The 57,671-nt window shown below is 45.2% G+C and carries 54 protein-coding genes, 2 tRNA genes and 1 other RNA gene (1 of these 57 only partly in view); 44 read left to right on the top strand and 13 right to left on the bottom strand.

Annotated features, from left to right (window positions below):
* From MTF70_RS03300 to mscS, 5 genes are all read left to right on the top strand, one after another.
* Positions 1 to 728: the 3' portion of a ligand-gated channel protein gene (locus tag MTF70_RS03300; RefSeq protein WP_053306783.1), read on the top strand. 1,231 nt of this gene lie to the left of the window's left edge; the window shows 728 of its 1,959 coding nt (coding positions 1,232-1,959); the start codon falls outside the window, past its left edge; the stop codon is at positions 726 to 728.
* A gap of 135 nt (positions 729 to 863) precedes the next feature.
* Complete coding sequence (epd, locus tag MTF70_RS03295) at positions 864 to 1,901, top strand: erythrose-4-phosphate dehydrogenase (protein WP_005384545.1); 1,038 nt, start codon at positions 864 to 866, stop codon at positions 1,899 to 1,901.
* A gap of 151 nt (positions 1,902 to 2,052) precedes the next feature.
* The gene (locus MTF70_RS03290) at positions 2,053 to 3,213 is read left to right on the top strand and encodes a phosphoglycerate kinase (RefSeq protein WP_005384547.1); all 1,161 of its coding nucleotides are present in this window, start codon (positions 2,053 to 2,055) and stop codon (positions 3,211 to 3,213) included.
* A 154-nt stretch (positions 3,214 to 3,367) separates the two neighbouring features.
* On the top strand, positions 3,368 to 4,444 hold the full coding sequence (fbaA, locus tag MTF70_RS03285; RefSeq protein WP_005380996.1) for a class II fructose-bisphosphate aldolase: 1,077 nt from the start codon (positions 3,368 to 3,370) through the stop codon (positions 4,442 to 4,444).
* Between the two features lie 424 nt (positions 4,445 to 4,868).
* Positions 4,869 to 5,735 carry a small-conductance mechanosensitive channel MscS gene (gene mscS, locus MTF70_RS03280; RefSeq protein WP_005380995.1) on the top strand — a complete coding sequence of 289 codons (867 nt, stop codon included), beginning with the start codon at positions 4,869 to 4,871 and terminating at the stop codon, positions 5,733 to 5,735.
* Between the two features lie 47 nt (positions 5,736 to 5,782).
* On the opposite strand, the gene MTF70_RS03275 is transcribed toward mscS, so the two are convergent.
* Together MTF70_RS03275 and MTF70_RS03270 are read right to left on the bottom strand one after the other, a co-directional pair.
* Complete coding sequence (locus tag MTF70_RS03275) at positions 5,783 to 6,265, bottom strand: YbaK/EbsC family protein (RefSeq protein WP_005380994.1); 483 nt, start codon at positions 6,263 to 6,265, stop codon at positions 5,783 to 5,785.
* A 26-nt stretch (positions 6,266 to 6,291) separates the two neighbouring features.
* Positions 6,292 to 6,921, bottom strand: a complete 630-nt coding sequence (locus tag MTF70_RS03270; RefSeq protein WP_005380992.1) for a LysE/ArgO family amino acid transporter — start codon at positions 6,919 to 6,921, stop codon at positions 6,292 to 6,294.
* A gap of 147 nt (positions 6,922 to 7,068) precedes the next feature.
* Here MTF70_RS03270 and MTF70_RS03265 point away from each other — a divergent pair, with 147 nt between their 5' ends.
* Positions 7,069 to 7,965 carry a LysR family transcriptional regulator ArgP gene (locus tag MTF70_RS03265; protein ID WP_005380990.1) on the top strand — a complete coding sequence of 299 codons (897 nt, stop codon included), beginning with the start codon at positions 7,069 to 7,071 and terminating at the stop codon, positions 7,963 to 7,965.
* Positions 7,966 to 8,173: 208 nt separating this feature from the next.
* Positions 8,174 to 8,866, top strand: a complete 693-nt coding sequence (locus MTF70_RS03260; protein ID WP_005384550.1) for an oxidative stress defense protein — start codon at positions 8,174 to 8,176, stop codon at positions 8,864 to 8,866.
* Positions 8,867 to 8,937: 71 nt separating this feature from the next.
* Here MTF70_RS03260 and serA read toward each other — a convergent pair whose 3' ends face one another.
* The 5 genes from serA to zapA form a co-directional block, all read right to left on the bottom strand.
* Positions 8,938 to 10,170 (bottom strand): phosphoglycerate dehydrogenase, encoded by a 1,233-nt coding sequence (gene serA / locus MTF70_RS03255; RefSeq protein ID WP_017821632.1) that lies wholly within the window; start codon positions 10,168 to 10,170, stop codon positions 8,938 to 8,940.
* Positions 10,171 to 10,444: 274 nt separating this feature from the next.
* A complete protein-coding gene (gene rpiA, locus MTF70_RS03250) occupies positions 10,445 to 11,101 on the bottom strand; it encodes a ribose-5-phosphate isomerase RpiA (protein WP_005380982.1) in 657 nt (218 codons plus the stop codon).
* A 53-nt stretch (positions 11,102 to 11,154) separates the two neighbouring features.
* Complete coding sequence (locus MTF70_RS03245; RefSeq protein ID WP_025768838.1) at positions 11,155 to 11,754, bottom strand: 5-formyltetrahydrofolate cyclo-ligase; 600 nt, start codon at positions 11,752 to 11,754, stop codon at positions 11,155 to 11,157.
* A 5-nt stretch (positions 11,755 to 11,759) separates the two neighbouring features.
* Positions 11,760 to 11,944: non-coding RNA, 6S RNA (ssrS, locus tag MTF70_RS03240), on the bottom strand.
* Positions 11,945 to 11,952: 8 nt separating this feature from the next.
* Positions 11,953 to 12,261, bottom strand: a complete 309-nt coding sequence (zapA, locus tag MTF70_RS03235; RefSeq protein ID WP_005384553.1) for a cell division protein ZapA — start codon at positions 12,259 to 12,261, stop codon at positions 11,953 to 11,955.
* A gap of 249 nt (positions 12,262 to 12,510) precedes the next feature.
* On the opposite strand from zapA, the gene MTF70_RS03230 reads away from it, so the two are divergent.
* The 3 genes from MTF70_RS03230 to MTF70_RS03220 are packed head-to-tail and all read left to right on the top strand — an operon-like array spanning position 12,511 to position 15,531.
* Entirely contained in the window at positions 12,511 to 13,089 is a 579-nt protein-coding gene (locus tag MTF70_RS03230) for a YecA family protein (RefSeq protein WP_025768839.1), read from the top strand.
* 23 nt (positions 13,090 to 13,112) lie between these two features.
* Positions 13,113 to 14,291, top strand: a complete 1,179-nt coding sequence (ubiH, locus tag MTF70_RS03225; protein WP_025768840.1) for a 2-octaprenyl-6-methoxyphenyl hydroxylase — start codon at positions 13,113 to 13,115, stop codon at positions 14,289 to 14,291.
* A 31-nt stretch (positions 14,292 to 14,322) separates the two neighbouring features.
* Positions 14,323 to 15,531, top strand: coding sequence for an FAD-dependent 2-octaprenylphenol hydroxylase (locus MTF70_RS03220; protein WP_025768841.1), 1,209 nt, complete (start codon positions 14,323 to 14,325; stop codon positions 15,529 to 15,531).
* Positions 15,532 to 15,596: 65 nt separating this feature from the next.
* Here the strand turns inward: MTF70_RS03220 and MTF70_RS03215 are convergent, their stop codons facing one another.
* The 3 genes from MTF70_RS03215 to ygfZ all read right to left on the bottom strand — a co-directional run bounded on the left by MTF70_RS03215 (position 15,597) and on the right by ygfZ (position 17,877).
* Positions 15,597 to 15,803: a DUF1107 domain-containing protein gene (locus tag MTF70_RS03215; RefSeq protein WP_005380970.1), complete on the bottom strand. Its 207-nt coding sequence runs from the start codon at positions 15,801 to 15,803 to the stop codon at positions 15,597 to 15,599.
* 639 nt (positions 15,804 to 16,442) lie between these two features.
* On the bottom strand, positions 16,443 to 16,916 hold the full coding sequence (locus tag MTF70_RS03210; RefSeq protein WP_005384562.1) for a YbaK/EbsC family protein: 474 nt from the start codon (positions 16,914 to 16,916) through the stop codon (positions 16,443 to 16,445).
* A complete protein-coding gene (gene ygfZ / locus MTF70_RS03205; protein ID WP_025768842.1) occupies positions 16,909 to 17,877 on the bottom strand; it encodes a tRNA-modifying protein YgfZ in 969 nt (322 codons plus the stop codon). The genes MTF70_RS03210 and ygfZ overlap by 8 nt, the downstream gene beginning before the upstream one ends.
* Before the next feature lie 189 nt (positions 17,878 to 18,066).
* On the opposite strand from ygfZ, the gene MTF70_RS03200 reads away from it, so the two are divergent.
* Both MTF70_RS03200 and MTF70_RS03195 read left to right on the top strand, forming a co-directional pair.
* Positions 18,067 to 18,327 (top strand): succinate dehydrogenase assembly factor 2, encoded by a 261-nt coding sequence (locus MTF70_RS03200; protein WP_005380951.1) that lies wholly within the window; start codon positions 18,067 to 18,069, stop codon positions 18,325 to 18,327.
* A complete protein-coding gene (locus MTF70_RS03195) occupies positions 18,296 to 18,757 on the top strand; it encodes a protein YgfX (protein ID WP_230623489.1) in 462 nt (153 codons plus the stop codon). The genes MTF70_RS03200 and MTF70_RS03195 overlap by 32 nt, the downstream gene beginning before the upstream one ends.
* A 22-nt stretch (positions 18,758 to 18,779) precedes the next feature.
* Here MTF70_RS03195 and nadB read toward each other — a convergent pair whose 3' ends face one another.
* On the bottom strand, positions 18,780 to 20,393 hold the full coding sequence (gene nadB, locus MTF70_RS03190; protein ID WP_005380947.1) for an L-aspartate oxidase: 1,614 nt from the start codon (positions 20,391 to 20,393) through the stop codon (positions 18,780 to 18,782).
* Positions 20,394 to 20,947: 554 nt separating this feature from the next.
* Here nadB and rpoE point away from each other — a divergent pair.
* From rpoE to acpS, 11 genes are all read left to right on the top strand, one after another.
* The gene (gene rpoE, locus MTF70_RS03185) at positions 20,948 to 21,526 is read left to right on the top strand and encodes an RNA polymerase sigma factor RpoE (protein WP_005380946.1); all 579 of its coding nucleotides are present in this window, start codon (positions 20,948 to 20,950) and stop codon (positions 21,524 to 21,526) included.
* 26 nt (positions 21,527 to 21,552) lie between these two features.
* Positions 21,553 to 22,179, top strand: coding sequence for a sigma-E factor negative regulatory protein (locus MTF70_RS03180; RefSeq protein ID WP_042521278.1), 627 nt, complete (start codon positions 21,553 to 21,555; stop codon positions 22,177 to 22,179).
* The gene (gene rseB / locus MTF70_RS03175; protein ID WP_005380941.1) at positions 22,176 to 23,135 is read left to right on the top strand and encodes a sigma-E factor regulatory protein RseB; all 960 of its coding nucleotides are present in this window, start codon (positions 22,176 to 22,178) and stop codon (positions 23,133 to 23,135) included. The genes MTF70_RS03180 and rseB overlap by 4 nt, the downstream gene beginning before the upstream one ends.
* Positions 23,136 to 23,137: 2 nt before the next feature.
* Positions 23,138 to 23,608: a SoxR reducing system RseC family protein gene (locus MTF70_RS03170; protein WP_005380936.1), complete on the top strand. Its 471-nt coding sequence runs from the start codon at positions 23,138 to 23,140 to the stop codon at positions 23,606 to 23,608.
* A 158-nt stretch (positions 23,609 to 23,766) separates the two neighbouring features.
* A complete protein-coding gene (gene lepA / locus MTF70_RS03165) occupies positions 23,767 to 25,560 on the top strand; it encodes a translation elongation factor 4 (protein WP_005380934.1) in 1,794 nt (597 codons plus the stop codon).
* Between the two features lie 104 nt (positions 25,561 to 25,664).
* Positions 25,665 to 26,564 (top strand): signal peptidase I, encoded by a 900-nt coding sequence (gene lepB / locus MTF70_RS03160; RefSeq protein WP_138939848.1) that lies wholly within the window; start codon positions 25,665 to 25,667, stop codon positions 26,562 to 26,564.
* Positions 26,565 to 26,584: 20 nt separating this feature from the next.
* The gene (rnc, locus tag MTF70_RS03155) at positions 26,585 to 27,262 is read left to right on the top strand and encodes a ribonuclease III (protein ID WP_005393907.1); all 678 of its coding nucleotides are present in this window, start codon (positions 26,585 to 26,587) and stop codon (positions 27,260 to 27,262) included.
* Complete coding sequence (gene era, locus MTF70_RS03150) at positions 27,255 to 28,217, top strand: GTPase Era (protein ID WP_005380931.1); 963 nt, start codon at positions 27,255 to 27,257, stop codon at positions 28,215 to 28,217. The genes rnc and era overlap by 8 nt, the downstream gene beginning before the upstream one ends.
* Before the next feature lie 115 nt (positions 28,218 to 28,332).
* On the top strand, positions 28,333 to 29,064 hold the full coding sequence (gene recO / locus MTF70_RS03145) for a DNA repair protein RecO (protein WP_005384578.1): 732 nt from the start codon (positions 28,333 to 28,335) through the stop codon (positions 29,062 to 29,064).
* On the top strand, positions 29,061 to 29,795 hold the full coding sequence (gene pdxJ, locus MTF70_RS03140) for a pyridoxine 5'-phosphate synthase (RefSeq protein WP_005384579.1): 735 nt from the start codon (positions 29,061 to 29,063) through the stop codon (positions 29,793 to 29,795). Before recO ends, pdxJ begins: the two co-directional genes overlap by 4 nt.
* 10 nt (positions 29,796 to 29,805) lie before the next feature.
* Positions 29,806 to 30,186 carry a holo-ACP synthase gene (gene acpS / locus MTF70_RS03135; protein WP_005380927.1) on the top strand — a complete coding sequence of 127 codons (381 nt, stop codon included), beginning with the start codon at positions 29,806 to 29,808 and terminating at the stop codon, positions 30,184 to 30,186.
* A gap of 69 nt (positions 30,187 to 30,255) precedes the next feature.
* Here acpS and barA read toward each other — a convergent pair whose 3' ends face one another.
* A complete protein-coding gene (barA, locus tag MTF70_RS03130) occupies positions 30,256 to 33,054 on the bottom strand; it encodes a two-component sensor histidine kinase BarA (RefSeq protein WP_205461130.1) in 2,799 nt (932 codons plus the stop codon).
* A 192-nt stretch (positions 33,055 to 33,246) separates the two neighbouring features.
* Here barA and rlmD point away from each other — a divergent pair, with 192 nt between their 5' ends.
* From rlmD to rpoS, 13 genes are all read left to right on the top strand, one after another.
* The gene (rlmD, locus tag MTF70_RS03125; protein ID WP_205461131.1) at positions 33,247 to 34,566 is read left to right on the top strand and encodes a 23S rRNA (uracil(1939)-C(5))-methyltransferase RlmD; all 1,320 of its coding nucleotides are present in this window, start codon (positions 33,247 to 33,249) and stop codon (positions 34,564 to 34,566) included.
* A 123-nt stretch (positions 34,567 to 34,689) separates the two neighbouring features.
* Complete coding sequence (relA, locus tag MTF70_RS03120; protein WP_005380915.1) at positions 34,690 to 36,909, top strand: GTP diphosphokinase; 2,220 nt, start codon at positions 34,690 to 34,692, stop codon at positions 36,907 to 36,909.
* A 208-nt stretch (positions 36,910 to 37,117) separates the two neighbouring features.
* Positions 37,118 to 37,921: a nucleoside triphosphate pyrophosphohydrolase gene (mazG, locus tag MTF70_RS03115; RefSeq protein WP_005383780.1), complete on the top strand. Its 804-nt coding sequence runs from the start codon at positions 37,118 to 37,120 to the stop codon at positions 37,919 to 37,921.
* Between the two features lie 205 nt (positions 37,922 to 38,126).
* Positions 38,127 to 39,767, top strand: coding sequence for a CTP synthase (locus MTF70_RS03110; protein ID WP_021034029.1), 1,641 nt, complete (start codon positions 38,127 to 38,129; stop codon positions 39,765 to 39,767).
* A 78-nt stretch (positions 39,768 to 39,845) separates the two neighbouring features.
* The gene (gene eno / locus MTF70_RS03105) at positions 39,846 to 41,147 is read left to right on the top strand and encodes a phosphopyruvate hydratase (RefSeq protein ID WP_005383785.1); all 1,302 of its coding nucleotides are present in this window, start codon (positions 39,846 to 39,848) and stop codon (positions 41,145 to 41,147) included.
* A gap of 548 nt (positions 41,148 to 41,695) precedes the next feature.
* The gene (gene ftsB, locus MTF70_RS03100) at positions 41,696 to 41,977 is read left to right on the top strand and encodes a cell division protein FtsB (RefSeq protein ID WP_005380907.1); all 282 of its coding nucleotides are present in this window, start codon (positions 41,696 to 41,698) and stop codon (positions 41,975 to 41,977) included.
* A gap of 1 nt (position 41,978) precedes the next feature.
* Complete coding sequence (gene ispD, locus MTF70_RS03095) at positions 41,979 to 42,686, top strand: 2-C-methyl-D-erythritol 4-phosphate cytidylyltransferase (protein ID WP_054701898.1); 708 nt, start codon at positions 41,979 to 41,981, stop codon at positions 42,684 to 42,686.
* A gap of 14 nt (positions 42,687 to 42,700) precedes the next feature.
* Complete coding sequence (ispF, locus tag MTF70_RS03090) at positions 42,701 to 43,177, top strand: 2-C-methyl-D-erythritol 2,4-cyclodiphosphate synthase (RefSeq protein WP_054866498.1); 477 nt, start codon at positions 42,701 to 42,703, stop codon at positions 43,175 to 43,177.
* 45 nt (positions 43,178 to 43,222) lie between these two features.
* Complete coding sequence (gene truD, locus MTF70_RS03085; protein WP_017821624.1) at positions 43,223 to 44,266, top strand: tRNA pseudouridine(13) synthase TruD; 1,044 nt, start codon at positions 43,223 to 43,225, stop codon at positions 44,264 to 44,266.
* Complete coding sequence (gene surE / locus MTF70_RS03080; RefSeq protein WP_005380894.1) at positions 44,266 to 45,042, top strand: 5'/3'-nucleotidase SurE; 777 nt, start codon at positions 44,266 to 44,268, stop codon at positions 45,040 to 45,042. The genes truD and surE overlap by 1 nt, the downstream gene beginning before the upstream one ends.
* A complete protein-coding gene (locus MTF70_RS03075) occupies positions 45,042 to 45,668 on the top strand; it encodes a protein-L-isoaspartate(D-aspartate) O-methyltransferase (protein ID WP_005380892.1) in 627 nt (208 codons plus the stop codon). Before surE ends, MTF70_RS03075 begins: the two co-directional genes overlap by 1 nt.
* A 13-nt stretch (positions 45,669 to 45,681) precedes the next feature.
* The gene (locus MTF70_RS03070) at positions 45,682 to 46,605 is read left to right on the top strand and encodes a peptidoglycan DD-metalloendopeptidase family protein (protein WP_017633546.1); all 924 of its coding nucleotides are present in this window, start codon (positions 45,682 to 45,684) and stop codon (positions 46,603 to 46,605) included.
* Between the two features lie 80 nt (positions 46,606 to 46,685).
* Positions 46,686 to 47,672: an RNA polymerase sigma factor RpoS gene (rpoS, locus tag MTF70_RS03065; RefSeq protein WP_005380887.1), complete on the top strand. Its 987-nt coding sequence runs from the start codon at positions 46,686 to 46,688 to the stop codon at positions 47,670 to 47,672.
* An 82-nt stretch (positions 47,673 to 47,754) separates the two neighbouring features.
* Here rpoS and mutS read toward each other — a convergent pair whose 3' ends face one another.
* Positions 47,755 to 50,316 (bottom strand): DNA mismatch repair protein MutS, encoded by a 2,562-nt coding sequence (gene mutS, locus MTF70_RS03060; protein ID WP_104979687.1) that lies wholly within the window; start codon positions 50,314 to 50,316, stop codon positions 47,755 to 47,757.
* Between the two features lie 84 nt (positions 50,317 to 50,400).
* Here mutS and pncC point away from each other — a divergent pair, with 84 nt between their 5' ends.
* From pncC to MTF70_RS03020, 8 genes are all read left to right on the top strand, one after another.
* Positions 50,401 to 50,883: a nicotinamide-nucleotide amidase gene (gene pncC, locus MTF70_RS03055; protein ID WP_017633544.1), complete on the top strand. Its 483-nt coding sequence runs from the start codon at positions 50,401 to 50,403 to the stop codon at positions 50,881 to 50,883.
* 200 nt (positions 50,884 to 51,083) lie between these two features.
* Positions 51,084 to 52,127, top strand: a complete 1,044-nt coding sequence (gene recA, locus MTF70_RS03050) for a recombinase RecA (RefSeq protein ID WP_005380874.1) — start codon at positions 51,084 to 51,086, stop codon at positions 52,125 to 52,127.
* A gap of 127 nt (positions 52,128 to 52,254) precedes the next feature.
* Positions 52,255 to 52,722, top strand: a complete 468-nt coding sequence (recX, locus tag MTF70_RS03045) for a recombination regulator RecX (protein WP_017633543.1) — start codon at positions 52,255 to 52,257, stop codon at positions 52,720 to 52,722.
* A 142-nt stretch (positions 52,723 to 52,864) separates the two neighbouring features.
* Positions 52,865 to 55,447: an alanine--tRNA ligase gene (gene alaS, locus MTF70_RS03040; protein WP_205461132.1), complete on the top strand. Its 2,583-nt coding sequence runs from the start codon at positions 52,865 to 52,867 to the stop codon at positions 55,445 to 55,447.
* Between the two features lie 212 nt (positions 55,448 to 55,659).
* On the top strand, positions 55,660 to 56,847 hold the full coding sequence (locus MTF70_RS03035; RefSeq protein WP_005383803.1) for an aspartate kinase: 1,188 nt from the start codon (positions 55,660 to 55,662) through the stop codon (positions 56,845 to 56,847).
* A gap of 92 nt (positions 56,848 to 56,939) precedes the next feature.
* Complete coding sequence (gene csrA / locus MTF70_RS03030) at positions 56,940 to 57,137, top strand: carbon storage regulator CsrA (protein ID WP_004415691.1); 198 nt, start codon at positions 56,940 to 56,942, stop codon at positions 57,135 to 57,137.
* Positions 57,138 to 57,471: 334 nt separating this feature from the next.
* Positions 57,472 to 57,563 (top strand) — tRNA-Ser (locus MTF70_RS03025).
* A gap of 31 nt (positions 57,564 to 57,594) precedes the next feature.
* Positions 57,595 to 57,671: transfer RNA gene (locus tag MTF70_RS03020), tRNA-Arg, on the top strand.

The raw sequence follows: 57,671 nt of genomic DNA, 5'->3' as shown, positions 1-57,671 counted from the left end.
CGGTGAAAGGCGGCGTGGCAACAGGTTTCCGTTCTCCACAATTACGTGAAATTACTCCTGGCTGGGCGCAAGTCAGTGGTGGCGGTAATATCTACGGTAACCCAGATCTTGACCCTGAAACGTCGCTAAACAAAGAAATCAGCGTCTTGTATCAAGGTGATTCTGGCTTAGATGTCTCTTTGACTGCGTTCCATAACGAATTCAAAGACAAGATCACACGTGTTGTTTGTCCAGACACTATCTGTACTGATGGCCCAAACCAATGGGGCGCAGATCCAACGTACCGTATTAACGTGGATGAAGCCGTCACACAAGGTATTGAAGCGACCTTAGCATCGCCGTTAACGGAAACCATTTACCTTAGCTCGAGCTACACATTTACCGACTCAGAGCAAAAAACAGGTGAATACAAAGGCATGCCGCTGCAGCAGTTACCAAAGCATCTGTTTAATGTGGATGTGACTTGGCAAACGACAACAGATCTAGAGAGCTGGGCGAAAGTCACGTACCGAGGTAAAGAAATGGATCCGGTTACTGGCCCATCAAGAAACAGTATTGTAGAACCAGCTTATACCTTTGTGGACGCCGGTGTGACATACCAGTTAACCGACAATACTCGTATTAAAGGCGCTATCTATAACTTGCTAGACGAGGAAATCAGTTACGAAGAATACGGATATATTGAAGATGGTCGTCGCTACTGGTTAGGTTTAGACGTCGCATTTTAATTATCTATCGTTGTAATAAGGTCGAGCATAGTCTCGACCTTTTTTAATCCTGCTTTACTGTGATTCAACAGGTGCGTTTGTCAGCCTGATCAGGTAGTATCTGTGACACGAAATTTTTGGTAGGGCGAAGGATAAATGCTAAAGGTTGCGATCAATGGATTTGGACGTATAGGTCGTAATGTTCTGCGAGCGGTGTATGAAAGCGGAAAACACCAGCAGATCAAGGTTGTGGCGGTAAACGAACTAGCACAGCCAGAGGCGATGGCACACCTACTGCAATATGACACCAGTCATGGTCGCTTTGGTAAAAAAATTTCCCATGACCAAGAACATTTGCATGTTCATCATGACAGCGGTGAATATGATTCCATTCGCATTCTCCATCTCTCCGAAATCGAATTACTTCCTTGGCGTGATTTAGAAGTTGATATCGTCTTGGATTGCACTGGCGTATTTGGTTCGCAAGCGGATGGGCAAGCGCATATAGAAGCTGGCGCTAAGAAAGTACTGTTTTCGCACCCGGGCGCAAACGACCTAGATAATACGATTATCTATGGCGTGAACCACGAAACTCTGAAAGACGAGCACCGTGTTGTCTCCAATGGCTCTTGCACCACCAACTGTATCGTTCCCATCATTAAAGTATTAGACGAAGCCTTCGGCATAGAGTCTGGCACCATTACCACAATTCATTCGTCCATGAACGATCAACAAGTAATTGATGCGTATCATAACGACTTACGCCGTACCCGCGCTGCAAGCCAATCTATTATTCCGGTGGACACTAAGTTGCATAAGGGGATTGAAAGAATCTTCCCGAAATTTTCCAACAAATTCGAAGCAATTTCTGTTCGTGTTCCAACGGTTAACGTCACTGCAATGGATTTAAGTGTCACAATTAGTACAAATGTGAAAGTTAATGACGTAAATCAAACCATTGTTAACGCATCTCAGTGTACATTACGTAACATTGTTGACTATACTGAATCGCCACTCGTTTCCATCGACTTTAACCACGACCCCCATAGTGCGATTGTGGATGGAAGCCAGACTAGAGTGAGTAACGGGCAACTCGTAAAAATGCTCGTTTGGTGCGACAACGAATGGGGCTTTGCTAACCGGATGCTGGATACTGCCTTAGCAATGCAAGCTTCTTCGCAAGTGGAACAGTAATGACGAAGAAGTGATGGAGAATTTTTATTTCAAGCCTTGAAATAAATCCATAATATCTCCATATCTATAACCAGTTTGAAGAATTAACAGGCTTGGCAGGGTTGCCGAGTTTTCAAAAACTTTAATTATTAAATATTTGAGAGGACACATCATGTCTGTAATCAAGATGACTGACCTGGATCTTGCAGGTAAACGTGTATTTATCCGTGCTGACCTAAACGTGCCAGTAAAAGACGGTAAAGTAACTTCGGATGCACGTATCATCGCATCTCTTCCAACTATTAAGCACTGCCTAGAAGCAGGCGCTAAAGTAATGGTTACGTCTCACCTAGGTCGCCCAACTGAAGGTGAATACGCTGAAGAGTTCTCTCTACAACCAGTTGTTAACTACCTAAACGACGCACTAGATTGCGAAGTGAAGCTAGCAAAAGACTACCTAGATGGCCTAGAGCTAAATGCGGGTGAACTTGTTGTTCTTGAAAACGTTCGCTTCAACAAAGGCGAAAAGAAAAACGACGAAGAGCTATCTAAGAAATACGCAGCACTATGTGACGTATTCGTAATGGACGCATTCGGTACGGCTCACCGTGCTCAAGCATCTACTCACGGCGTTGGTATGCACGCAGACGTAGCATGTGCTGGTCCTCTACTAGCGAACGAACTAGAAGCGCTAGGCAAAGCAATGGACAAGCCAGCTCGTCCAATGGTTGCTATCGTAGGTGGTTCAAAAGTTTCTACTAAGCTAACTGTTCTTGAGTCTCTATCTAAAATCGCTGACCAACTCGTTGTTGGTGGTGGTATTGCTAACACATTCATCGCAGCTGCTGGCCACAACGTTGGTAAGTCTCTATACGAAGCAGACCTAGTTGAAACAGCTAAGAAGCTAATGGACGAGTGTGCAATTCCAGTAGCAACTGACGTTGCATGTGCGAAAGCATTCGACGAGAACGCAGAAGCTGAAATTAAGCACGTTTCTGAAGTACAAGACGACGACATGATCTTCGACCTTGGTCCAGATTCAACTGCTGAACTAGCTGAAATCCTTAAAAACGCTAAGACTATCCTATGGAATGGTCCAGTAGGCGTATTCGAATTCAAGAACTTCGAAGCAGGTACTAAAGGCATCTCTGAAGCTATCGCAGCTTCTGAAGGCTTCTCTGTTGCTGGTGGTGGTGACACGCTAGCGGCTATCGACAAGTTCGGTATCAAAGCGGATGTATCTTACATCTCTACTGGCGGCGGCGCTTTCCTTGAATTCGTAGAAGGTAAAGTTCTTCCAGCAGTAGAAATGCTAGAAGCACGCGCTAAGTAATTAAAGCAAAGCGGGGGAGTGATTCTCCCGCTTTCTTGTTTGCTGCAACGTGTGAGGAACTCTGCTAGAATAGCCTCAGTTGTGAGCAAACGTTTGCAAGATTTTCAACTTAACAAGTTTTGTTTAAAAACGACAGATAAATAGGATTACATCCATGTCTAAGATCTTCGACTTCGTAAAACCAGGTGTTATCTCTGGCGATGACGTTCAGAAAGTATTTGAAGTTGCAAAAGAAAACAGCTTTGCACTTCCAGCAGTAAACTGTGTGGGTACTGACTCTGTAAACGCAGTACTTGAAGCAGCTGCAAAAGTTAAAGCTCCAGTTATCGTTCAGTTCTCTAACGGTGGCGCTGCTTTCTTTGCTGGTAAAGGTCTAAAACTTGAAGGTCAAGAAGCTCAAATCCTAGGTGCTGTTGCTGGTGCGAAATACGTTCACGCTGTAGCTGAAGCTTACGGTGTTCCAGTAATCCTACACACTGACCACGCAGCTAAGAAACTACTTCCTTGGATCGACGGTCTACTAGACGCTGGTGAAGAGTACTTCGCGCAAACTGGTAAGCCACTATTCTCTTCTCACATGATCGACCTTTCTGAAGAGTCTCTAGAAGAGAACATCGAAATTTCTGCTAAGTACCTAGAGCGCATGGCTAAAATGAACATGACTCTAGAAATCGAATTAGGTTGTACTGGTGGTGAAGAAGACGGCGTTGACAACTCTGATATGGATGCGTCTGAGCTATACACTTCTCCAGAAGACGTTGCATACGCATACGAGAAACTAAGCGCAATCAGCCACCGTTTCACTATCGCAGCATCTTTCGGTAACGTACACGGCGTATACAAGCCAGGTAACGTTGTACTAACTCCAACTATCCTACGTGATTCTCAAGCGCACGTTTCTGAGAAATTCGGTCTTCCAGCGAACTCTCTAAACTTCGTATTCCACGGCGGTTCAGGTTCTTCTCTAGAAGAAATCCGTGAATCTATCGGCTACGGTGTAATCAAAATGAACATCGATACTGATACACAGTGGGCTACTTGGGATGGTATCCGTAAGTTCGAAGCTGAAAACCACGATTACCTACAAGGTCAGATCGGTAACCCAACTGGTGAAGATGCACCAAACAAGAAGTACTACGATCCACGCGTATGGCTACGTGCAGGCCAAGCTTCAATGGTTACTCGTCTAGAGCAAGCATTTGCTGACCTTAACGCAGTTGACGTACTATAATCGTTACTGATTAAGTTACTTAAAAACCCGCTCTTTGAGCGGGTTTTTTTATGTCTATCACTTTCTTCCCTGCTGCTTTCTCCCAATATTTTTATGCGTTAGATTGTATTTGCTAGTGAGATATCTCACCTTTAACGTTTTTTTAAAGAAAACATGGGAATATCAGTCTTAAGAGTGGCGAAATCAGAGTGCATTGCGTAACCTGTAACAAGTCAGTGTCAGAAAGCTCTGATAAAGTCTTGTTTTGCATATCTTTGCGAAACTCTGACTTTGAAAAAAGTCAGAGTTGGGATATTGTGCCAAAAATCTGACACTGTTCAGTGGAGCAATAGGGATGTTGTTTTAGAAAAGAGCCTTTAAAAAACAAGGTTCATAAATTAACGGCAATTGGATTTATATCTCTTTATTTTTGAGGATAAGAATTATGGCAGGTGAATCGGTGGGTATCGATACCACTTTAACGGATGGTCTAACTCAGGCTGAAACTTGGCTGACAAACAATTCAGATCTACTGGTTCAGTACGGTGTGAACATTATCTCTGCGCTGCTTATTCTGTTTATCGGTAATCTTATCGTTAAGGCAGTCGCTGGTAGTGTTTCTAAAGTACTAGAAAAGAAAAACATGGATAAGGCCGTCGTTGAATTTATTCACGGTCTTGTTCGTTACTTGCTATTTGTAATCGTGCTAATCGCGGCTCTTGGTCGATTAGGAGTTCAAACCGCTTCTGTTGTTGCTGTGATTGGTGCGGCAGGTCTTGCTGTTGGTCTTGCACTACAAGGTTCACTATCAAACTTTGCAGCAGGCGTACTTATTGTTGCGTTCCGTCCATTCAAATCAGGCGACTACGTAGAAATCGGTGGTGTGGCGGGTAGTGTTGAAGCAATTCAAATCTTCCAAACCGTTCTAAAAACACCAGACAACAAAATGGTTGTTGTGCCTAACTCTTCAGTTATCGGCGGTGCCATTACTAACTACTCTCGCCATGCGACACGACGTGTCGACCTAGTGATTGGTGTTTCATACAAAGCAGACCTTAAACTAACGAAGAAAGTGATTCGTGAGACGCTAGAGAAAGATCCACGTATCTTGAAAGACCCAGATATCACAATTGGTGTACTTACGTTAGCAGACTCTTCAGTTAACTTTGTGGTTCGTCCATGGGTGAAAACTGCAGATTACTGGGGCGTATACTTTGATGCAATGCAAGGTATTAAAGAAGCATTGGATGAAAATGGTATCGAGATTCCATTCCCACAAATGGATGTTCACCTGAACAAAGTCGACGCTTAATCAAAAGCAGTCGATATTCAAAAGCGAGGCCAATAGGCCTCGCTTTTTTATATTTCGTAAAGGGTGTGATGACCAGCAAGTAAGAGGCGTTTTAGATGTTTACCTGCAAATCCAAATGTGAACTCAGGTAAGCCAGGCGTATAGAGCAACTCTTGATGTTGATAGAGATTGGTATCAACAATGATAGTGATGTATTCCGGTAAGCCTATTGGGCAAACCGCGCCGGGTACGCAACCTAACACTTCGACCATTTCATCGTCATTACAAATAGAGGGACGTTTACCTGTAATCGCTTTAATCTGCTTGGCATCGAGGCGCGAGTCCTTATCTGTCAGATAAACCGCGTAACCTTGTCCTTTGAGTGTTAAAAAGAGGCTTTTGGTATGCGTACCCGTCCAACCAAGCTCTCTCGCAATGCGTATATCTGTCTCAAAGTCTAAGATGGCTTCGTGCTGCCATTCCCGAAAAGGAATAGAGAGCGCGTTGAATCGCTCTCTATTGTTGTTATAAATACGTTTTAGTGACTCCATGTCTTTGCTGCCTTACTACCTGGTGATTACCAATACTTATCAATAAGCTCACTCGCTAAGATATACGCTATTGTGAACATCATCATTGCGATTGCAATGTCGATGGTTTTTTTCACTTTTGGTTTAGAGAGTGTTGGACCTAGTTTGGCTGCTCCTATCGATAAAGTGTAGAACCAAACAAAGGAAGCCAGAATCGTACCTAGTGCAAAAGCAATGCGATCATGGCCTTCAAATTGTCCACCGATCGAACCTAGAATAACGACTGTATCTAAATATAAGTGCGGATTAAGCACAGTGACAGCTAGCGCACCTAGAATAACCGTTCGACGACCTCGAGCTACAATCTCCCCTTTTGATTCCGATTCACTCTCTGGCTTAAAAGCACTTTTTAGCGAGAGCAGTCCATAGAAGCTCAAGAAAGCAATACCACCAAGTGTCACCGACGTCAGTAAGATTTCATTTTGAGACAGAATTGCACCACCACCAAAGATACCTAGAGAGATGAAAATCATATCTAGCACGCTACAAATAGTGGCGGTTGTTAGGTGGTGATTACGCTTTATGCCTTGATTCAAAACATACGCATTTTGCGCGCCGATCGGAATGATCATTGATGCTCCTAAACCAAAACCTTGCAATAGAACCCACAAGCTCACACTTCACCTCACTTCAAAATAACAAATACATTTACAGAAAAGGGAAAGATAAAGCGTTTATCTAAATAAGTATAATTAATGATTTTAATCTTACATTAGATAGACTAATTTAACGGGAGGCGTTTGATCAAGAGTGAGAGGAAAGGTATGCGAGGGTTAGATTACAAATGGATTGAGGCATTAGACGCTATAGTTTATCAGGGTAGCTTTGAGCGTGCTGCCGAGCATTTATTTGTTTCTCAATCCGCCATTTCTCAACGTATCAAGCAGTTAGAGAAGTTTCTCGCGCAGCCTGTTTTAATTCGAAGCCAGCCACCTAAGCCAACGCCAATTGGTAAAAAATTGTTGGGTCTTTATCGGCGAGTACGCTTGCTAGAGCATGAAATTCTCCCCGAACTAAAGAATGATACCAGTACGCGACCTGTGCAACTCTCTTTAGCGACTAATGCAGATAGCCTTGCAACATGGCTACTGCCAGCGCTGCAAAATGTTATGAAGCAGCGTCAAGTTGAACTAAAACTGACTATCTATGGTGAATACCGCTCTATTGAAAAACTCAAAAGTGGCGAAGTGACAGGAGCGATCAGCTTGGAGTCCCAGCCAATCCCCGGATGCAGAGCAGACTATTTAGGTCGCATCGATTATGTTTGTGTCGCGAGCCCAGAGTTCTATCAGCGTTATTTTTCTAAAGGTGTAAATAATCAGACATTGGCAAAAGCACCAGCCGTTTCATATGACCAATATGATGATCTACATAAAACATTTCTTACCGAGCATTTTAACGTCAATCCTGACAGCGTTATTCATCACAACATCAGTAGTTCTGAAGCGTTTCTAAAAGTGGCGTTAGCTGGTGTTGCTTATTGCCTGATCCCCCGCTTGCAAATTACCGACGAATTAGACAGAGGTGTGTTGGTTGATGTGACTCCAGGTTTTTTAATGTCCCATCGGATTTATTGGCACCACTGGCAGTTAGAAACTGGGGTATTACAAGAAATCTCACACGCGATAGTGGGGTATGCGCAGCAGCATCTACCTCAATAAGTTTGTCAGAGCTGCATATCGTTAACTTAAGTGTGTTTTGTTTAAAAATTACGCCAATGTTACATAGTCAAAGTTGTGTTAGAAGTCACTATGGGTGCTTGGATAATCGGCGGAAGTTTCTATTATGAAACCACACGCTTTCTCAGCCATGATAGTGATGTTGGAATCTGAGATTAAGTACTTAATTTTGTATGGATGGATTTATTGAATGAAATTGTATTCATTTTTGCTGGCTTCAGCACTCAGCCTTACCAGTGCTTCAGTTTTGGCGAATACGCCAGAGTTTGCTCATGTTACGACAACGGGGTATGGCGAAGTGACGGCCACACCTGATATGGCTACGTTTTCTGTAAAAGTAGTCGATACGACAATGACGGCCGAACAAGCGAAATTGTCCGTAGATAAAACCGTTGAAGAGTTTCTAAAAAGCTTGTCGGATGCCGGCTTGTCAAAAGACAATATTACTAGCTCGAATTTATACCTTGCTCCTCAGTACCATTACCCTAAATCAGGAAAAGCAGAACTTGTTGGGTATCGAGCATCTCGCAGTATTGATGTCACGGTGACGGATCTGAAAAACCTTAACCAATACCTAGATATGGCGTTAGAAGCGGGAATTAATCAGGTTGATAATATTCAACTTAAGGTAAGCAACCAAGCCGAGTATCAGCAAAAGGCACGAATGGCTGCGATTAAGGACGCAAGAGAAAAAGCAGGGTCATTAGCGACTGGTTTTGAGAAAAAGTTGGGCGATGTATGGCAGATCAATTACAGACAGATGCACGTTCAGCCTGTGTTAATGCGTTCAATGGCGATGGATAGTAAAGAAGGAGCGAATAGCTACCAAGATTCAACTATGATCATTCGCGATCAAGTCGATGTCATTTATAAGCTAAAGTAAGGCTTAGCAAACAGTAAAAAGCAAAAGGCAGGGAGTCATAACCCCTGCCTTTGTCGTTTCTGTTTCACTGTTTAGTGAAGGATACGAGCACGGATTGTGCCTTCAATGTTTTTGAGCTTTGTTAGAGCTTCTTCTGCTCGTTCAGTTTCAACGTCGATCACTACGTAGCCTATTTCAGCTGCTGTTTGTAGGTACTGCGCGGCAATGTTAATGCCTTCTTCAGCAAAGATGGTGTTGATCTGAGTTAGAATACCAGGACGGTTCTTGTGGATATGAAGCAGACGAGAGCACTCTCCACTGTGTTCTGGCAATGACACTTCAGGGAAGTTTACGCTTGAAAGTGTCGATCCGTTATCAGAGTACTTAGCCAGTTTGCCCGCCACTTCTAAGCCGATATTCTCTTGTGCTTCTTGCGTTGAACCACCAACGTGTGGAGTGAGAATGACGTTATCGAATTTTTGTAAAGGAGACTCGAACGGGTCAGCATTTGTTTTTGGTTCAGTTGGGAATACATCAATTGCAGCGCCGGCAAGGTGACCAGCTTCTAAGCTATGGCAAAGTGCAGGAATATCCACAACGGTGCCACGTGCCGCGTTGATAAAGATGGAACCTGGTTTCATTCGAGCAAATTCAGCTTCACCCATCATGTTTTTCGTTTCCGGTGTTTCGGGAACGTGCAAAGAAATCACATCACATTTGTTCAATAGTTCACTCATGGTATGTACTTGCGTCGCATTACCAAGGGACAGTTTGTTCTCAATATCGTAGTAGTAAACGCGCATACCTAAGTTTTCGGCAATAATACCAAGCTGCGTACCAATGTGACCGTATCCGATAATGCCAAGGCACTTACCACGAGCTTCGTAAGAGTTGTCTGCACTTTTCTTCCAAATACCGCGATGTGCAAGTGCATTCTTTTCAGGAATACCACGCACTAGTAAAAGGATTTGCCCAAGTACAAGCTCTGCCACGCTTCGAGTGTTAGAGAATGGTGCATTAAAGACAGGAATACCGCGTTTTGCTGCTGCATCTAGGTTTACTTGGTTAGTACCAATACAAAAACAGCCAATTGCAACCAGCTTGTTCGCCGCATTGATTACCTCTTCGGATAGGTTCGTACGGGAGCGGATACCAATGAAGTGCACGTCTTTTACCGCTTCAATTAGTTCTTCTTCCGGAAGGGAACCTTTATGGTATTCAATGTTGGTATAACCAGCTGCTTGAAGAACTTCAACTGAAGAAGGGTGGAGTCCCTCTAACAAGAGGATCTTAATCTTTTCTTTTTCCAGTGAAACTTTGGCCATTTTTTCTCGTCCTTAAAATGGAAAGGTGGGCTAATGTGGCGCACATTGGACAAAACTATTAAAAAGGGGATAATTAACAGTTTTGTAGGAAGACAAACGTTTCCCTGTGCGTCTTCTGTTCAATAAAGTAACAAAAAAAAATTGCTTTGGGTAAGAAAATTACGGAATAAGAGATAATTTTCTTATAGAAAGGAATAAAAAACGGTGCCTTTCAGCACCGTATGTAATGAAATAACAGAAAAGTGAACCAGATAGGTTCATTTTGGGCTGTTATTTATTCTTCAATTTTTGCACCTTCTGGTGTGCCAGTGATCACTACGTCTGCACCACGATGAGCGAAAAGACCCACAGTCACCACACCAGCGATGCCGTTTATTTTGTCTTCCATTTCTTTCGGGTTGGTAATTTGCATATTGTGCACATCCAGAATCACGTTGCCGTTGTCAGTCACAACGCCTTCACGGTAAGCTGGATCACCACCTAGTTTTACCAATTCACGAGCCACGTAAGAGCGTGCCATTGGGATTACTTCAACAGGCAATGGGAACTGGCCAAGTACGTCAACTGCTTTAGTGCCGTCAACGATACATACGAACTTATCAGAGATTGCTGCGACAATTTTCTCACGAGTCAGAGCCGCGCCGCCGCCTTTGATCATTTCACGTGCTGGGTTGATCTCATCTGCGCCATCAACATACACATCCAGCTTCATTACATCGTTACACTCGTATACTTCAATACCAAGCTCTTTAAGGCGCTCAGTTGAAGCGACAGAGCTAGACACTGCACCTTTAATATCATCTTTGATAGTGCCTAGTGCATCGATGAAGTGATTCACGGTAGAGCCAGTACCAACACCGACAATGCTGCCTTTCTCAACATATTTTAGTGCTGCCCAACCAGCCGCTTTTTTCATTTCATCTTGAGTCATGCCAATCTCCTGAATAGATGTTCGTTAACGTTTGCGGGCGTGATTATAGCGGCTTACTTGTCACTTTCCCATTGCCATATTTGGCTTGGGGTCACGATCTTAGGCAATGGAATGTCCCAGCTTTCAATTGGTAAGCGTTCTACATGTTGGCAGTCATGAGCGATACCGACAGGTTTAGCACCCTCTCCAGTTATAAACCAACGTGACAGAGTACGATCGTAGTACCCTCCGCCCATGCCTAAGCGGTGTCCGATGCTGTCGAACCCAACTAAAGGCGTGCAGATTAAATCAAGCTGGCGAACGGGTTTGAGGTGTCTGATATCGAGCTTGGGCTCTAAGATGCCGTACTTGTTGTAGACGAGCTGTTCATCACTTATATACTGAAGAAACAGTAACTGACCTTTAGAAAAGGGATGGATGACGGGCAGATAAACCGATTTTCCCTGTTGCCATAACCATTCAATGAGCGGTTTAGTATCAAGCTCACCGTCTGCAGAAAGGTAGATGGCAATATGTTGCGCCTGCTCGATTTCAGGAAGTTGGGAAAATTGAGTAATAAGGTCGATTCCCGCTTGGTATTGTGTATCACTGCACAGAGCGTTGCGCTTTTCACGAATCAGTTTGCGGAAGTCTTGTCGAGAGAGGTCTGACATAGAGAGAATACCCCAGGGTGCCGTTGAGGATTGTGGCCCTTGAACCAGCTGGTTCAAGGCGGATCAGCAATGACAACCGTAGGCTTCTCGGTGCATGCCGAGCTTGCTCAATAGTTACCAAATACTAACCCTTAGGTATTGCTTATCGGCTCAGGGACTTAAATCCTGCTGACGCACACCCCAGGGTAAATTTTGTATTTACTGCTGTCCTTGCGTAACTTTGCTTAGTGCGTTCTCTAAAGACGCGGTGAGCTTTTCCATTCGCTCAGTAATTTCTTGCTGTTGACCATTGGATTCGTATGACTTGGTGTGCAACTCATAGCAAATATTCAATGCAGCAAAGGTCAGCAGTTGGATTTCATTGGTTACCTTAGTACGTTCGCTCATTTCTTTCAATCGGCGATCCAGATCTTTTGCCGCTGCAACAAGAGACTCTTCTTGTCCTGTCGGACAATTCACTCGTGTAAGTTTGCCTAATATTTCAACGTCGATCGCTTGATTGCTCATGATGAATAAACTCTATATTCGCGCTATCTAAGGTGTTGCTTCATACAACTACCGAGGAGCAAACTATAGGAAAACCGCTATTAAGATTCAAGCATTTCCCATCACAGAAAGAGAAATGATGACGAGATCACACAGGAATTGGGCAAATTGAACAAATGCTGTCCAAAATTGAATTTGATAGCCGTTTCAGACCACTAACCTTGATGGTAGGATATACCAATACATTATTACGCAAGAATGAGCCAAGTTATGAGTGAAATCACCCTTCCTGAATACCAATCTATTGCTGCTGAACTGCAATCTGCAAGCCTAGCAGTAACACCTGCGGAATTACATGGCTTATTTGTCGGCATGTTAAGTGGTGGATTGGCGATCAATGATCAAACTTGGCAGCCTATTCTGTTTGACTACACCAATGATGGTATGGGTTGGCCTTCTACCGCGCTAGCTTTTGCTCAAAGCGTATTCACTGTTACTGTCAATGAACTAACTGGCACGTCGATGGAGCTGTCTTTATTATTGCCAGATGAGCCGGGCGAAGAAGGCTTATTCGTATTAGCCGACAGTGTGTCCGACTTTGTAAACCACTTTATTTCTGGGCTAGGTCTAGCAGGCGTTGCTCTTAATAAAGCATCTGATGACGCTAAAGAAGCACTGGCTGACTTAGAAGAGATTGCCAAATTAGGCATCGATGAAGATGACGATCTTGGTGAACAAGCGCAATTGCTAGAGCAAGTGATTGAGCACATCAAAGCTTGCGTACTAACGATTCATGCTGAATTTGGTGTTCGTCCTGAAAGCAGCGACAAAAAACCTACTATTCACTAATCGTAGACTGTCCAGAGGTTAGTATGAAGCAATATGATGTAGTCATTGCTGGTGGTGCCATGGCTGGTGCAACGTTAGCATTGGCGATTGACCATTTGTCTCAGGGAAAGCTCCGCATTGCAGTCGTTGAGCCTTTTAAAGCACAATCAGATATGCATCCTGGTTTTGACTCTCGCTCAATCGCATTGTCTTACGGTACTGTCAATCTGTTGCGTCAACTACAGCTCTGGACGTCAGTAGAACCGTTTGTCACCCCCATTGAACATATCCACGTTTCTGACCGTTCTCATGCTGGGATGACGGAGATTACCAAGCAAGAGGTTGGGGTTGAAGCTCTAGGGTATGTTGTAGAATTAGCCGATGTTGGGCGTGTATATCAAGAATTATTAGACAGCAGCGAATCAATTACGCTGTTTTGTCCTGACTCCGTTACCGATATCGAGCGCGAGCAAAACTGTACCCATGTGACGTTGAAAAGTGGTGAGCAACTTGAAGCAAAACTGTTGGTAGCTGCAGATGGTGCTGTTTCGACCTGTTGTCAGAAAATTGGTCTAGAAATTTCTGAGCAAGATTTTGAACAAGTGGCTGTCATTGCCAATATTGTGACTCAAGAACCTCATCAAGGTAGAGCCTTTGAACGTTTTACTGAAAATGGCCCTGTTGCTTTATTGCCAATGAGTGACAATCGAATGTCCTTAGTTTGGTGTTTGCACCCTGAAGAAGCCCAAGCCGTTCTTGAGTTATCTGATCAAGCATTTCTCCAGCATTTACAGAACGATTTTGGTTGGCGTTTAGGCGCGATGAAAAAAGTGGGGCGTCGTGCAAGTTACCCATTACTTCTTCGTCATCGAAAGCAAAATATTTCACATCGCTTTGCGATTGTTGGAAATGCGGCGCAAACGCTGCACCCGATAGCTGGACAAGGCTTTAATCTCGGTATTCGCGATGTAGTCTCACTAGCAGAAGAAATTGTGCAGCAAAGTGAGGATGTGGGTCTTTATCAAGGCCTGATGCGCTTTAGTCAACGTAGAGAAGCAGATCGAAGCGAAACTATTTGGCTAACCAGTGCCTTGGTGCATGTTTTTTCAAATGATTTACCCGCGATGCGAATTGGCCGAAATACTGCCTTAGCAGCGATGGATAACCTTTCTATTTTTAAGCAGCCGCTACTACGCCATACTCTTGGCTTGGTAAAACGATGAACGGCCGCACTGAATTAGGTAATAAAAAGCAATGATGCAAAGTGTAGATATCGCCATCATCGGCGGAGGGATGGTTGGGTTGGCACTTGCTGCCGCGTTCAAAGACAGTGATCTGCGTGTCGCCATTATTGAAGGTAAAGTGCCAGATGATTCGTTGAAAGAATTACCCGATGTTCGTGTGTCTGCGTTGAGCCGCTCTAGTGAGACGATTTTGCGTAAACTTGGTGCTTGGCAGGGCATAGAACAGCGCCGAGCTTCGCCTTACCATGGCATGGAAGTATGGGAACAAGATAGCTTTGCCAGCATTGAATTTAATGCACAAAGTATGGCACAACCTGATTTAGGGCATATTGTTGAGAATCGTGTGATTCAACTTGCACTGCTTGAACAAGTCCAAAAGCTCGATAACGTCACTATGTTTATGCCTGCACGTTGCGCGACTCTCGCGGTCGGTGAGCAAGAAAGCTGGCTGACGCTCGATAATGGCCAAGCCATGACCGCTAAATTAGTGGTCGGAGCCGATGGGGCGAATTCGTGGCTTCGCCATCAAATGGATATTCCATTAACGCATTGGGACTATGGTCATCATGCTTTGGTCGCGAATGTCAAAACTGCCATGCCACACAACAGCATTGCGCGCCAGATATTTACTCCTCACGGACCGTTGGCATTTTTGCCAATGTCGCAACCAGATATGTGCTCTATTGTTTGGTCCACGGAGCCAAATCGAGCAGAGCAGTTAGTGGCAATGAGTGAACATGATTTCAATAAAGCGTTGACGAGTGAGTTTGATGCTCGACTTGGTCTATGTGAAGTAGTGGGAGAGCGTGCTGCGTTTCCTTTGAAAATGCGCTATGCGCGAGATTTTGTTGTCGAGCGAGTCGCGCTGGTTGGTGATGCAGCTCATACCATTCATCCATTAGCGGGGCAGGGTGTGAATTTAGGTTTATTAGATGCGGCCAGTCTTGCTCAAGAGGTGTTAGCACTTTGGAAGCAGGGACAAGATATCGGTAGTAAACGCAACCTAAGAAGCTACGAGCGTTGGCGAAAAGCGGAAGCGGCAAAGATGATCGCTACTATGCAAGGGTTTCGAGATTTGTTCTCTGGCGAGAACCCAGCTAAGAAGCTCGTTCGTGGCATTGGCTTAAGTTTAGCGGGGCAACTGCCGGGAGCGAAAGATGAGATCATGAAGCGCGCGCTTGGTTTAAAGGGACACTTGCCGGATCTAGCGCGTCAGTAAGTGCAAAGCGAACTTCAAATACACAAAAGGCTGGTTAATCCAGCCTTTGTTTTATCAACATCTTGCTAAGCATATGCGCATCGGAGTTTCATTATTTCTTGATTGATCTCTTTGACCGCTCGGAAATGGCGTTGCTCTGCTTTCTCCGGCAGTATTAACTTACCGTTATCAAACTCGAATCTACCGACCCCGTAAATATAAATTCTTCCTTTAAAAAGACGACTTATATGTTTAGCAATCATACTTGGTGTATAGCGCTTAAACAGTCTCATATTTACTTTCCTTTTATCTAACCTAGCCTAGGTATTCTACGTTCTGGACGCGAAAATTATTGTGACAGCAATAGTATTAAATACAGATGTAGGGTGTTGCGTCAGAGAATTGTGTTGTCTTAGACAATTTGACAGTGTCATCTCTTAAATAGCGTGAGGATTACCCCAAAAATAACCTCTCTAAAGGAACCCTTACGCCAATACACTCCTTTTTACGTGACGCATTAAGCAATAGTTTTGTTACAGAATTAAGAATAGAACGAAAACGGTTGTTTGCTAGTTGTTTCTATTAAGGTCGTGCCTCGCGCAACACACTTTGCGTTCTAACGATTAGAGGAAATGAAAGAGAAAAAGTTCCACGTAAAAAAAAGCCCGCTTCAGCGGGCGAATAGTCACAGATGCATTACACAAAAGTGGATAACTAACTGCATGAATGCTGTCACTCAGCTAGCTGACTCACTTTATATCGGTTAAGTGCTTGTTTGAAACTTAACCAACAAATTCAGCATATACGAGTTTTATCTTTGTGACTATTTATGTTTTATATGTGATTAAAAATTCTCATATCTATTTTTGTAGATATGATCGAGATCACGCAGTGATAGAAACACTACGTGTCATTGCATTGTTTTTAGACGATTAACGACAGATCTCAGCCACGGTCGGCTGGCACAATTGGATAAGATCTTGAATAGAAAGCGCCAGTCCAGCCATGCGATCGCCACTGCTGATCGTGACTTCCTGTTCTTCTAGTAAGCTAGGGTCGAACACGATTGGCATATGACGTTTGAGTAGCAGAGGAGTGACAGTACCAATTTTGTAACCAGTGATGGACTCAACATCGGCTTGATCAACACAAGTCATCCGGCGACATTTCAGTAACGAGCGCACTTTTTTGGGATCAACGCTACGATCACCTGGCGCACAGGCGAGTGCATATTGATTACCCATGTCTCGTAGCAAGATTGCTTTCACCATTTGAGAAGGGCGAATGCCGCGTTGGTGCGCGGCATCCTCAATGGTGGTTGCTGGTCTTTGATGCGGTAACAGACGAAACGGAATGTGTTGGTCTGTGAGAAATTGCATCAAAGGAGTATTGATTGTATTACTCATCATCAAGACTGTAAGGCAGTGATTCGATTGTCCATTCACACTCTGGTTGCGCAACCAAACGAAGACGAGTGTCTTCATCGAGATTATTAGGCAGTACGATCAGGCCAATCGCGTGATTGTCACTGAACTGGTAGTGATTTAATAAAGCACCTACTGAACGCCAGTTTTCACCTACGCTGCGTTCGAGCTCAATTGGTTCGTCACTGAATGGAGCAGAAGTTGCACCTTTTACGATATACATCGCACGTTTATTGGTACCGCGATACTTCGCTCGTGCTACCGTTTCTTGTCCCGTGTAGCAGCCCTTTGTGAAGCTTATGCCTCCTAAAGCTTGCACGTTGAGTGCTTGTGGAATGTGAGCATTCTGTGCGGATGCAGAGACAAATGGTAAACCTGCCTCAATATCGAAACGATTCCAAAGCTCATTTGTCGTAAAGACAGCGTCGGTAGTTTCAACGATTTGCTGTGCTTCTGGCGCACTTAATATCAGTAACCAGCGATCTTGTGCAACTTGCACTGCTGTGCCACCGTCAACTGGGCGAACGCTGCCAGTTGTCTTGCTCATTGTTGAAATGAATTCATCGGCTTTGACGCCAGCGACACCTAAGATAACGTCATCAGAAGCTTCAATCGTTACTTTAGAGAAAATGGCGTATTTCTTTATTTCACTAAGTTCTACGTCAATCGCCGATTTTGGTTGGATCATGCCGTAGCCATCATGATGATGGAAAAGGCGGAACACGCTCCACACTTTGCCTTTCGCATCACAATGTGCGCCCAGTGTTGATTGGTCTTGTTCTAAAGAAACAACATCGCAGGTAACCTGACCTTGTAAGTATGATTTTTTATCGTCACCGATCATGGTGATCATGCCGAAGTTATCCAGCAGTGAGATAGATAACTCTGGAAGTGCGTCTTGAGTTGAGAGAGGTAATGCTGAAAAACGAGTTTGCCATTCCATAATTACAATGCCTTTTGAAGATATTTTTCCGCTATGTTATACCCAAATAACCTTGAGATACTAGGGGAGCGATTTACGAATCAACATTTGTCTGCTTTCACTATCGTATTGTGACCCGCACACTAGTGACGTAGCACATCCCTTGTTACACTCCGCACTAACAACAAGACATCTATGAAGGAATAGTGAATGTACACTCCGGAAGAAAAAGCGCGTATTAAATGGGCTTGTCGTCGAGGCATGCTTGAGCTTGACGTAGTAATTATGCCGTTTTTTGAAGAGTGCTTTGATACTCTGAGTGAACAAGAGCAGCGTGACTTTGTTTCTTTACTTGAATGCGATGATCCTGATCTGTTTACTTGGGTAATGGGGCATGGCCGTAGCGAAAATTTAGGTCATGCAGCAATGGTTGATAAAATTGTCGCCCATAACCTCAGCAAAGTTCGTTAATTTTACTGCTTCTCCCTCTCTGACTGCCCGAGTCCTCAATGTTGTACTTTTCTTATTGATGACTTGGGCTGTTATCTTCTCTAGCATTCCGCTCGTATTATCGACTTATTTGTTATTACTGATTGTTAAGGCTCTCTCAAGCCAAGGCCTTGTTCAACCTACAAGTCATGGGCATTGGTATGTGCACTGCGATGGCTCGGTTAGGTTTGATGCCCTTGAGTATGGCGAATACTCGGAAGATATTGAGTCCGAAAAGGGTCATTTACAGCGAGTCGATACATCGGCATCACCATTCAAGATAACATTCCAATTGCAATCTGGCCGTAGTGTTACGATTTGGCGTGATAGCTGTGACGATGAGCAGTATCGTCAACTATCTTTGGTATTACGCCAATGGGAAATGAAACAGGGAGCTAATGCTCCCTGCTGATGTAATAGTTTACTTGGTAGAGTTAAAGCTGTTTAGCTGGAACCAAAATCGTTGGTCCGCTGTTTTCCAGTTGGTTCGGATAATCAAGCGTGTAGTGCAAACCTCGACTCTCTTTACGCTGCATCGCACAACGAACCATCAACTCTGCTACTTGTAAAAGGTTACGCAGTTCTAATAAGTTGTTCGACACTCGGAAATTGCTGTAGTACTCGTGTGTTTCTTGTTGCAACAGTTGGATGCGGCGTAAGGCGCGCTCTAAACGCTTGTCAGTTCGCACAATGCCCATGTAGTCCCACATAAACAGACGAAGCTCGTGCCAGTTGTGCTGAATGATCACTTCTTCATCACTATTGGTTACTTTGCTTTCATCCCAACATGGCACCTGTGAAGGTAGCTCAACGTTAGTGTGATGTTTTAGAATATCTTTTGCCGCAGACCAAGCATAAACCACGCATTCGAGAAGTGAGTTTGATGCCATGCGGTTAGCACCATGCAGCCCGGTGTAGCTAACTTCACCAATCGCATACAAATTTTTCAGATCGGTGCAGCCATTTCTATCCACCATGACACCGCCACAAGTGTAGTGTGCAGCAGGTACGATTGGGATTGGCTCTTTAGTCATGTCAATGCCCAAGTCCATCAAACGTGAATAAATGGTTGGGAAGTGTTTCGTAATAAAGTCAGCAGGCTTATGACTGATGTCGAGATACATACAGTCGGCGCCTAAACGCTTCATTTCGAAGTCGATAGCACGAGCCACGACGTCACGCGGAGCAAGCTCTTTACGTTCATCGAAATCCGGCATAAAGCGAGAACCATCTGGACGGCGCAGGTAAGCACCTTCGCCACGCAACGCTTCAGTCAGCAAGAAGTTACGTGCTTCTGGGTGATATAAACACGTAGGGTGGAACTGGTTAAATTCCATATTCGCTACACGACACCCTGCACGCCAAGCTATCGCAATACCATCACCAGACGACACATCTGGGTTAGAGGTGTATTGATAAACCTTTGAAGCACCACCTGTAGCGAGAACCACAAATTTGGCTCGCACGGTTTCGACATGCTCTTCGTTGCGGTTCCAAATATAAGCACCGATAACTTTGTTTTTATCACCGCCAATTTTGTCTTCGGTGATTAAGTCCAGAGCATTATGACGTTCGAGAACATGAATGTTTGGATGATTATGAGCGTTATCTTGCAGGGAGGTTTGCATCGCCATACCTGTCGCATCTGCCGCGTGAAGAATACGACGACGGCTATGACCACCTTCACGAGTTAAGTGGTAGCGAGGTTCATCGTCAGAGTCATCTTCTTCACGATCAAATGGTACACCACCGTCAATCAACCACTGTACACACTCTTTTGAATGCTCAGCAATGAACCTTACGGTCTCCTCATCGCAAATACCATCCCCGGCGATTTGCGTGTCTTCAACGTGTGAATCAATGGTGTCTGACTCATCAAATACGGCAGCGATACCGCCTTGAGCATAGTAGGTCGCCCCTTCGCTGCGTGGTCCTTTACTCAGCACCATCACCTTACAGTGGTTAGCAACGCGCAAAGCCAACGACAAACCTGCCGCGCCACTCCCTACCACTAATACATCACACTCATGTTCACGATTTGTGTTCATATAACTTTTATAATCCCAAGCTAAGGTAACAAAGTTACCTTGTGTATTATTTGCACACCATGTGCATTCCATTATCGCGACATCTGTCGCTAAGGGCTAAGTTGGGAGACCTATCGACGTCCGTGTTACGGCGGTGACTGAGCCACTCTTCTTTTTCATGCAGAGCATGAGCATGCTTCCTAAGTTATAATTTGTAACGCGGTGTTCAGATAGCCATTAGCCATGCAAATGAAAAGTAATAGTTTGTCAATGCCATTGCTTTTCCATGCCCGACCCAGCACAATCTGGGACAGAGATCATTCATTATACCCATTTCCCTCCAAGATGCTCGCTTGTCAAACTTAGACTAAAGTCAGGCAGCGGTGGTCATTTGGGTACAGACATCACACTGTGAAAAAACAATGACAAAAAACTTGAGAAACCATGGAACTTTCTCATTCACGTTAGGGTCACAATAGTGCTCAAGTAAGCAGTGGTGTCAATACTACGTTTTGCATAATTAGTACCCATATCTGAGAAGAGTAGGGGCATAACAAATAGGAGTATCCGCTCGAATGAACGAGCAGCTGACCGATCAAGTATTGATTGAGCGAGTTCAGAATGGCGATAAGCAAGCATTCAACCTGTTGGTAACAAAGTACCAGAATAAGGTATGTAATCTTATTTCCAGATACGTTAGTAATCCTGGCGATGTACCAGATGTAGCACAAGAAGCGTTTATTAAAGCTTACCGAGCTATCCCTAGCTTTCGTGGGGAAAGTGCGTTTTATACGTGGCTGTATCGCATTGCAGTGAATACTGCGAAAAATCACATTGTTGCTCAAGGGCGTAGACCTCCAGCGACAGATGTCGATGCTGAAGATGCTGAATTTTACGAAACAGGTAGTGCACTTAAAGAAATATCGAACCCTGAGAACTTAACGTTGTCCAAAGAATTGCAACGGGTGGTGTTCAGTGCAATCGAAGCTTTACCTGAAGATTTAAAAACCGCAATGACATTACGAGAGCTCGATGGCTTGAGTTATGAAGAAATTGCAGAAGTGATGGATTGCCCGGTAGGAACGGTACGATCGCGTATCTTCCGTGCTCGTGAGGCGGTGGAAAAGAAAATCAGACCTCTTTTGCAACGCTAGTACAAGTAATAACTATGGTGAAAATAATGGCTGACAAAGAAAAACTTTCAGCTCTCATGGATGGAGAATTGGTCGATAAGGCTTTAATTCAAGAGTTAGAGCAAGACCAAGAGAGCCGTGATGCTTGGCAGAACTATCACCTGATTGGTGATGTGATGCGAGGCGAAGCGCCAGCAAAACCTGAGTGGAATATTGCTGAAAGCGTGGCGTTAGCGTTAGAAGATGAACCTGCACACCGTGCGTTTGATTCGCACAGTGCAAATGTTATCTCAATTGCGGATACGCCAAAAGAGTCGCAACCAGAACCGCAAAAAGCAAAACGTCACTTGCCAGGTTGGTTGACGCAGTTTGGTCAAGTTGCTGTTGCTGCATGTGTATCGCTTGTTGTTATTTTAGGTGTACAGCAGTACGGTGGTAGCGATTCAATGTCGCCGCAAGCAGATCAATTACCTGTATTGCAGACGGTTCCGTTTGCTGGCAGCGCAGAACCAGTGAGTTTGACTCGTGAGTCTGTAGAACGTTCTGTAGGCGAGGCAAATATGCAAGAGCAGCGCAAGCGTGTTCATGCTATGCTGCGAGACTACGAATTACAGTTACGAATTAACAGTGATGCATCTCAACAAGATGCAAATCTGAATCCGGATATTGAATGAAAAAATTTCTGATCAGCGCTTGCGCTCTGTTCAGTATGATGTCTTCTCAAGCCTTTGCTGGTGACAAGCCAGCGGAGGCTTTATTGCATCAAATGAGCGAGGCGAGTAAGAATTTAAGTTACGAACTCTCTTATATCCTTATCAAAAAGAACAGCATTGAGCCGTTGCTGTATCGTCATGCCACGCATGGTGACGATCAATATGCTCACCTTGTCTACTTAAGTGGCCCCGTGCGTGAAGTGATTCGTCGCGGAACTGAAGTAAGTTACATCGAAACGGGTTTAGAACCGTTCACCATCGAGTCAGGTAAAATGGTCGCTCCGACTATGCCGATGCTCAACACCAATATCGATGAGCTAAACTTGTATTACGACTATGTAAAAGTGGGTAGAGCTCGTGAAGCTGGTGTGGCAACACAAGTGCTGCGTATTGTTCCTAAAGACGGTCTGCGCTATTCATACGTACTATGGATCGATGAGAAGAGTAAATTGCCGTTACGTGCCGACCTTGTGGACCGCGATGGTGAGATGCTTGAACAATATCGCACTATTTCTTACACGGTAAACCCAAAAATCGCAGAGTTAATGAGTGGCCTGCAAGATGTTCAATTACCTGCTGTTCTCACCATGCCAAAAGGCGATATTGGGACCAGTAATTGGCAGGTTGGTTGGATCCCTGAGGGTTTCGAGCCGAACGAGCTCAACCGCTATCGAATGGCCGTTACTAATCAAATGGTGGAGAGCCAGCTGTATTCTGATGGTCTGTTTAGCTTCTCTGTTTACGTAGCAAACAAAGATGAGCATTCGTTAAAAGGGCAGTTGGTTCGCCAAGGCAGAAGAACGCTACACAGTTTTGTGAGCGGTCAACATGAAATCTCTGTTGTAGGAGACATTCCACCGACCACAGCACAGCGTATCGCCCAATCTGTCACATTTAATGTAACAAAGAGTAAATAACAATGATGACCGCGTTGGCTACCGTGACAGACGTGCATCGTCGCGGCAAGCAATTCGAAATTGATTTAAGTTGCGAACAGCAGACCAGTTGCAGTAGTTGCTCTTCACAGAAAAGCTGTGGAACGGGCGTTGTTACTAAAGCCATTGGTAACAAGAGTTTATCTTGGCACCTGCGCACGGATAAATCGGTGAAAATAGGTCAAGTCGTCGAGATTGGTTTTCCTGAGTCAAGCCTAATAAAATCAGCAATGGCGGTTTATTTACTGCCATTGTTTGGTTTGATTATCGGTGCGATGTTTGGTCACTTCCTATTAGCGCCGCTGACAGCCGGCGGGGAAGGCATCATCATATTGGCATCGGTATTGTTTGCCGCTGGTGGAATGTGGATCGCAAAACGTGTTTCTCGTCCGTTAGAAGATGAATCCAAGCGCCAAGTTACCCTCGTTCGGGTACTTGGAGAGCCAATCCAGTAAGTGCTGTCCCCCTCCACTAAAGGTTATTTGGGTATGTACTTTAAATTACGTGCGCCCGTTAACGAAATTCGGTAGAATCTGCCAACTTGATTGAAATGCCGTCAGTAGATGGCGTTTCTTACTGTCCCTATTTGTAAAGAGTTAGTCACCCTAAATCTATGAAGCACATTCGTAACTTTTCGATTATCGCCCACATCGACCATGGTAAGTCGACCCTATCAGACCGTCTAATCCAAGTTTGTGGCGGGTTAACCGATCGTGAAATGGCCGCACAGGTTCTGGATTCTATGGATCTTGAACGTGAGCGTGGCATCACCATCAAATCTCAGAGTGTGACGCTAAACTACACCGCTAAAGACGGTGAGACGTATCAGCTGAACTTCATCGATACTCCGGGGCACGTTGACTTTGCATATGAAGTATCACGTTCTCTAGCGGCTTGTGAAGGTGCGCTATTGGTTGTGGATGCGGGTCAAGGTGTTGAAGCTCAAACACTGGCTAACTGTTACACCGCGATCGAAATGGATCTAGAGGTTGTGCCAATCTTGAACAAGATTGACCTACCAGCAGCCGATCCTGAGCGTGTAGCGGAAGAAATTGAAGAAATCGTTGGTATCGATGCAATGGAAGCAACCCGCTGTTCTGCGAAGACAGGCATCGGTGTTGATGACGTTCTAGAGAACATTGTGTCAGCGATCCCTGCACCGGAAGGTGATCCAGATGCGCCACTACAAGCGCTGATCATTGACTCATGGTTTGATAACTACCTTGGCGTTGTTTCTCTAGTGCGTATTAAAAACGGCGAACTGAAGAAGAACGATAAGATCAAAGTGATGAGTACGGGCCAAGTTTGGGGTGTGGACCGCCTTGGTATCTTTACGCCAAAACAAGTGGATACCGATACCCTTCGTACTGGTGAAGTAGGTTGGGTTGTTTGTGGTATCAAAGACATTCTTGGTGCCCCTGTTGGTGATACGCTGACTCTAGCGAAGAATGGTTGTGATAAACCGCTACCAGGCTTTAAGAAAGTTAAACCTCAGGTTTACGCAGGTCTGTTCCCAGTATCTTCTGACGATTACGAGAACTTCCGTGACGCACTAGGCAAACTAAGCCTTAACGACGCATCGCTATTCTACGAGCCAGAAAACTCTGCGGCACTTGGCTTTGGTTTCCGTTGTGGTTTCCTTGGCATGTTGCACATGGAAATCATCCAAGAGCGTCTAGAGCGTGAATACGACTTGGATCTTATCACCACAGCACCAACGGTAGTTTACGAAGTTGAGAAGACGGATGGCGATCTGCTGTATGTTGATAGCCCAGCAAAACTACCAGCGATCAATGACATTGAAGAAATTCGTGAACCGATTGCGCGTTGTAATATCCTTGTGCCTTCAGAGTACCTAGGTAACGTAATCACCCTGTGTGTTGAAAAGCGAGGCAGTCAAGTTGATATGGTTTACCACGGTAACCAAGTCGCTGTGACTTACGATATTCCAATGGCCGAAGTGGTACTGGATTTCTTCGACCGTCTGAAATCAACATCACGCGGTTACGCATCTTTGGATTACAACTTCCAGCGTTTTGAAGCTTCGAACATGGTACGTGTAGACGTTCTTCTTAACGGTGACACTGTTGATGCATTGGCGATGATCACACACAAAGATCAGTCTCAGACTCGCGGTCGTCAGTTGGTAGAGAAGATGAAAGAATTCATCCCTCGCCAAATGTTTGATATCGCAATCCAAGCGGCAATTGGTAACCACATTATCGCTCGTTCAACGGTAAAACAGTTGCGTAAGAACGTTATTGCGAAATGTTACGGCGGTGACGTAAGTCGTAAGAAGAAACTTCTGAAGAAACAGAAAGAAGGTAAGAAACGCATGAAGCAGATCGGTAACGTTGAGCTGCCTCAAGAAGCGTTCCTAGCCATCCTTCACGTAGGTAAAGACTAAAGTTGAACTTTGTCTCACACTTGTCGGTCTTAAGACGTTAGATATTAAAATAAGTGAAAGGGTTTCGGCTCTTTCACTTTCGTATTTTTAGATAAGGGAATTTAATGGCGAATACATTCTCACTGATGTTGGTTATTGCGACTTTGGTAACTGGCGTGGTTTGGCTATTGGAAAAGCTGGTTTTCGCGAAAAAGCGTCAGGAAAAACTGGCTGAGATTCAAGCTCAGACGTCTAATGGTTTGGATGCAGTGACCTTGCAAAAAGTTGAGCGTCAGCCTTGGTGGGTTGAAAATAGCGTCTCTATTTTTCCTGTGATCGCGTTCGTTTTAGTATTACGTTCTTTTATCTACGAACCATTTCAAATCCCATCAGGCTCAATGATGCCTACCTTGCTGGTTGGCGATTTCATTTTAGTTGAGAAGTACGCGTACGGTCTAAAAGACCCAGTATGGCGTACTCAGCTAGTGGAAACTGGTAAGCCTGAGCGTGGTGATATCGTGGTATTCAAATACCCACCACAACCAAGTGTGGACTACATTAAGCGTGTAGTTGGTTTACCTGGTGATATCGTGCGTTATTCAGGTGATAAGCAGCTTTGCGTGCAAAGCCAAGGCGAATCGGCGTGTAAGCCAGTTAAACTGAGCAACGTTGAAGAAAGTCAGTTTAGCTCGAACGGTATTCCAATGATCCAACTGGATGAGAAATTGGGTAACGTTGAGCACAATATTTTGGTTAACCCTCTTGTGCGTAACCGCGTGGAGCAATATTTCCCACGCAGCGGCACGACAGAGTGGGTTGTACCACAAGGTCAGTACTTTGTGATGGGTGATAACCGTGACAACAGTGCTGACAGCCGTTACTGGGGCTTCGTTCCTGAAGCAAACTTAGTCGGCAAAGCTGTCGCCATTTGGATCAGCTTCGAGTTTGATCGTGGCGCAGATAGCGTTCTACCTTCATGGATTCCAACTGGTGTGCGTTTTAACCGCATCGGTGGTATTCACTAACCATTTTATATCGAGAGAGTATGAATTCTCCAATTGATAAACTAGAGAGAAAGCTCGGCTACCAGTTTCAAGATGCCGGGCTTATCAACTTGGCGCTGACTCACCGCAGCGCCAACAGTAAGCATAATGAACGTCTTGAGTTTCTGGGCGATTCAATTTTAAGTTTTGTCATCGCTGATGATCTGTACCATCGTTTCCCGAAAGTGAACGAGGGTGACATGAGCCGTATGCGTGCTACTTTGGTTCGTGGACATACATTGGCGGAACTGGGTCGTGAATTCGATCTAGGAGATTATTTAAAATTAGGTCCAGGTGAATTGAAGAGTGGCGGTTTCCGCCGAGACTCTATTTTAGCCGATGCGGTTGAAGCCATTATTGGCGCAATTTACCTAGACAGCGATCTTGAAGTCGTGCGAGGCATTGTACTGAGTTGGTACAACTCACGCCTTGAAGCCATTAAACCTGGCGTCTCACAAAAAGATCCGAAAACTCGCCTACAAGAGTTCCTACAAGGCAGAAGAAAACCGCTGCCTGTGTACACAGTGACTAATATTAAAGGTGAAGCGCACAACCAAGAGTTTACGGTTGAGTGTGAAGTAGCAGGTGTGGATAAGCCTGTAATCGGTAAAGGCACCAGCCGCCGCAAGGCAGAACAAGCGGCTGCTGAAACAGCACTTGAGCAATTAACAAATGGCTGATAACGAATTCGATATCGATGCGTTTTTCGCATCACAAGGTGAGCCAAGCTCGCCAGAAAACCAACACTGTGGCTTTATTGCTATTGTTGGTCGTCCAAACGTAGGTAAGTCGACACTTTTGAACAAGATTTTGGGTCAGAAGATTTCGATCACCTCTCGTAAGCCGCAAACGACACGCCACCGTATTATGGGTGTGGATACGGACGGCGATTACCAAGCGATTTACGTCGACACGCCTGGACTTCACATTGAAGAAAAGCGTGCGATCAACCGTTTGATGAACCGTGCAGCTAACTCGTCATTGAGTGATGTAAACCTTGTGTTCTTCTTAGTCGATGGTACGCATTGGACTAAAGACGATGAGATGGTGCTGACCAAACTTCAAAAATCGAACTTCCCAGTTGTGCTTTGTGTAAACAAGGTCGACAACGTACAAGATCGTAACGACGTGATGCTACACATGGCGGAGATGTCGAAGAAGATGGACTTCGTGGATGTTGTGCCAATCTCTGCCAAGCAAGGTAAGAACATTGACGTACTGCGTAAGCACGTGCGTAATCACTTACCTAAAGCAACGCATCACTTCCCAGAAGAATACGTGACTGACCGTTCTCAGCGTTTTATGGCGTCTGAGATTGTGCGTGAAAAGCTGATGCGCTTTACTGGTGAAGAGCTGCCATACTCAGTAACGGTTGAAATTGAACGTTTTGATTACAACCCCGAAACCGACGGTTTCCACATCAATGCCTTGATTCTTGTTGAGCGTAATGGTCAGAAGAAAATGGTGATTGGCAAAGGCGGCGAGAAGATTAAAACCATTGGTCGCGAAGCGCGTTTGGATATGGAAGAATTGTTCGGTCGTAAAGTTTACCTAGAAACCTGGGTAAAAGTGAAATCTGGCTGGGCAGACGACGAACGAGCGTTGCGATCGTTGGGTTATATAGACGATTTATAATCTTGGCTGCGAAGGTGCTTCGCTCCAACATCGATGAAAAATCAGTATCGATTAAAATAAGGAGCCGCTCGGCTCCTTATTTTTTATTTCACACTTTTTAGGCACAATGACTTAGATGAGTAATCTGTCTTCCGAAGGTTTACAGCGCTGTTTTGTATTGCACCGACGCCCTTACAGTGAATCGAGCTTAATCCTTGATGTATTTAGTGAGGAATATGGCCGAATGACTTTAATGGCCAAAGGCGCGCGCAGTAAGCGTTCGAACTTAAAAGGCGCATTGCAACCTTTTACCCCGCTATTACTTAAATGGTCGGGGAAAGGCTCAATGAAAACTTTGCGTCAAGCCGAGCCGATAAGTCTAGGTTTGCCGTTAACGGGCATTAATCTCTACTCAGCCATGTACGTCAATGAACTGATTGGCCGTATTTTGATGGCTGAAGTGCCGATGCCAGCACTATTTCATGATTATTTGCATGCGTTAACCGAGTTGGCGCACAACGAGAACCCTGAGCCTGCACTGCGTCGTTTTGAGTTAGCCTTGCTGTCTGCGATGGGGTATGGCGTGGATTTTTTGCATTGTGCAGGTACCGGCGAGCCCGTCGATCCAGAAATGACCTATCGTTACCGGGAACAGAAAGGGTTTATTGCTTCGGTTAGGCGCGATAACCTCACTTTTTTAGGGAATGAACTGATTGCTATCAGTGAGCGGCGGTTCGTCACTAAAGAGCAGCTAAAAGCGGCAAAACGCTTTACACGTATAGCCTTAAAGCCGTATCTTGGCGGCAAACCTTTAAAAAGTCGTGAATTTTTCATTCAGACCCCCAGAGCACGGAGTAACGGAAAATGAGCTCAATTTATTTAGGCGTCAATATCGACCATATTGCCACTCTACGTAATGCACGTGGTACAAAATACCCGGATCCTGTTCACGCTGCTGAAATTGCAGAGCGTGCAGGCGCGGACGGTATCACTATCCACTTACGTGAAGACCGTCGCCATATTTTGGATCGTGATGTACGTATTCTGCGTGAAACCATTCAAACGCGTATGAATCTAGAGATGGCAGTGACGGACGAAATGGTTGAGATTGCGCTGCAAACTAAGCCAGAGTTTGTGTGTCTAGTGCCTGAAAAGCGTGAAGAACTGACGACGGAAGGTGGCTTAGATGTTGTAGGGCAGCTTGAAAAAATTAAAGCTGCGACGAAAAAGCTGACAGATGCCGGCATTAAAGTTTCGCTCTTTATTGATGCTGACCGTCAACAGATTGAAGCTGCGAAAAAGTGTGGCGCTCCGTTTATTGAGCTACATACTGGCCACTATGCAGATGCGACGACAGAAGACGAACAGCAAGCTGAACTGAAGAAGATTGCTGCTGGTGCGAGTTATGCACATGACCTAGGTATTATTGTTAATGCCGGGCATGGCCTGACTTATCACAATGTCGCACCAATTGCTGCATTACCAGAAATTTACGAACTCAACATTGGTCACTCAATCATTGGTCGCGCAGTATTTGATGGTTTAAATAAAGCGGTTGCTGACATGAAAGCACTGATGATTGAGGCTCGCCAGTCATAGGGCTATCTAGATGGCGATTATAGGGTTAGGGACCGACATTGCAGAAATTGAGCGTATTGAAAAAGCGTTAGCTCGTAGTGGTGAACCTTTTGCTCAGCGGATTCTTTCAGAAGAAGAAATGGCCAAATTCTCACAGCTTAAGCTGCAAGGGCGTTATCTTGCTAAGCGCTTTGCTGTTAAAGAAGCGGCCTCAAAAGCATTGGGTACAGGGATCGCAAAAGGGGTCACGTTTCACGACTTTTCCATCTCGAACGATGAGCTTGGAAAACCAGTGCTCGCATTGACGGGCACAGCCAAGCAAATAGCGGATGCGATGGGCGTTAACCACATTCACCTGTCCATTTCCGATGAGCGTCATTACGCTGTGGCGACGGTCATTTTTGAATCCTAGCTTGTAAGTCTCAAACAAAATACTAAAAAGCCAGAGCATTTGCTCTGGCTTTTGTTTCTCTTCAATAGATCACTGTTCAAGGTATAACTTTGCGGTTGTTGTTACTTTAATCATTTCATCTTGCAGCTCGAACATTTCAGGCTCAACTTCCTCAAGACTGATCCCTGAGCGCAGTGCTTGCTCAAGCGTCGCACAGAGTGATTTCAGCCTTGGAACGCCACAATATGAACTACTGCCGTGCAGCTTATGGATGACATGAATTAGGTCGTCACGAGAGATATCTTCTTGCTCCAGAGCTTGGTCAACAACTGCTTCTACTTCAGGGATGAACTCAATCAACATGCGCAGCATATCTTTGGCGAGATCCTCTTTATTCGCGCTCTGTTTCAAGGCTGCTTGCCAATCAATAATCACATCCTGCTGAGGCGAAGAAACGGATTGTGGTGCGCTTCCTTCAGGTTCATCAACGTATGAAGGGGCGACTTTGCCAATGCTCTCTGTACAAGCATTTGGGTTCCAGTGAACCAAAACCTGTTGTAGCACATGCTCTTCAATAGGTTTGGTCAAGTAGTCATCCATTCCTGCCGAGAGCAAGCGGTCTCGTTCCCCTGCCATGGCATGTGCCGTTACCGCAATCACTGGCGTGTCTTTATTTAGCTCCAACTCTTTAATGTGCTTACAAGCGGTCACCCCATCCATTTGTGGCATTTGAATATCCATGAAGATTAAATCGTACTTTTTCTCTGTCGCCAGGTTCACCGCTTGCTGGCCATTGCTACAGGCGGTGACGGTTTCTACTCGTTCGCGGAGCAGTGCAGAGATCAGCTTCAAGTTTGCAGGGTTGTCATCCACTGCTAGTACAGTGAGAGGTAAACGGTCCCCTTCGCTTGGCGTAATTGGAGCGCTTAATACCGGTGGCGATTCTACATGTTCGCTAATCAGGCTTTGTAGCAACTTACGGCGAGACAATGGTTTCGTCAGGCACTGGACGTGATGCTCTGTCATTATTTGGTCCGCAAGCGCCAATTCGGTACTCGGTGTCCCTAGGAGAACACTCGGAGCCATGCGTTTCGCTTGTTCTATCCAAGGTGTAATAACTTCCACATCGTGAGTCTGGTTGGCCGCTAAATTCAACAGTACATAATCATATTGTTCTTCGTTGTTTGGTAGCGAAGAGCGGTAGGTTACTAAAATACCCTCCTGACTTAGAATCTGTTGGGTTACGGACGCGGCTTGCATGTTTGGTTCAATCAGCAGTAACTGCTTCCCAGTCAGAAGTTCCACTTCAATCAGTTCGCTCATTGGCATCTCGGTTGAGTGCAAGCGCACCGTAAACCAGAAGGTTGAACCTTGGTGTAGACGGCTGGTTAAACTGATTTCGCCGCCCATCTGGCTCACCAGTTTCTGAGTGATAACCAGACCAAGACCAGTACCGCCGTAACGACGTGAAATACTTGCATCTGCTTGGCTAAAGGCTTGGAACAACTGCGCTTGCTGACGCTCAGAGATACCAATACCGGTATCACGCACCATGAATTGCAGTTCGACGGAGTCTCCTGATTGAGAGCGCATTTCTACGCTAACATCAATGTTGCCTCGCTCGGTAAACTTGATTGAGTTACCGACTAAGTTCGTCAAAATTTGCTGGATACGTAGTGGATCCCCAACTAAACCTGGTGGAATTTTAGGGTCCACTTTTAGGGTGATTTCTAACCCTTTCTCATGTGCACTTGTGGCTTGTAGGTTAATTACCTCTTCTAAACTTTCTCGGAAATCAAAAGGAATGTTTTCGAGTGCCAGCTTACCCGCTTCAAGTTTCGAGAAGTCGAGAATGTCATTGATGATATTCAGCAGGTTGTTCGCCGATTTCTCAATCGTCTGTAGGTAATCCGTTTGGCTGTTAGAAAGCTGCGTTTTAAGCATTTGACGAGTAAAGCCAATCACCCCATTGAGCGGAGTACGCAGCTCGTGCGACATGTTCGCCAAGAACTCTGACTTAACCCTGGCCGCTTCTTGCGCGCGTTTCTTCGCGATATCCAACTCAACGTTCTGAATTTCTAGCTGCTCAAGCGTTTCACGTAAGTCGGACGTGGCTTGGTCTATACTGTGCTGCATCTCCACGTGATATTCTGATAACGATACCGCCATGGCGTTGATGCCATTTTTTAGCTGGTCTAACTCACCGTGCATTTTGCCTTCGATACGCACATCCAGATGACCACGGCGAATGCGGTCAACGACATTCTTCATGTGGGTGATAGGTTGGGTCACATCGTGCATTAGACGTGAAGCAAACACACTTGCTAAGCCAAGACCGAGAACCAGAACTAAAAAAGCAGAGAAGACTTCTTGATACTGTTGCAGCCTCAAGGAGGAGAGATCTAACTCGACGGCGATGTAACCAATCGCTTTTGTGCCTTGGCTTTCGTTCGACAACTCCGCTAAGTAGTGACCTTCTGACAAAATGGGGACACGCAATATCAGTGAGTTTTCGTAGATTTCCGAATTACCCAGTTGCGGGATCGGTTTATCTTTGGGAAACATCAAGGCTTCAAAATTAGGATGAAAGTTAGAGGTTACAAAGAGCTCATGATGTTCATCAAATACCGCGATACTACGAACCAGTTTGGAGTTTTTACGGTGCGCGTAGCTTATCAAGCGACGTACCGCCTCTCGGCTTTCTGATAGTAGATGAGTTTCACTGGCAATCGCCAGCGGCTCAATAATGCTGTTACCAGTGGTGATAACTTGTTTCTCAAGGTCTTGGTAGCGGTTAAATGAGAAAAAGCCGCTCAGTAATAAACCAATAATGAGAGTGGGAGCGAGAGTTAGTGTAATTACACGTGCTCGTAAGCCATATCTGGTCATGTTATCTAATTACATCGGAGTCTGGATATGGGAAAATAACGCATTATTTCTCAAGCGCACGATAAAGCCTTGAGCAAAGAAGTGACGTCACCGAATAAACGGTAAGCATAATCAAGTCACTCGAATCACACAACGGCTGCAATCAAGAATAGTGAAGCCGAAGAGCAATTACACATAAATCAGGCATAGAGCATGGCACGCATCTTTCAACCGAAAAAGAAAACCCAACTCAATACTCGGCACCAAGCAGTGCAAGTAGAGCGTTTAGATCACCACGGCGCAGGCATTGCTTACCTCAAAAAGAAGCCATTGTTTATTGATGGAGCACTGCCAGGTGAGGAGGTGGTCACTCAATTGGTGGAAGAAAAGAGCAAATACGCTCGCGGTAAGTTGATTAAAATCCTTAAGCCGAGTGAAGCTCGTGTGGAGCCATTTTGCCCACATTATCATGAGTGCGGTGGCTGTGATTTGCAGCATCTAGATTATGACCAACAATTGACGTACAAACAGCAAACGTTGCGTCAGCTAATGCGAAAATTTTCAGGCAGTGACATTGAACTAGATGCCCCGTTATTGGGATATTCGCAGGCCTACCGTCGCCGTGCGAGAGTGAGCTTGTTTGTTGATAAAAGAACACGTCAGCTACATTTTGGTTTCCGTAAAAAGCAGAGTAAGCAAATTGCGCAAGTGACCGATTGCCCAGTGCTGGCACCGGAACTGAATGTTTTGCTGCCAGAGATTTACTCAGCCCTAAAAGCGTTCAAAAAGCCGGAACAATTGGGTCATGTAGAGCTGGTACTTGGTGATAATGGTCCGTGTATTACGCTGCGCCACTTGAGCGCTCTGACAACGAGTGAAACTCAATCTCTAACGGAGTTGGCAAAACGTCATGGCGCATCGTTGTACTTAATGCCATCGACAGAACAATTAGACCTTATCGAAGGCGATATGCCTTTTTATCAAGAAGTTGGAGTGAAAATCCCTTTTGCACCAAATAACTTTATTCAAGTAAACCAAGGTGTAAACCAACAAATGGTCAAACAAGCGGTTGAGTGGTTAGACCCACAAAAGAGTGACCGAGTGTTAGATTTGTTCTGTGGTTTAGGCAACTTTAGTTTACCAGTTGCGAAATTAGCTAAGTACGTGGTTGGAGTAGAGGGTGTTGCAGAGATGGTAGAAAAAGCCACAAACAATGCATCTTTGAACCAAATCAATAACGCGCAATTTTATCACGCTAACCTTGAGCAAGATTTTGAAGGCCAAGCCTGGGCCGCAGAGCGGTTTGATAAAGTATTATTAGACCCGGCACGCGCGGGAGCGAGTGGGATCATCGATCAAGTTTCTGAGCTTGGCGCACAGCGTGTAGTTTATGTTTCTTGTAATCCTGCTACCCTTGCTAGGGATAGTCAAAGCTTGATAGAGCAAGGCTATAAATTAACGAAATTAGGTATGCTGGATATGTTCCCTCATACCAGTCATCTAGAATCGATGGCATTGTTTGAAAAGTCCTAACTTTAGGACTTTGACCCCTTATTTGTGGTGGGTGGTCATAAAGCCAGCGTGTACGCGCGGTAAAAAGAACTAACCTGGACGGTGTTAGTCAAACCACACGAATATAATAATTAGGATGATGAGATGGTTGCGGTAAGAAGCGCGCATTTAAACCAAGATGAACAGTTTGAACTCGAAAACTGGGTGGCTAGCCTAGGACAAGAGAAAAACACAGCCTCACGCTTAATCGAAGTATATCGAGATTGCCAGACGGTATTAGCTGATAACGAGCAAGCGGAGCTGTTGTTGTGGCGTGGACGAGAAATGATCGAAATTTTGATCACCTTGTCTATGGATCAAGCCACTTTAGTGGCTGCTCAACTGTTTCCTTTGGTTTCAAGTGGTGCTTTTAACAGAGAAATTCTGGAAGAGAAATACAGCAAAGAAATCATAAAATTAATCGACGGCGTTGAAGAAATGGCTGCTATTGGCCAACTCAACGTCAACATGGAAGGCAGTGCAGCGTCATCTCAGGTAGATAACGTACGCCGTATGCTGCTTGCCATGGTGGATGACTTCCGCTGCGTAGTTATCAAGCTCGCGGAACGAATTTGTAACCTTATTGAAGTTAAAAAAGCGCCAGATGAAGTTCGACGTGCGGCGGCAAAAGAGTGTGCCAACATCTATGCGCCGCTAGCAAACCGATTAGGCATCGGTCAGCTGAAATGGGAAATTGAAGATTACGCTTTCCGCTACCAACAACCGGAAACTTACAAACAAATTGCCAAACAGCTTTCTGAGAGACGCATCGTTCGTGAACAGTACATCAAAGACTTTGTTGAAGACCTCACGCACGAAATGGAAGTGTCGGGCATCAATGCCGAAGTGAGTGGTCGACCTAAGCACATCTACAGCATTTGGCGAAAAATGCAGAAAAAGAGTTTGGCCTTTGATGAGCTGTTTGATGTGCGAGCAGTGCGTATCATCGCAGACAAACTGCAAGATTGTTACGCGGCTTTAGGCGTAGTTCACACCAAATACAAGCATCTACCGAGCGAGTTTGATGACTACGTTGCTAACCCTAAACCAAACGGTTATCAATCGATCCATACAGTAATTCTAGGGCCAGAAGGCAAAACCATCGAGATCCAGATTCGTACCAAGCAAATGCATGAAGAGTCGGAACTGGGGGTTGCAGCGCACTGGAAATATAAAGAAGGGGCAAGCAGCCGAAGCGGTTATGATGAGAAGATCACGTGGCTGCGTAAGCTACTGGATTGGCAAGAAGAAATGTCTGACTCTGGCGAAATGCTCGATGAGCTGCGTAGCCAAGTCTTTGATGACCGTGTTTATGCCTTTACACCACGTGGTGATGTTGTCGATTTGCCAATGGGGGCAACGCCGCTAGATTTTGCCTATCACATTCACTCCGAAGTGGGACACCGTTGTATCGGTGCCAAAGTCGGAGGTCGTATTGTGCCGTTCACGCATAAATTACATATGGGTGACCAAGTCGAGATTATCACTCAGAAAGAACCTAACCCATCACGTGACTGGTTAAACCCATCATTAGGCTTCGTTCATTCTGGTCGTGCGCGTGCCAAAATTAACGCCTGGTTCCGAAAACAAAGCCGTGAGAAGAACCTCGAAGCAGGTCGTGAAATCCTTGAGCATGAGTTAGCCAAAATTGGCGCAACGTTAAAAGATGCAGAGCATTACGCCCTCAAGCGGTTTAACGTCAAAACACCAGATGAATTGTATGTTGGGGTAGGTAGCGGTGATTTGCGCATCAATCAAATCATTAACCATATCAACGCGTTAGTTAACAAGCCAACGGCAGAGGAAGAAGACCAGCAAGCACTGGAAAAACTGCAAGAAGCTGAGCATAAATCACCCGCGCAAAGCCGACCGAAAAAAGACGCAGTTGTAGTAGAAGGCGTCGATAACCTAATGACACATCTAGCACGTTGCTGTCAGCCAATTCCAGGTGACGATATCTCTGGTTACATAACGCAAGGTCGTGGGATTTCAGTACACCGTAGTGACTGTGAACAGTTAGAAGAACTGCGCCATCATGCGCCAGAGCGCATCATCGATACAGTCTGGGGCAGCGGCTTTGTGGGGTCATACATCCTCACCGTGCGTGTTGAAGCGATGGAGCGAGGTGGTCTACTCAAAGACATTACGACACTGTTCGCCAACGAAAAGATCAAAGTGACCAGTATGAAGAACCGAGTCGACTACAGACGTCAACTTGCCATCATGGACTTTGACCTAGAAGTCACCAATATTGAGGTGCTTTCGCGGGTTTCGAAGCGCGTGGAACAGATCAAGGATGTCATGACGGTGAAACGCCTCGGCTAAAACTCTCGTCATAGTTATCGTTGTAGCGTTGTTGACTGTACGCACTTGCTCCATCACATGGTGAACCATGCTCAGGAGTCGCGAAAATTTGTTGCCTTGTCAAAGTAACAATTACTTAGTGAAAGCTGCTGAGAAAATACAATGTGGAAGGTGAGTGGTTTTGGCTGCTCACCTTTTTCTTTAATAGAAAGGTTTAAAGGAACAAAAAATGAGTCATCCAATTGAACAGTTAGAACAAATCATGGCGAAGTTGCGTGACCCAGAAAACGGTTGCCCTTGGGACTTAAAACAAACCTTTGACACCATCGTTCCGCATACTATAGAAGAAACCTACGAAGTGGTGGACGCGATTCAAAATCGAGATTGGCCCAATCTAAAAGAAGAGCTAGGGGATTTGTTGTTTCAGGTGATTTTTTACAGTCAGCTAGCGAAAGAGCAAGAGCTGTTCGACTTTTCGGATGTCGTCGAAACCGTGAACGAAAAACTGACTCGTCGCCACCCGCATGTTTTTTCAGATGTTGAGTTTGAATCTGACGAGGAAATTAACGCGAACTGGGAAGCGGAAAAAGCAAAAGAAAAAGCCCTAGTAGGCAAAGCGGAAGAAAGTATCCTAGACTCAATACCAAACTCTTTGCCGGCACTTTCTCGTGCTACAAAAATTCAGAAAAAATGTGCAAAATTTGGGTTTGATTGGGATTCACTTGGCCCGGTTGTCGATAAAGTACGAGAAGAAATTGACGAAGTCATGGAAGAGGCACTGCAAGTTCAGCCCGATGAAGAGAAAGTTGAGTTGGAGCTCGGTGATTTGCTATTTGCGACTGTCAATTTGGCTCGCCACCTTGATAAAAACCCAGAAGTCGCACTAGGAAAAGCAAACGTAAAGTTTGCGCGACGTTTTAAACAAGTTGAAGGCAAGGTCCAGCAGTCAGGCAAAGTACTTACAGATTGTTCTTTATCAGAACTTGACCATTTTTGGGATGAAGTAAAACAAGAAGAATCGAGGCAGAGGTAAACTGGCAGAATACATAATATAAGGTCAGCTTGTTTGGTTACACGAAAACGGACTTTGGTTTGTCTTTGCTCACTTTGATTTGAAGCAAAAAATAAAAAATTACGGTGTGATAGATTTCACGTTGTGGCGGTAAGGAGCTTCTGGTATATTTATCTCCCGTCCAGAAGCACTCCATTTCCCTCATTCAACCAATTTCAGGTTAAACATGACGACAAATTACATTTTTGTTACTGGCGGGGTTGTATCCTCTCTAGGTAAAGGTATTGCAGCAGCATCTCTTGCGGCTATTCTAGAAGCTCGTGGTCTTAAAGTGACTATGATGAAGCTTGACCCTTACATCAACGTTGACCCGGGCACAATGAGCCCTACTCAGCACGGTGAAGTGTTCGTTACAGAAGATGGCGCAGAGACTGACCTTGACCTTGGTCACTACGAGCGTTTCATCCGTACCAAGATGACCAAGCGTAACAACTTCACTGCAGGTCGTGTTTATGCCGACGTACTTCGTAAAGAACGTCGTGGTGACTACCTAGGCGCAACTATTCAAGTTATCCCTCATATCACTAACGCAATCAAAGATCGCGTTATTGCAGGTTCTGAAGGCCATGATGTGGCTATCGTTGAAGTTGGCGGTACTGTTGGTGATATCGAATCACTACCATTTATGGAAGCGATTCGTCAGCTAGCTGTTGAGCTAGGCCGTGAGCGCGCAATGTTCATGCACCTAACACTTGTTCCTTACCTAGCGGCAGCGGGCGAAGTGAAAACTAAGCCGACGCAACACTCTGTAAAAGAACTTCTATCTATCGGTATTCAGCCAGACATCCTAGTTTGCCGTAGCGATCGCGTTATTCCTGCGAATGAGCGTAAAAAAATCGCACTGTTCTGTAATGTTCCAGAAAAAGCAGTAATTTCAATGAAGGATGTAGACTCTATCTACAAGATCCCTCAGTTGATTAAATCTCAAGGGCTAGATGACCTTGTGTGTGCTCGCTTTGGTATTACTGCTCCTGAAGCAGACCTTTCTGAATGGGAACAGGTTATCTACGAAGAAGCAAATCCTACTGGTGAAGTAACCATCGGTATGGTTGGTAAATACATTGAATTACCAGATGCATACAAATCTGTGAACGAAGCGCTTAAACACGCTGGCTTGAAAAACCGCCTAAGCGTCACAATTAAGTATGTAGACTCACAAGATATCGAAACAAAAGGCGTTGAACTTCTAGAAGGTTTGGACGCAATCCTAGTACCAGGTGGCTTCGGCGATCGTGGTATTGAAGGCAAGATCCGTGCGGCTCAATATGCACGTGAAAATAACGTGCCTTACCTAGGTATTTGTTTGGGTATGCAAGTTGCACTAATCGAATACGCGCGTAACGTTGCGGGTATGGAAGGTGCACATTCAACAGAATTTAACAAAGAGACTAAGTACCCTGTGGTAGGTTTGATCACAGAGTGGGTAGACGAATCAGGTAGCGTAGAAGAGCGTACTGAAAAGTCTGACCTAGGCGGTACGATGCGTCTTGGTTCACAGCTGTGTCACCTAGAGAAAGGGACTAAAGCTCGTGAACTGTACGGTAGCGCGACGATCCATGAACGTCACCGTCACCGTTACGAAGTGAATAACGTGCTTCGTCCGCAAATCGAAAAAGCAGGCCTAAAAGTATCAGGTCTATCTGCGGACAAGAAGTTAGTGGAAATGATTGAGAACCCAGCTCACCCATGGTTTGTAGCGGCTCAGTTCCACCCAGAATTCACCTCGACTCCTCGCGATGGACATCCATTGTTTGCAGGTTTTGTTAAGGCTGCGGGCCAAAACGCACGCGGCGAATTCGAGAAGTAAAAGGATACGGGCGGCGGCGAAGGTTGTGCTGCTGCCCTTTAAGATTGACATTTATATTTGAAACGAGAGGAAACATTAATGTCTAAGATCGTTAAAGTTCTAGGTCGTGAAATCATCGACTCACGTGGTAACCCAACTGTAGAAGCTGAAGTACACCTAGAAGGCGGTTTCGTAGGTATGGCGGCAGCTCCATCTGGCGCATCTACTGGTTCTCGCGAAGCTCTTGAGCTACGTGACGGTGACAAAGCACGTTTCCTAGGTAAAGGTGTTCTTAAAGCAGTTGAAGCTGTAAACGGCCCAATCGCTGAAGCTCTAGTTGGCAAAGACGCTAAAGACCAAGCTGCAATCGACGCAGTAATGATCGAACTAGACGGCACTGAAAACAAATCTAAATTCGGTGCTAACGCTATCCTAGCTGTTTCTCTAGCAAACGCTAAAGCTGCTGCTGCTGCGAAAGGCATGCCTCTATACGAGCACATCGCTGAGCTAAACGGCACTGCAGGTCAGTTCTCTATGCCTCTACCAATGATGAACATCATCAACGGTGGTGAGCACGCAGACAACAACGTTGACATCCAAGAGTTCATGATCCAACCAGTTGGCGCTAAGACTCTTAAAGAAGGTCTACGTATCGGTGCAGAAGTATTCCACAACCTAGCTAAAGTTCTTAAGTCTAAAGGCTACAGCACTGCAGTTGGTGATGAAGGTGGTTTCGCTCCTAACCTTAAATCTAACGCTGAAGCTCTAGAAGTTATCGCAGAAGCTGTTGCAGCTGCTGGTTACGAACTAGGTAAAGACGTAACTCTAGCTATGGACTGTGCTGCATCTGAGTTCTTCGACAAAGAAGCTGGCATCTACAACATGAAAGGCGAAGGTAAAACTTTCACTTCTGAAGAGTTCAACCACTACCTAGCTGAGCTAGCTAACCAATTCCCAATCGTTTCTATCGAAGACGGTCTAGACGAGTCTGACTGGGATGGCTTCAAGCACCAAACTGAACTACTAGGTGACAAGCTTCAACTAGTAGGTGACGATCTATTCGTTACTAACACTAAGATCCTTGCTGAAGGTATCGAGAAAGGCGTAGCTAACTCTATCCTTATCAAGTTCAACCAAATCGGTTCTCTAACTGAGACTCTAGCTGCAATCAAGATGGCTAAAGACGCAGGTTACACAGCAGTAATCTCTCACCGTTCTGGCGAAACTGAAGATGCAACTATCGCTGACCTAGCGGTAGGTACAGCTGCAGGTCAAATCAAAACTGGTTCTATGAGCCGTTCTGACCGTGTTGCTAAGTACAACCAGCTAATCCGTATCGAGGAAGCTCTAGGTGAGCGCGCTCCTTTCAACGGTCTTAAAGAAGTTAAAGGTCAAGCTTAATTCTTAATTGAATTAACAGCTTAACTTAAAGCTTTTGAAAACGCCTCGCACTTGCGGGGCGTTTTTTATATGACGGAAGCTCTAAGTGAGCGCGCTCCTCCATGTTTCAAGGAAGCGGTCTCAAAGAAGTTAAAGGTCAGGCTTAATTCTTAATTGAATTAACCGCTTAACTTAAAGCTTTTGAAAACGCCTCGCACTTGTGGGGCGTTTTTTATATGACGGAAGCGCTAAGTGAGCGCGCTCCTCCATGTTTCAAGGAAGCGGTCTTAAAGAAGTTAAAGGTCAAGCTTAATTCTTATTGAGTAAAGTTTCGCTAAATAGCTTTTTGAAACCATCGCTACGGCGGTTTTTTTGTATTTATAAGTTTGTATTTTTGGCTCTTACTTTGGTCATGGGTAAGGAGCGCTTCCTATGAGCTTGTTTCATTTTGCTGCTTATTTCTTGTAAGGAGCGTGTGAGTCTCCCTTTCTCCCCTAGAGGCAACCTCGCATTTATGCTATATATGTCACCTTATCTAATTCCTTCCGGTACAGAATGTTAGCAGCGATATGCGAATCTTTGTTATAGCCCTTACGCTACTGTTTGGCTTGCTTCAATACACTCTATGGTTTGGTAAAAACGGAGTGTCTGACTACTACACAGTAAAAGATGAAATTGAAGTTCAGCAACAAGTGAACAGCAAGCTACAAGCTCGCAACAATGAAATGTTCGCTGAGATTGATGACTTAAGGCAAGGTCTTGATGCGATTGAAGAACGTGCGCGTCATGAGCTCGGTTTAGTTAAAGATGGCGAGACTTTTTACCGCATTATAGGTGAGGAAAACCATTAAAATGTTGGATATGAACTCATCGCATATCGCAATTGTGCCTGCTGCTGGTGTGGGTAGCAGAATGAAGGCAGATCGCCCTAAGCAATATTTATTGATCGAAGGTAAAGCGGTACTGGAACATACCGTAGAGAAACTGCTTTCTCACCCAAATATTTCTAAGGTTGTCGTTGCCGTTACTGACGGCGACCCATATTACCCAGAATTGTCCGTTGCTAAGCACCCAGATGTGATTCGTGTAGCTGGTGGTAAAGAAAGAGCAGACTCTGTGTTATCAGGGCTAAACTATGTCAATGAGCATCTGGAAAGCGAGTGGGTATTAGTTCACGACGCTGCAAGGCCATGTGTATTAACATCCGACATTGACCGTTTGATTGATGTTTGCTGCGCCCACTCAACGGGTGGCATTCTCGCATCTCCTGTGAGAGATACAATGAAGCGAGCAAACGCAGTGCAAGATATCGATCATACGGTAGATAGAGAAGCATTGTGGCATGCACTGACTCCACAAATGTTTAAAACTCAGCAGCTTACTCAAGCACTGGCTGACGCATTAGAACAGGGTGTAACTATTACTGATGAAGCCTCGGCTTTGGAGTGGTTAGGCGAGAAGCCAGCCTTAGTTCAAGGGAATGCGAACAATATAAAAATCACTCAGCCAGAAGACCTTGCGTTAGCCGAGTTTTATCTAAGCCGTGAGCGCGGCGAATAAAGAAAGGATAGAAAATGATTCGAATTGGTCATGGTTTCGATGTACATAAATTCGGTGGTGAAGGCCCAGTCATTATTGGTGGTGTAGCAATCCCTTATGAGCAAGGTTTGATTGCACACTCAGATGGCGATGTAGCGTTGCATGCGTTAACGGATGCTCTGCTGGGCGCGATTGCTGCCGGCGATATTGGTCGTCATTTCCCAGATACGGATGATAAATGGAAAGGCGCAAACAGTCGTGAATTACTGAAAGACGTTTACCGTCGAGTTAAAGGGCAAGGCTACCGTCTTGGCAATGCTGATGTAACCATCATGGCACAAGCGCCTAAAATGGCACCACACATTGACGCAATGTGTGCGGCGATAGCCGAAGACCTAGAAACCGACATTAGTAACATTAACGTAAAAGCGACGACGACAGAACGTCTCGGTTTTACTGGACGCAAAGAAGGCATTGCAACGGAAGCCGTTGTACTTCTGTTTAAGCAATAACTAGCAATTTGCTCCTCTAAGCTGTGATATCAGCGGAAACACATCATGTCAGACATTTTATCTTCATTGGCTTACCTAACGGGTAAGCCAGTTGCATCGGCAAAAATTAAAGCGCAGCCAGAGCATTTTCAGGTTCGCGAAGATTTAGGTTTTGCCTTTACGGGCGAAGGCGAGCACTTAATGGTTCGTATCCGTAAAACGGGCGAGAACACCAGCTTCGTTGCTAACGAGTTAGCAAAAGCCTGTGGTGTTAAGTCGAAAGACGTTAGCTGGGCGGGTCTTAAAGACCGTCATGCGGTGACGGAACAGTGGTTAAGTGTCCATTTACCAAAAGGTGAAACGCCAGATTTTTCAGCGTTTTTGGCTCAATACCCAAGTATCGAAATCCTTGCAACAGATCGTCACAATAAAAAACTGCGTCCTGGTGACCTAGTAGGGAACGAGTTCGTGGTTACTTTGTCTGAAGTGACAGATATAGCGGATGTAGAGCAACGTCTTGAAAAAGTGAAACAAGTTGGCGTGCCAAACTACTTTGGTAGTCAGCGTTTTGGTAACGATGGCAACAACCTTGAAGAAGCACGTCGATGGGGACGCGAAAACGTTCGTACCCGCAATCAAAACAAGCGAAGCATGTATTTATCAGCGGCTCGTTCGTGGATTTTCAACCGCATCGTTTCAGCTCGTCTAGAGAATTGTGTGTTTGATAAGTTCATTGATGGTGACATTGCACAGACGAATTCAGGCACTCAGTTGATTGATGCAAACAACATCACTGATTTGCAAGTGCAATTTGCACAAGGTGAAGCGGCAATTACCGCTGCGCTTGCTGGCGATAATGCACTGCCTACTCAAGCCGAGGCTCTGGCATTAGAGCAACCGTTTTTAGACGAAGAGCCTGACCTCATGGCGTTGATTCGTGGTAATCGCATGCGCCACGATCGTCGCGATATTGCGCTGAAGCCAAAAGATTTAGCTTGGACGGTTGAAGGTAACAACATTACGCTGACTTTCTCACTGGATGCGGGATCTTTTGCGACCTCTATTGTTCGTGAGTTAGTTAATGAGGTTGAAGTAGAAAGAGAATACTAATGGAACAGGATTCACGAAACCCGAAGCCCTTAAGAGTCTTAATCAGCAATGATGATGGTGTTCATGCTCAAGGGATTCATGCCCTCGCTGATGAGTTGAGAGATATCGCTGAAGTGACCATTGTCGCACCTGATCGAAATCGTTCAGGTGCTTCGAATTCACTCACATTAGAACAACCATTACGCGTGACTGAAATTGCCCCAAATATCTACTCAGTGCAAGGCACGCCCACGGATTGTGTGCATTTCGCGCTGAATGAGCTAATGAAAGATGATTTGCCTGATCTTGTTCTGTCAGGAATCAACCATGGCGCTAATTTGGGTGATGATGTTCTTTATTCTGGAACAGTAGCAGCAGCCATGGAAGGTCATTTCCTTGGCGTTCAGTCGGTGGCTTTTTCTCTAGTGGGTAAGCGACATTTCGAATCCGCCGCTAAAATTGCACGTCAAATTGTACAACAGCATTTAGCGTCGCCGATTCCAACGAATCGTCTACTGAACGTAAACGTGCCTGACTTACCATCAGAGAATTTAGGTGAAATTGAAGTTACGCGTTTAGGTGCACGTCATCACGCAGAGAATATGATCAAGCAGAAAGATCCGAGAGGCCATGACATTTATTGGTTAGGGCCACCAGGAAAGGAGCAAGATGCAGGAGAGGGCACGGACTTTTATGCAATTGAGCATGGCCGAGTTTCAATGACGCCTCTGCAAGTTGATCTCACCGCTCACGAGTCGCTGCGTGCTATGGATAGTTGGTTAAAGGAAGAGAAGTAATGAGTAACCCACATGCTGACAGGTTGATAGCGTTTCTTATCTCCAGTGGCATCAAAGACCAAAGAGTTCTGGATGCTATCCAACGCTTGCCACGAGAAAGCTTTGTTTCTCAAGCGATGATGCACCAAGCCTATGATAACAATGCGTTACCAATTGGTCAGGGACAAACTATTTCTCAGCCTTATATCGTTGCGCGTATGACCGAGTTGCTTGAGCTAGAGCCGGCGAGTCGTGTTCTGGAAATCGGAACGGGATCGGGTTATCAAACCGCGGTACTGGCGCAAATTGTTGATCATGTATACTCCGTTGAGCGAATTAAATCGTTGCAATGGGAAGCAAAGCGTCGCCTGAAGCAATTGGATATTTACAATGTTTCAACTAAGCATGCTGATGGGTGGCAGGGCTGGGAAGCGAGAGGTCCTTTCGATGCTATTATTGTTACCGCTGCCGCTGAAGTGATTCCCCAAGCTCTTCTCTCACAATTAAGAGATGGCGGCAAAATGGTCATTCCTGTTGGAGATACGGAACAACAGTTATTAAAAATAGAGCGTAAGGGAGACGAATATCTCTCTACCGTTGTAGAAATGGTTCGGTTCGTACCTCTGGTTGCGGGTGATTTAGCTTAAGGGTTAGGGATAGGTGAATAAGTTACTACGTCATATTGGTATTAGCTTTGTGTTTGCTGCAGGACTAGTTGGTTGTGCAGCGCATTCCCCTGCACCTGTCTCTAGCCTAAAAAAAGACTATTCAAGCCTTGAAAGAGGGAGTTACAGAGGGAGTTATTATGAGGTAAAAAAAGGCGATACACTTTACTTCATAGCTTATGTCACAGATAAAGATGTAAATGATCTTGTTCGTTACAATGAGTTAACTCAGCCTTACACTATCTACCCAGGACAGAGGCTAAAACTTTGGGCTCCGAAATATGTCGCCCCTAAATATGGTCAAAAAGTTGAACCCGTTGTGGCTCCTGTTGTTACGACACCCCCAGCTCCAGTGACGAAAACATCAACAGCCTCTAAACCTAAACCTTCGAGTAAAAACTCTAGTCAAAAACCTACAGAGACTAAGCCTAAAGTCGTACAAAAACAGCCTCCAAAGAAGGTTGAACAATCGAAAACAAAGGAGTATGTTGGTTCAAAAGATAACCAAAAAGTGAAGCAAAAAGCGCCAACTACCACAGCAAAGAGTGATAAAGTCTCAAAGTGGTTGTGGCCAACAAAAGGGAGAGTAATCAAGAACTTTTCGGCGGGAGAACAGGGAAATAAAGGTATCGACATCGCAGGACAGCGTGGTCAACCTATCGTTTCAACCGCAGCCGGCACAGTCGTTTATTCAGGCAATGCGCTACGAGGTTATGGCAACTTAATTATAGTAAAGCATAACGACAATTATTTAAGCGCATACGCACATAATGACAAACTGCTGGTCACAGAAGGACAAAGCGTAAAAAGCGGACAAAAAATCGCCACCATGGGTAGTTCAGGTGCAAAGTCGGTCAAACTACACTTTGAAATTCGCTATCAAGGTAAATCAGTGAATCCAAAACGCTATTTGCCTTAAAACTTTGAAAAACAACTTGCGACATCATTTAGCGACATATTGAGTTGTCATGTCTTGCTAACTCGCCAGGGGGAGGCGTTATGAGTATCAGCAACACAGTAACCAAAGTTGAAGAGTTTGCATTTGACAATGCGTCAGTGAAGACCATTGATAACGAACTCGAAAGATCATCATCCACAGAAAGCAAAGCGACTGCGCGTGAAGAATTTGACGCGAGCAGTAAAAGCTTAGATGCAACTCAGTTGTATTTGGGCGAAATTGGCTTCTCACCTTTACTTACTGCCGAAGAAGAAGTGCTTTACGCAAGACGCGCCCTACGTGGCGACGAAGCGGCACGCAAACGTATGATCGAAAGTAACCTACGTTTGGTTGTTAAGATTTCTCGTCGATACAGTAACCGTGGTCTAGCACTACTTGATCTGATTGAAGAAGGTAACCTCGGCTTGATCCGAGCGGTCGAAAAATTCGACCCAGAACGTGGTTTCCGTTTCTCTACTTACGCAACGTGGTGGATCCGACAAACGATAGAGCGAGCGTTGATGAACCAAACTCGCACGATCCGTCTACCTATCCATGTAGTGAAAGAGCTGAACATTTATCTGCGTACTGCGCGTGAACTTTCTCAAAAGCTCGATCACGAACCGACCGCAGAAGAAATTGCTGCTCAATTAGATATTCCAGTCGAAGACGTAAGCAAAATGTTACGCCTTAATGAGCGTATTAGCTCTGTCGACACGCCAATCGGTGGTGACGGTGAGAAAGCGCTGCTGGATATTATTCCTGATGCAAACAACTCTGATCCAGAAGTTTCGACTCAAGATGACGACATCAAATCATCGTTGATTCATTGGTTAGAAGAGTTGAATCCGAAACAGAAAGAAGTGCTTGCACGACGCTTCGGCCTACTAGGCTATGAGCCTTCGACGCTGGAAGAAGTTGGTCGAGAGATTGGTCTGACACGTGAGCGAGTACGTCAAATACAAGTGGAAGGTTTACGTCGTCTTCGTGAAGTCCTAATCAAACAAGGTTTGAATATGGAAAACTTGTTTAACGTAGAAGACGATTAAATAATCCGTATTTCACTAGATACACAAAAGGCTATGGTTCCCCATAGCCTTTTTTCTTTTTTGCTCGTCGGTGTGAGTCTGTTTACAGCATCTTCTTCAAGCGATACAGCTCTTCAAGAGCTTGGCGTGGCGTTAAGTCGTCAGGGTCAATACCTGACAGAGCTTGTTCGACCTCGCTAGGCTCTGGAATCAGGCTCAACTGGTTAGCCACATCTACTGCACTTGGACGTGGTGTGTCACTGTTTTGCCCCAGTAGCTCTAGCTGAGATAGCTTGTTACGCGCATTTTTGATGACCGTTTTTGGTACGCCTGCTAAGCCCGCAACAGCCAGACCGTAAGACTTACTTGCCGCACCTTCTTGAACTGCGTGCATAAAGGCAATGCTATCTCCATGTTCTACGGCATCCAAGTGAACGTTCGCTAAGTTTGGCAGCTGGCTTGGTAACTCTGTTAATTCGAAGTAGTGGGTTGCAAATAGGGTCATCGCACCAATTTGTGTTGCGAGCCATTCCGCACTTGCCCAAGCTAAAGACAGACCGTCGTAAGTACTAGTACCGCGTCCGATTTCATCCATTAGCACCAAACTATTCTTAGTTGCGTTGTGAAGAATATTGGCTGTTTCGGTCATTTCTACCATGAAGGTCGAGCGGCCAGATGCAAGATCATCTGACGCACCAATACGAGTAAATATACGATCTAAAGAACCAATCTGTGCGGATTCTGCCGGTACATAAGAGCCGATATGTGCCATCAATGCAATCAGCGCAGTTTGACGCATGTAGGTTGATTTACCACCCATGTTTGGACCGGTAATGATCAACATCTTACGGGCTGGGTTCAGCTCAATTGGGTTCGCGATGAACGGCTCTGTTGTTACTTGTTCTACGACTGGATGACGACCAGCTTGAATGTGAATTCCTGCGTCTTTCACAAGCGTTGGGCGGCAGTAATCTAACGAATCTGCACGCTCTGCTAGGTTTTGTAATACATCCAGTTGAGACAGAGCAGAAGCTAGGTTTTGCAGCTTCTCAAGGTTTGGCATCAATAGATCAAACAGTTCTTCCCACAACTGTTTCTCAAGTGCTAACGCTTTAGATTTCGAGTTAAGTACTTTGTCTTCGTGTTCCTTAAGCTCTGGGATGATGTAGCGTTCAGCGTTTTTGAGGGTTTGGCGACGTACATAATGCGGTGGAACCAAATGGCTCTGGCCACGGCTCACTTGGATAAAGAAGCCATGAACGTTGTTATAGCCTACTTTAAGCGTATCGATACCGTGTCGTTCACGCTCATCTCGCTCAAGCTGCTCAAGATATTCTGTTGCACCGTCTGCCAATTTTCGCCATTCATCGAGCTCCGCATTGTAGCCTTCAGCGATGACGCCACCATCACGAATAACAACCGGCGGATTTTCTTTAATCGCGCGCTCTAACAGGTCACATACTTCGTCAATCGGAGCTGCATACTTCGCCAATTTCGTTAGGTACGGATGGGTCAAAGAAGCGGTGACAGATTCTAGCTCTGGTAGCTGTTGCATGGCATTGCGAAGTCTAGCCATATCGCGAGGGCGAGCAGAGCGTAATGCAAGGCGCGCTAAGATACGTTCAATATCACCAATTTGCTTTAACGTTGGTTGAAGATCGGCAAACAGAGCTTGTTCTTTAATCTCACCAATCGCATCAAGGCGATTGTTTAACGTTTCAATGCAACGCATAGGCTGATGCAACCAACGCTTCAGCATTCGGCTGCCCATCGGAGTTGCACAATGGTCGAGTACTGCAGCGAGCGTGTTATCGGTTCCGCCTGCTAGATTTTGAGTAATTTCCAGATTACGTCGGGTAGCAGCATCAAGGATGACGGATTGATCCTGATGATCAAACGTTAAAGAGCGAATATGAGGTAAAGCCGTACGTTGAGTATCTTTTACGTACTGGATCAAACAACCAGCAGCACATAACCCTAAGGACGCATGTTCTACACCAAAACCAACCAGATCTTTTGTGCCAAATTGTTGATTGAGTTGTTGCTTAGCCGTATCAAGCTCAAACTCCCAGACTGGGCGACGACGGTTACCATTGCGGCTCGCCATTAAATGTACAGGTTCAAAATCTTCTGGGAACAGTAGCTCACGTGGTGCGGTACGTTGAAGCTCGGCTGTCATCGCTTCTTCAGTTTCTGGTTCTGTCAGTTGGAAGCGACCAGAGGTGACATCCAGCGTCGCATAACCGAACTTACCGTTGTGATGGTAAATTGCTGCGATTAAGTTATCGACACGCTCAGAAAGCAGCGCCTCATCCGTCACTGTACCTGGTGTCACGATACGCACAACTTTACGTTCTACTGGGCCCTTGCTGGTGGCCGGATCGCCAATCTGTTCACAGATCGCCACAGACTCACCAAGCTGAACAAGTTTTGCCAGGTAGCCCTCTACGGCGTGAAATGGCACACCCGCCATTGGGATAGGTTCACCTGCAGACGCACCACGTTTGGTCAATGAAATATCAAGAAGCTGAGAAGCTCGCTTGGCATCATCGTAAAAGAGTTCGTAGAAATCGCCCATGCGGTAGAACAGCAAAATCTCTGGGTTCTCAGCTTTTAGCTTGAGGTATTGCTGCATCATCGGAGTGTGTTTTTGTTCAGCTTTCACAGGTAAGTTCTTTTGTTTATTTCCGTAGCGGCTTAGGATACGTGAATCCCTATCAAGTAAAAAGAGACAAAGGGCATTTTGGCTATGGAAAAAACAACAAAATTGAGTGCCGATTTAGGCGCATTATTGGCTAAACACGGGCATCTTTTAACGACCGCAGAATCATGCACTGGTGGTGGTGTTGCAACCGCCATTACTGACATTGCTGGTAGTTCAGCGTGGCTTGACCGTGCGTTTGTCACCTACAGTAATGAAGCGAAAATGGAGATGCTTGGTGTGCAAGCTTCAACGTTAGAAGCGCATGGTGCAGTGAGTGAGCCAGTTGTGATTGAAATGGTGCAGGGTGCAATTAAAAACTCCAATGCGACCATCGGTGTGTCCATCAGTGGTATTGCAGGGCCGGGTGGTGGCAGTGAAGAGAAACCAGTCGGCATGGTCTGCTTTGCTTTTGCTGATAACCAAAGTTGGCAGCAAGTCGAAACCATGCATTTTACTGGTGACCGTGCAGAAGTTCGCAAAAAAGCGGTCGAGCATGCGCTGACTCAATTGTATCAACATCTACTCTAGAATTTCTTAAATTGTTTTAGCCCAGCATTGATAAGGGCTAGAGCAAATCACGACTTTAGGTCAGCCAAATTTTTTTCATACAGGTATGGACACTGTATGAATCAACAGTATAATAACTTTCATTGCTGAGCAGTTCTTCTGCTTAAGAAAAATGAATTACTATTCGTCGCCCAAAGAAGATGAATAAATCGGAGAAAGTAATGGACGAGAACAAACAGAAAGCGCTCGCCGCTGCGCTAGGTCAAATTGAAAAGCAATTCGGTAAAGGCTCTATCATGCGCCTTGGTGATAACCGCGCAATGGACGTAGAAACCATCTCAACGGGTTCTCTTTCTCTTGATATCGCTTTGGGTGCTGGTGGTCTACCAATGGGTCGTATCGTAGAAATCTACGGCCCAGAATCTTCAGGTAAAACAACATTAACCCTTGAGCTTATTGCTGCTGCGCAACGTGAAGGCAAAACGTGTGCGTTTATCGATGCAGAGCACGCTCTAGATCCTGTATACGCGAAGAAACTTGGCGTAGATATCGATGCATTGCTGGTTTCTCAGCCAGACACAGGTGAGCAAGCGCTAGAGATCTGTGACGCACTTGCACGTTCTGGTGCTATCGATGTTATGGTTGTCGACTCTGTTGCAGCGCTAACACCGAAAGCAGAAATCGAAGGCGAAATGGGCGATAGCCACATGGGTCTGCAAGCACGTATGCTTTCTCAAGCAATGCGTAAGCTAACGGGTAACCTAAAGCAGTCTAACTGTATGTGTATCTTCATCAACCAAATCCGTATGAAGATTGGTGTGATGTTTGGTAACCCAGAAACAACAACAGGTGGTAACGCACTTAAGTTCTACGCTTCTGTTCGTCTAGATATCCGTCGTACTGGCGCAATCAAAGAAGGTGACGAAGTCGTAGGTAACGAAACGCGCATCAAAGTTGTTAAGAATAAGATTGCAGCACCATTTAAAGAAGCAAACACACAAATCATGTACGGCCAAGGCTTTAACCGCGAAGGTGAACTTGTCGATCTAGGTGTGAAGCACAAGTTAGTTGAAAAAGCCGGTGCTTGGTATAGCTACAATGGCGATAAGATTGGTCAAGGTAAAGCGAATGCGTGTAACTACCTGCGTGAGCATCCTGAAGTGGCTAAAACTATCGATACAAAACTGCGTGAAATGTTGCTAGCGCCAGCACTTGCGGAAGCGCCTGAAGCTGGTGAAGCGCCAGAGCAAGCTGAAGAGTTTTAATCTCTCATAGATTAATAAATGACAAAGCCCTGCAATGCGGGGCTTTGTTGTATCTATTGAAATCAAAAATCGAATTATCATAAAGGCCATTGAGAGCCTGTACAGCAAAAATACTTTTAGGATCATCATGTACCAAAAACGCCAGGCGCCAACATTATCGAGCAAAGAGGCAGCTATCCAATTGCTTAGCCGTCGCGATCATGGTCAGTATGAGCTTTACCAAAAATTATCGATGAAGGGCTATGAAGAATCAGACATCGACATCGCAATTAATTTTTGCCTAGACCATAACTATTTAGATGATTTACGTTACGCGAAGAGTCAAATTAGACAGCATGTATACAAAGGACATGGAGAGCGTCGAATTCGTCAAGAGTTAAACCAGAAGCGTGTTGCGGAATCGGTGATTGAGCAAGCTATGGCTGAAGAGCCGCAAGATTGGTTTGAACTGGCTAAACAGGCGGCAGAAAAGAAATTCAAAGGTATTAAAGCCAAAGACCAAAAAGAGTACGCAAAACAAGTTCGTTTTCTGCAATATCGTGGCTACAGTTTTGACCAAATCAGCTACGCGCTGAGCTTTGAGGACGAAGATTAACGGTCAGTCGTTCGCACTGATTTTTGTTTTGCTTCAAATTTTTTCTCCTACTCCCTCTTTTCCTCAAGAAAACTAGTCTCAGCTGTTTGCATGATCTACAATACGGCAAAATTCTAACTCGACTATTTTCAGGAAGAGCTGCATGTACATGAGCACTGATGAGGTTCGTAACGCGTTCCTCAAGTTCTTTGAGAGCAAAGGACACCAAATCGTAGAAAGTTCATCGTTAGTTCCACATAACGACCCAACCCTGCTGTTCACAAACGCAGGTATGAACCAATTTAAAGATTGTTTCTTAGGCTTAGAAAAACGAGCCTACACTCGAGCGACTACGGCTCAGCGTTGCGTACGTGCAGGTGGTAAACATAACGACCTAGAAAATGTTGGCTTCACTGCTCGTCACCACACATTCTTTGAAATGTTAGGCAACTTCAGCTTTGGCGATTACTTCAAAGAAGATGCGATCTCCTTTGCTTGGGAATTCCTAACCGAAGTTCTTAAACTGCCAGCGGATCGTTTATTGGTAACTGTTTACGAAACCGATGACGAAGCGTTTGACATCTGGAACAAGAAAGTTGGCGTGCCCGCTGATCGTATTGTTCGCATTGGTGATAAAGAAGGCGGCAAGCCGTATGAGTCTGATAACTTCTGGCAAATGGGCGACACTGGCCCTTGTGGTCCATGTACTGAAATCTTCTACGATCACGGTGAGCACATCTGGGGTGGCCGTCCTGGCACGCCTGAAGAAGATGGTGACCGTTTCATCGAGATCTGGAACAACGTATTCATGCAGTTCAACCGTCACGCAGACGGCACTATGGAACCGCTACCAAAACCATCGGTAGATACTGGTATGGGTATCGAGCGTATCTCTGCAATCATGCAGGGCGTTCACTCAAACTACGAAATCGATGTGTTCCAAGCTCTTATCAAAGCAGCAGCAGAAGTGATCGGTTACGAAGACCTATCAAACCAATCACTACGCGTTATCGCTGACCACATCCGTTCATGTTCATTCCTGATCGTGGATGGCGTTATGCCTTCAAACGAAGGTCGTGGTTACGTATTACGCCGTATCATCCGTCGTGCAGTTCGTCACGGTAACAAGCTGGGCGCACAAGGTGCATTCTTCCACAAGTTGGTTGGCGTTCTAGCTGACATCATGGGTACGGCTGGTGAAGAGCTGAAGCGTCAACAAGCTGTGGTTGAAAAAGTACTGCGTATCGAAGAAGAAAACTTTGGTCGTACACTTGAGCGCGGTATGGCGATTCTAAACGAAGCACTAGATAACCTAGACGGTAAAGTACTGGACGGCGAAACCGTATTTAAACTTTACGATACTTACGGCTTCCCAGCTGACTTAACTAACGACGTAGCACGTGAGCGTGAATTCGCAATCGACGAAGAAGGTTTCGAGAAAGCGATGGAAGAGCAGCGTCAACGTGCGCGTGAAGCGGGTAACTTTGGTACTGACTACAACGCAGCAATCAAAGTTGATACGCAAACAGAATTCTGTGGTTACACAGCTACTAAAGGCTCTAGCTCTGTAGCTGCGATGTTCGTTGAAGGCAACGAAGTAGATTCACTATCTGCGGGCGACAAAGCAATCATCGTACTTGGTGAAACGCCATTCTACGCAGAGTCAGGCGGTCAGTGTGGTGACGCTGGTGAAATCCGTACTGAGTCTGGTGTATTCCACGTTGAGGACACTCAAAAACTAGGTAACGCAATCGCGCACCACGGTGTAATGGCAGAAGGCGTTCTAGCGAAAGGTGATGAAGTAGCAACTATCGTTGACGCAGAGCGTCGCGCAGCTATCTCTCTAAACCACTCAGCAACGCACTTGCTACACGCAGCACTACGCCAAGTTTTAGGTGAGCACGTAACGCAGAAAGGCTCATTGGTGAAGGCAGACAACCTACGTTTCGACTTCTCGCATCTAGAAGCCGTAACTGCAGCAGAACTGAAAGAAGTTGAGCGTCTAGTTAACGCGCAAATTCGTCGCAACCACACGATTGAAACCAACGTGATGGACATTGAGTCAGCTAAGAAGAAAGGCGCAATGGCTCTATTCGGCGAGAAGTACGATGACGAAGTACGCGTACTGTCTATGGGTGACTTCTCGACAGAGCTTTGCGGTGGTATTCACGCATCAAGCACAGGTGATATTGGCCTATTCAAAATCACTTCAGAAAGCGGCATTGCTGCAGGTATTCGACGTATTGAGGCGGTAACAGGCGAGGCTGCATTAGATGCGATTGAAGCTCAAAACGCGAAGTACGAAGAGAAACTGGCAGAATCTGCACAGAAAGCAAAAGCGCTAGAGAAAGAAGTGCAGAAGCTAAAAGATAAGATGGCGGCAGCAGAAAGCGCTAACATCATGGGCAAAGCGGTTGAAGTCAATGGTACAAAAGTTCTAGTCGCAGCTCTTGAAGGCGCTGACAGCAAGAACCTACGTACTATGGTTGATGACATCAAGAACCAAATGGGGTCTGGTATCGTACTGCTTGCCAACGTAACAGGTGACAAGGTTGGCTTGATTGCTGGTGTGACTAAAGATCTAACTGGTAAAGTAAAAGCCGGAGATCTAGTTAAGATGATTGCTGAGCAAGTCGGTGGTAAGGGCGGTGGTCGTCCTGACATGGCTCAAGCTGGTGGTACTGATGTAGCAGCACTACCAGAGGCAATTAAAACAGTTCAGCCTTGGTTAGAAGAGCGCTTATAAGCTCTTAACTACTAAAATTACGCTCAATCAAGTTTCTTTGATTGAGCGTAATTTTTTTTAGCAGCCAAGTGGTTTAATTGACCAAAAGTTAACCGAGTCATTTAGGCTATTTGGTTTTTGTTGTAACTACTGCTTATATAATTTTTCTAAAAGGAAATACTGACGATGTAAGCAGTTCTAAAGAGACTTCGGTCTTGGGAAGGTGAAGACTGGTGAAAAAGCCCCTTATCGTGCAAAAGTTTGGCGGAACCTCCGTGGGTTCAATTGAAAGAATCCACCAAGTTGCTGAACACATCATTAAGGCGAAAAATGATGGCAATCAAGTTGTTGTTGTCGTGTCTGCAATGTCAGGCGAAACAAACAGACTGATGGACCTCGCTAAACAGATAGATAGCGTGCCTACAGCTCGAGAACTTGATGTTTTGCTCTCTGCTGGTGAGCAAGTGTCAATGGCACTGTTAGCAATGACACTCAATAAGTTGGGTCATGCTGCACGCTCGCTTACCGGAGCACAGGCGAATATTGTGACGGATAATCAACACAATGACGCAACGATTAAACACATTGATACTAAGACAATTCTGGGATTGCTTGAGCAAGACCAAATCGTGATTGTTGCAGGCTTTCAAGGTGTGAATGAGAACGGGGATATCACCACATTAGGTCGAGGTGGCTCAGATACGAGCGCAGTGGCACTGGCAGGCGCATTGCGCGCTGATGAGTGTCAAATCTTTACCGACGTTGATGGTATTTATACTTGTGACCCACGTGTAGTGAAAAACGCGCGAAAATTGGCGGTTATCGATTTTCCTTCCATGGAAGCGATGGCAAGCCGAGGCGCGAAAGTATTACATTTACCTTCAGTGCAATTTGCATGGAAGAATAATGTGCCACTGCGCGTGCTTTCGACATTTGATGTTAATGAAGGCAGTCTGGTAAAGGGGGAGTTAGGCAATCAAGCCGTCTCTGGTATAGCCATTCAACGTGACCTTGCCATAATCGAAGTCGATAAAGAACATTTATCTAGTGCTACAAAACAATGTCAGATGTTGGGTATCGACATTTGGAATGTGATCGAGGAAACAGAACGGGCAGGTATCATGATAAAACAAGATGCATGTGCCAAGTTCGATCTGGTGTTCAGCGACAAAATCCGTAATAGTGAAGTGGTAAGCCTGTTGACCGCAGTGGGGCTTGAGGCCAATGGAATGGTAGAGCACGCATGCGATTTGTTGGCAAAGCGAGATATTGAGATCAATTTCAGCGCAACGAATGCACTCACTATGATGCTAGTTTTAGCACCCGAATGTGTGGATACAGCAGCAAACATTCTGCATGATGCTTACATTACGTCTAGTGAAGCATTAAACATTCAACAAAAACATGCCTTTTTAGGCTGATTTTCGCTAACAAGGTAGTTTACGAAAATATAACTTTTGTTGGATAATAGCTTTGTAGCAAGAAAATTTAGAGATTACTCAAGGAGCAAAGAATGCTAATTTTGACTCGCCGCGTAGGCGAAACACTGATGATTGGTGATGAAGTGACTGTAACTGTACTAGGTGTTAAAGGTAACCAAGTGCGTATCGGCGTTAACGCTCCGAAAGAGGTTTCAGTTCACCGTGAAGAAATCTACATGCGCATTCAAGCTGAAAAAGGCAATGGCAACGTTGCTTCAGGTAACTACTAAGTCGCTCCTGTTTACAGAGCTTAGTTTGAATGAAAAAGGCTAACCGAAGGGTTGGCCTTTTTAGTTTTTACTGTTTTTGAAAATTTGCAGAAACTATTGTGTTGAGTATGGCTGTGAATTCATCAATAATGTTGATTCGAACTTCAGAAAGTTATTTGAAAATAAATGTCTTTTTTTCAGAGAAGACTCTCTTTTTTTCATCATAATAGAGTGATAAAGTTCGTTTAATAGTCACTTTGATTAAATCAGCAACGGTTAAGCCAGTTTCGTAGATTTTTTCAAAGAAAGTGTTTGACATATTTTCGGTAAAACGTAATATGTGCCTCCGCAAGACGGTGAGGTGGCCGAGAGGCTGAAGGCGCTCCCCTGCTAAGGGAGTATACGGTTTATCCCGTATCGAGGGTTCGAATCCCTCCTTCACCGCCATTCTTGCAACGTTGATTTATCAACAAAAAGTGCGTCCTTAGCTCAGCTGGATAGAGTACCTGGCTACGAACCAGGCGGTCGGAGGTTCGAATCCTCCAGGACGCGCCA

Origin of the sequence: Vibrio sp. 2CM40D (assembly GCF_023161825.1) — a bacterium.
GTDB classification, from domain to species: domain Bacteria; phylum Pseudomonadota; class Gammaproteobacteria; order Enterobacterales; family Vibrionaceae; genus Vibrio; species Vibrio alginolyticus.
This window is presented reverse-complemented; position numbering and strand designations above follow the sequence as displayed.

Coding starts and splice junctions, on each gene's coding strand:
- alaS (WP_205461132.1), top strand. CDS start 52,865: ATGTACATGAGCACTGATGAGGTTCGTAACGCGTTCCTCAAGTTCTTT.
- mazG (WP_005383780.1), top strand. CDS start 37,118: ATGAGTCATCCAATTGAACAGTTAGAACAAATCATGGCGAAGTTGCGT.
- fbaA (WP_005380996.1), top strand. CDS start 3,368: ATGTCTAAGATCTTCGACTTCGTAAAACCAGGTGTTATCTCTGGCGAT.
- lepB (WP_138939848.1), top strand. CDS start 25,665: ATGGCGAATACATTCTCACTGATGTTGGTTATTGCGACTTTGGTAACT.
- lepA (WP_005380934.1), top strand. CDS start 23,767: ATGAAGCACATTCGTAACTTTTCGATTATCGCCCACATCGACCATGGT.
- MTF70_RS03215 (WP_005380970.1), bottom strand. CDS start 15,803: ATGAGACTGTTTAAGCGCTATACACCAAGTATGATTGCTAAACATATA.
- recX (WP_017633543.1), top strand. CDS start 52,255: ATGTACCAAAAACGCCAGGCGCCAACATTATCGAGCAAAGAGGCAGCT.
- ubiH (WP_025768840.1), top strand. CDS start 13,113: ATGAAGCAATATGATGTAGTCATTGCTGGTGGTGCCATGGCTGGTGCA.
- serA (WP_017821632.1), bottom strand. CDS start 10,170: ATGGCCAAAGTTTCACTGGAAAAAGAAAAGATTAAGATCCTCTTGTTA.
- eno (WP_005383785.1), top strand. CDS start 39,846: ATGTCTAAGATCGTTAAAGTTCTAGGTCGTGAAATCATCGACTCACGT.
- epd (WP_005384545.1), top strand. CDS start 864: ATGCTAAAGGTTGCGATCAATGGATTTGGACGTATAGGTCGTAATGTT.
- MTF70_RS03265 (WP_005380990.1), top strand. CDS start 7,069: ATGCGAGGGTTAGATTACAAATGGATTGAGGCATTAGACGCTATAGTT.
- zapA (WP_005384553.1), bottom strand. CDS start 12,261: ATGAGCAATCAAGCGATCGACGTTGAAATATTAGGCAAACTTACACGA.
- MTF70_RS03210 (WP_005384562.1), bottom strand. CDS start 16,916: ATGAGTAATACAATCAATACTCCTTTGATGCAATTTCTCACAGACCAA.
- nadB (WP_005380947.1), bottom strand. CDS start 20,393: ATGAACACAAATCGTGAACATGAGTGTGATGTATTAGTGGTAGGGAGT.
- era (WP_005380931.1), top strand. CDS start 27,255: ATGGCTGATAACGAATTCGATATCGATGCGTTTTTCGCATCACAAGGT.
- rnc (WP_005393907.1), top strand. CDS start 26,585: ATGAATTCTCCAATTGATAAACTAGAGAGAAAGCTCGGCTACCAGTTT.
- rpiA (WP_005380982.1), bottom strand. CDS start 11,101: ATGACTCAAGATGAAATGAAAAAAGCGGCTGGTTGGGCAGCACTAAAA.
- MTF70_RS03260 (WP_005384550.1), top strand. CDS start 8,174: ATGAAATTGTATTCATTTTTGCTGGCTTCAGCACTCAGCCTTACCAGT.
- surE (WP_005380894.1), top strand. CDS start 44,266: ATGGAACAGGATTCACGAAACCCGAAGCCCTTAAGAGTCTTAATCAGC.
- MTF70_RS03245 (WP_025768838.1), bottom strand. CDS start 11,754: ATGTCAGACCTCTCTCGACAAGACTTCCGCAAACTGATTCGTGAAAAG.
- ftsB (WP_005380907.1), top strand. CDS start 41,696: ATGCGAATCTTTGTTATAGCCCTTACGCTACTGTTTGGCTTGCTTCAA.
- MTF70_RS03110 (WP_021034029.1), top strand. CDS start 38,127: ATGACGACAAATTACATTTTTGTTACTGGCGGGGTTGTATCCTCTCTA.
- MTF70_RS03200 (WP_005380951.1), top strand. CDS start 18,067: ATGTACACTCCGGAAGAAAAAGCGCGTATTAAATGGGCTTGTCGTCGA.
- recO (WP_005384578.1), top strand. CDS start 28,333: ATGAGTAATCTGTCTTCCGAAGGTTTACAGCGCTGTTTTGTATTGCAC.
- ispF (WP_054866498.1), top strand. CDS start 42,701: ATGATTCGAATTGGTCATGGTTTCGATGTACATAAATTCGGTGGTGAA.
- rseB (WP_005380941.1), top strand. CDS start 22,176: ATGAAAAAATTTCTGATCAGCGCTTGCGCTCTGTTCAGTATGATGTCT.
- ygfZ (WP_025768842.1), bottom strand. CDS start 17,877: ATGGAATGGCAAACTCGTTTTTCAGCATTACCTCTCTCAACTCAAGAC.
- truD (WP_017821624.1), top strand. CDS start 43,223: ATGTCAGACATTTTATCTTCATTGGCTTACCTAACGGGTAAGCCAGTT.
- barA (WP_205461130.1), bottom strand. CDS start 33,054: ATGACCAGATATGGCTTACGAGCACGTGTAATTACACTAACTCTCGCT.
- recA (WP_005380874.1), top strand. CDS start 51,084: ATGGACGAGAACAAACAGAAAGCGCTCGCCGCTGCGCTAGGTCAAATT.
- MTF70_RS03220 (WP_025768841.1), top strand. CDS start 14,323: ATGATGCAAAGTGTAGATATCGCCATCATCGGCGGAGGGATGGTTGGG.
- MTF70_RS03290 (WP_005384547.1), top strand. CDS start 2,053: ATGTCTGTAATCAAGATGACTGACCTGGATCTTGCAGGTAAACGTGTA.
- csrA (WP_004415691.1), top strand. CDS start 56,940: ATGCTAATTTTGACTCGCCGCGTAGGCGAAACACTGATGATTGGTGAT.
- MTF70_RS03230 (WP_025768839.1), top strand. CDS start 12,511: ATGAGTGAAATCACCCTTCCTGAATACCAATCTATTGCTGCTGAACTG.
- pdxJ (WP_005384579.1), top strand. CDS start 29,061: ATGAGCTCAATTTATTTAGGCGTCAATATCGACCATATTGCCACTCTA.
- acpS (WP_005380927.1), top strand. CDS start 29,806: ATGGCGATTATAGGGTTAGGGACCGACATTGCAGAAATTGAGCGTATT.
- MTF70_RS03075 (WP_005380892.1), top strand. CDS start 45,042: ATGAGTAACCCACATGCTGACAGGTTGATAGCGTTTCTTATCTCCAGT.
- ispD (WP_054701898.1), top strand. CDS start 41,979: ATGTTGGATATGAACTCATCGCATATCGCAATTGTGCCTGCTGCTGGT.
- MTF70_RS03170 (WP_005380936.1), top strand. CDS start 23,138: ATGATGACCGCGTTGGCTACCGTGACAGACGTGCATCGTCGCGGCAAG.
- rpoS (WP_005380887.1), top strand. CDS start 46,686: ATGAGTATCAGCAACACAGTAACCAAAGTTGAAGAGTTTGCATTTGAC.
- rpoE (WP_005380946.1), top strand. CDS start 20,948: ATGAACGAGCAGCTGACCGATCAAGTATTGATTGAGCGAGTTCAGAAT.
- relA (WP_005380915.1), top strand. CDS start 34,690: ATGGTTGCGGTAAGAAGCGCGCATTTAAACCAAGATGAACAGTTTGAA.
- pncC (WP_017633544.1), top strand. CDS start 50,401: ATGGAAAAAACAACAAAATTGAGTGCCGATTTAGGCGCATTATTGGCT.
- rlmD (WP_205461131.1), top strand. CDS start 33,247: ATGGCACGCATCTTTCAACCGAAAAAGAAAACCCAACTCAATACTCGG.
- MTF70_RS03180 (WP_042521278.1), top strand. CDS start 21,553: ATGGCTGACAAAGAAAAACTTTCAGCTCTCATGGATGGAGAATTGGTC.
- mscS (WP_005380995.1), top strand. CDS start 4,869: ATGGCAGGTGAATCGGTGGGTATCGATACCACTTTAACGGATGGTCTA.
- MTF70_RS03275 (WP_005380994.1), bottom strand. CDS start 6,265: ATGGAGTCACTAAAACGTATTTATAACAACAATAGAGAGCGATTCAAC.